The organism is Stutzerimonas chloritidismutans (assembly GCF_020783375.1).
Lineage (GTDB): Bacteria > Pseudomonadota > Gammaproteobacteria > Pseudomonadales > Pseudomonadaceae > Stutzerimonas > Stutzerimonas kunmingensis.
This window is the reverse complement of record NZ_CP086067.1, coordinates 1,756,461-1,810,796: the sequence shown is the minus strand read 5'-3', so window position 1 is coordinate 1,810,796 and position 54,336 is coordinate 1,756,461. Positions and strand designations below refer to the sequence as shown.

The window sequence follows — 54,336 nt, the reverse complement described above, 5'->3', positions numbered from 1 at the left end:
TCCGTCGCCGGCGGCCGGGCGCAGAAACACCCGTAGCAGGGTGTAGGCAGCCAGGGCCAGCAGAAAGCCGACGAACGCCATGCGCATGCGCCCGGCATCCAGCGACACGGCAACGGCCGCACCGGCGATGGCGAATACGAAACTGGCACTGCCCAGCGCGAGGGCATGCCGCCAGTCGATGCGATTGCGCTGGTGATAGCGCCAGATGGCAAGCAGCACGTTGGGCACGACCATCACCAACGCGGTGCCTTGCGCCAGTTGCTGGTCCAGGCCGAACAGCACGCCCAGCACGGGAATCGCGATCAGCCCGCCGCCGATACCGAACAAGCCGCCCAGCGTGCCTAGCGCCAATCCGAGCAGTACGTTCAATCCGATATCCAGCAGCATTCCGACGCTCCAATTCACAGGGGCGCTCATCGTACGCCGCCGCCGCTGGCGTCGGTACGCATAGCCACGCACAATGGCTTTGCGCAGATCGCACAAGCAAGGAATTCGAATGCTGCCCGACGCCCTTTCCGCCCAGCTCAGCCTGTTCATCGATGTGCTCGACGCTGGCAGCTTCTCTGCCGCCGCGCGCCGCCACGGCCTGACACCTTCGGCGGTGGCGCGGCGCATCGATGCACTGGAACAGGCACTGGGCTGCCAGCTGTTCAACCGCAGCACCCACGCGGTTCGCCCGATGCCCGCCGCATTGGCATTCGCCGAGCGCGCCCGGCGCATCGTGCAGGAACTGCACCTGGCGCGCGCCGAAGCGACGTCGCTGGACAGCGCACCGGAAGGCCGCATCCGGATCGACGCACCGGCCCCCTTCGGTCGCCGTCATCTGGCGCCGGCCCTGGCCGAATTTCTCCAGGCCTATCCGGGAGTCGATATCCAGCTGCGTCTGATCGACAGCTTCGTCGACCTGCACGGCGAGCACCTGGGTGAGGTCGATCTGGTGTTGCGCATCGGCCCGCTGGCCGACACCCGTCTCGTCGCCACACCGCTGGCGCCGATGGTGCGAGTAGTCTGCGCCAGCCCCGCCTATCTGGAACGCCGCGGCGTGCCACTACAACCGGAGGAATTGCCCGACCATGATGGGTTGGACTGGGATGCGCTGGCGCCGCCCCATGCGTGGCGCTTCGAGCGCGGCGGGCGACCGCAACTGCTGCGTCCGGGCCGCCTGCGCATGGTGGCGAACAATGCCGAAGCGCTGCTGGCAGGGGCATTGGCGGGACTTGGCATCGCCCACCTGCCAACCTGGCTGATCAGCGACCAGCTGCTGCGTGGCGAACTGCTGCCGCTGTTCTGCGAAGGGGGATTGCCGCAACCGGAGGCCAGCGGCATCTACGCGCTGCGATTGCGACGCGAGGCCGACTCGCGGAGCCGTCTGTTGCTGGAGTTTCTGAAAAACCGCTTCGGCCCGGTCCCTCCCTGGGACCAGGCACTTCAGAGCGGCTTCAAGAGGGAGTGAGGATAGAACGGTCAGGCACCCTGACCTTCGATCTCCTGGGTGACGCCCCAGCCATCAAGCACCCCACCGAGGGGTTCGACCAGGTATTCAAGATCCTGCTCGAAATCGCCGATGCCATCGAACGTCGCATACATCACCTTGCTTACCTGCAGATTCCAGCTTCCGTCCTCACGCGGAAACACCTGGGTATTGATGGTTTCGCCGCGAAAGTTCTGCGCGGCCCTCTGAGCGCGGTCCTGTTCGGAAAATACCGCATAGAACTCGATTGGATGGACTCGGGCGAAATCGAAACCGCCCTCCTTCATCCGGCGCAGAACGGTGCTGCTGACATCCTCGTGGAAGGTGGTGCTCATAAATCAACCTCCTCTCATACCTGGATGAAGTTGCCACGAGCTCAGCGGGAGATCGGCTCCGTCGTCAAGACATCGGGCAAACGGGAGTCGCAACAGCTAGTCGAAGTGACGCGGTGGACGCAGTCCACGCTGACAAGCTAGCAGGCCGCGGAGCCAACTGCGAGGGCTTAATTAACCCCCGGCCCAAGCGCGCGGCCTCGCTCCAGTAGAACCCGGAAAAGTCCTGGCAGTTCAACCCGGACGCTGGATGCAAAAACGGCCCGCACCGTTGCCGGGCGGGCCGTGGATCAAGCACAGCGCGCGTTGCTGCGCCGCTATCACGATCTGGAATCAGTCGTTGCTAGGCTTGGCGATCGCATGCAACACGTATTGCGGCAGTGCAAAAGCGCCAATGTGCACATGCGGGTTGTAATACCGCGTAACGATGCCGCTGCCGGCGAAGCGCTGCATCAGAGCTTCCAACGGCAGCTTGCGGCTCTCGGCACTGCAAGCGCCCCAGGCAAAGGACATGGCACCGCCGATGTAGGTCGGCACGGCCGCCTGGTAGAAATGCCAGTCGGCGAACAGGCCCTGCATGCGTTTGGCAGTGGTCTGCAGTTCGCCCAGTTGCATGAATGGCGTACCGTTCTGCGCAACGAGAATGCCGCCTTCGTTCAGGCAGCGGCGACAGGCCTGGTAGAAATTCTCCGAGAACAACACTTCACCCGGGCCGATGGGATCGGTGGAGTCTGAAATGATGACATCGAACTTCTCTTCGGTGGTCGCCACGAAGTGCATGCCGTCATCGATCACCAGATTCAGCCGCGGGTCCTCGAAGGTGCCGGCGGAATGATTCGGCAGGAACTCCCTGCACATCTCCACTACGGCGCCGTCGATCTCGACCATAGTGATGCTTTCGATATCGCGATGACGTGCCACTTCACGGAGGATGCCACCGTCGCCGCCACCGATGATCAGCACCCGGCGCGCCAGGCCATGAGCCAGGATCGGCACGTGGGCGAGCATCTCGTGATAGATGAACTCGTCGGCCTCGCTGGTCTGGATCACGCCGTCCAGGGCCATCACCCGGCCCATGCGCGGGTTCTCGAAGATCACCAGATGCTGATGCTCGGTGCGCATCTCGTGCAGCAGCTTGTCGACCTGGAACCGCTGCCCGTATCCCTCGTAGAGAGTTTCCTGAAAGTCGCTCATGGGTTATCTCCCTTGACCGGCGACGAAGCAGCGCTCCGCCGCATGATGGCAATCTGGCTTGACGGGCGATGCAGCCTGCCTGCCGAAAAGAGGCGCATTCTACGTTGGCCAAGATGACAGCGGAAACCGCAGGCAGCAAAAGCACACTTCGGGACGACAAGGCCATCGGGAGATCCTAGAGTCTGGTCATGAACGAAATCATCCAATTGCCCTACCTCGAACCCTGGGAATGGCAGCAGTTCCACCGCCATTTCGCCCTGCGCCTGTTGCCCGGCGTGGAGCGGCTGGACGTTAACGGCTACGCGCGCACGCTGCGACTCGGCGAAGCCTGCGGTTGGCTCCACGTGCGAGCGCAGGCCGACCGCCCGGCGCTCGAACTGACTCTCAGCGACTCGCTGCAACAGGCTACCCAGCCACTCGTCGGGCAGGTTCGCAGGATGTTCGATCTGGATGCCGACCCGCAGGCCATCGCCACACATTTCGCTAGCGATCCCGCGCTCGGCCCGTTGATCGCCGCGAACCCCGGCCTGCGCCTGCCAGCCGCCTATGACCCGTTCGAACAGGCGGTGCGGGCGGTGGTCGGCCAGCAGGTCACGGTCAAGGCGGCGGTGACCATTACGCGACGTCTGGTGGAACGCCTCGGCGAGCCGCTGCAGGACGCGCTACCGGGGCTTGAGATGCTCTTCCCTACCGCACAAGCGATAGCCGATGACCCGCTGGACAATATCGGCATGCCATCCAAGCGAGCCCAGGCGCTACGCCGGCTCGCTGCCGCGGTGGCCGAAGGGGCGCTGCAGCTGCATGTGGAAGATGGTGCCGATGCGCTGGTGCAACGACTCTGCGAATTGCCGGGGATCGGTCCCTGGACCGCCGAATACATCGCGCTACGGGGCTTCGGCGTCGCGGACGCCTTTCCCGCAGCCGATCTCGGACTGCTGAAAGCGCCACTGTGGGGCGCGGATGGCATCAGCGCCAAAGCGCTGGCCGGACGCGCCGAAGCCTGGCGTCCGTGGCGCGCCTATGCGGCTATCCATATCTGGGACAACTATTCCAAAGGGGCCAAGGTTGGCTAGGGCGGCGCGATGCGCGTCAGTACCTTTGGCGGAGTCGTCAGCGGACGCTCCAGGATCAGTCCCTCGCCCGACTGCGGGAAGATGCCCGTCAGCGCGGTGATGTTGACCTGGTGGGTGACCAGCACCGCTACCTCGCCGGCCGGCAACTGCTCGACGGCCTCGCGCAAGGCTTCGGTATGCCAGTGCTCGTTTGCGGGCGACGTGAAAAACGAATCCAGCGCAGGCAGTGGTTCCACCCGGCCGAGCGCCATATGCTCGGCGGTCTCCAGCGCACGGCACCAGCGACTGCTGAACAAGCGCACCTCATGCAGACCCGCTTCGCGCAGCCGCGCGCCCCAGCGCCGGGCCTCATCCCGGCCGCGCTGATTCAGATTTCGCTGGGTTTTGCAGTCTTCGAGAACGAAGCCTTCGGGATCGCCGAGACCTGGCGCGCTGGCGTGACGCATGACAAGAATCGCCCGCCCCTCGCGCAATGCCTGCCAGGCCGCCGCGTCGTCAGCCCGAAGCGGCTCGGCAGCAAGTGCCAGCAGACCGATCAGCAGACCGCTGCGCCACATGTGTCACAACCGCGCCTTGCCGAACGGCCCGGCCGCTACCGCCCACATGATCAGACCGACCACGGGCAGCAGCAGGATCACACATGACCAGACAACCTTGTGCCCGACCTCGATGCGGCTGCGCCACACATAAGCGATGGCGAGGACGTCGAGCACGAGAACCACGATGGCCAGCGGGCCGCTGAGGCTTTCCATCAACGGCTACCGATACGGCCCGCGCGAGTCAGGGCGATTGCCGCGCGGCCCCATGATTCCCCAGATGATCAGGCCGAGCACTGGCAACAGAACGATCAGAAGCACCCAGAGCACCTTCTTGCCCCCGGTGCTATCGCTGCGAACGATGCTGATGATCGCCCAGATATCCAGTATCAGGATGAGCAGGCCGAAAATACCGCCGAAGGCATCTCCCATGGGTTCGCTCCTGTTTGGGTGAGTACCTAATCTAGGATGCCAGCGCGGCGGCAGGGTTCAGTAATCGCCCGGTGGCTCAGTAGCGCCGCGGGTCGATCTGCGCAAAGCTGGCGACGGTCTCGTGCTCACCGAGGGCGCCGCCATCGCGGCCCAGCCCACAGACGCGCATGCCGGCCTGCTGCGCGGCATCGAGTTCTTCGACCACATCGGAAAGGAACAGCACCTCGACGGCTGGCACGCCAATGGCTTCGGCGATGCGCTGGTAGGAGACCACCTCGCGCTTGTGCCCGCTGGTGGTATCGAAATAACCGGAGAACAGCGGTGTCAGGTCGCCGGCCTCGGAACAGCCGAAGATCAGCTGCTGTGCCTGGATCGAGCCTGAGGAATACACGTACAGCGCATACCCCTGCGCCTTCCACTCCCGTAGCGCAGCCACTGCGTCCGGATAGATGTGCCCCTTGAGCTGGCCGGCCCGGTAGCCCTGGAACCAGACCATGCCTTGCAGCGCCTTGAGCGAGGTCGCCTTGCGATCGCTGGCGATCCAGCCGAGCAGTATCTCGATGACGCGCTCGATATCCGCATCGCCCTCACCGCTTTCGCCGCGCACCGCCTCGAGCTGCGCAGCGACCGCAGGTTCGCCGGCGTGGCTGCGGATATACGCCGGCAAATGCTCGCGGGCATAGGGGAACAGCACATCGAAGACGAAGCTGACGGCGCTGGTGGTGCCTTCGATATCGGTGAGGATCGCCTTGATCGGCATCTCAGTCGTCCAGCCGCGGGAACTGATCGGCGATGCTTTCGCCGGTGAACTCCGCGACCCAGCCTTCCGGGTTGTTGAACAGGCGGATCGCGACGAAGTGCGGCTCTTCACCCATGTCGAACCAGTGACGCGTGCCGGCGGGCACGGAGATCAGGTCGTTCTTTTCGCACAGCACGGCGTAGACCATGTCATCGATGTGCAGGGTAAACAGCCCGCGCCCGGCAACGAAGAAGCGCACTTCGTCCTCGGCATGGCGATGCTCGTCAAGGAACTTCGCGCGCAGTTCGTCCTTCTGCGGGTGATCGCGGGTCAGGCTGATCACATCCACCGTGACGTAGCCACGCTCGGTCATCAGCTTGTCGATCTGCGGCCGGTAGGCGGCGATCACCTCTTCCTGGCTGGCCCCGGCGGCGATTGGTGCGCTGGCCTCCCAGCGCTCCAGCTGCACACCGACCTTGGCCAGCGTCGGGGCGATGTCTTCGAGGTGGGTCAACACCTTGAGCGGCTGATCGGGTCGGGTCTCGTGATAGACGCTGAGGACACTCATGTTCGGCTCTCCGAAAAGGTCGTCTGACCGGTCGCTACCGGGCAGGCTGGAATTTATCTGGGCTGCAGGGCACGCATCTTCAGTTCGCATTCGAACAGAAATTCGAATGCCTCGATCTGTCGCAGCGCATCGCTCATCGTCTCGCCCCAGGTGTACAGGCCGTGGCCGCGAATCAGGTAGCCGACGCAATCGGGATGCTCGTCAAGCCACGGCTGCACCCTGGTGGCCAGGGCGGCGATGTCCTGATCGTTGTCGAAGATTGGCACCAGCACCTGCAATTCATGGCTCGAGATGCCGCTGAAGGCCTTTTGCAACTCGTAATCGGCGAACACCAGCGAATCGGCCAAGGCGACGCGGGACAGCACCGTGGCATTCACCGAATGGGTGTGCAGCACCGCGCCGATCTCCGGTTTCCAGCGATACAGCTGGGTATGCAGCAGTGTCTCCGCCGAAGGCCTCTTGCCCTCTTCCAGGCTGTTGCCGTGCATGTCGACGGCCAACAGGTCATCGGCAGTCAGCTCGCCCTTGTGCCTCCCGGAAACGGTCAGCAGCAGCTCGGCGCTGGTCAGGCGCGCCGAGTAGTTGCTGCTGGTCGCCGGCGACCAGCCACGACCATACAAGAAGCGTCCGGCGTCGATGATCGCCTGGCTCAGGTGCTGGCGGGTGGCAGTCATGCGCGGTCCTCCTGCAAACGGAAGGCAATGATAGCGGCTGCGGCCAGCGCCGCCAGACTGGCGATGGCGAACGACCAGCCCGGTCCCAGACCGGACCAGGCGTAGCCCGCGTAGAGCGCACCCAGCGCTCCACCGATGCCGGACAGGCTGGCATACAGCGCCTGGCCCTGGCCCTGCTGGCGATGGCCGAAACTGCGCTGGACGAAGTGAATGGCGGCGGCGTGGAAACTGCCGAAGGTCGCCGCGTGCATCAGCTGCGCGACCAGCAGCACGGCCAGATGCTCGGCGAACTGCCCGAGCAACACCCAGCGCAGCGCAGCGATCAGGAAGCTGGCCAGCAGCACCTGACGCAGCGAGAAACGCTCGAGCAGCCGCGCCATTACCAGGAACAGCAGGATTTCCGCGACCACCCCCAGCGCCCACATCAGCCCGATAAAGCTGCGGCTGTAGCCCAGTGCTTCCAGGTGAATACTGAAGAAGGTGTAGTACGGACCATGGGCCAGCTGCATCAACGCCACGCAGCCGTAGAAGGCCAGTACGCCAGGCCGCCGCAGCTGGGCGAGGAACCCGCCCTGCCCGGCCGCCTCGCTACGTTGCCGCGGATGAGCGTTGGGCACCCAGGCACTGCTCAGCACGATACCGACCATCACGAAGGCCACCGCGGTCGGGTAAAGATCGAGGCTCAGCCGCTGGAACAGCAGTCCGAGCCCTACCACCGCGAAGATGAAACCGATGCTGCCCCACAGCCTGACCTGGCTGTAGCGCTCAGTCTGCTCGTGCAGATGCGCCAGGGTGATGACTTCGAACTGCGGCAGCACCGCGTGCCAGAAGAACGCATGCAACGCCATCACCAGCGCCAGCCAGGCAAAGCTCTTGTCGAAGAAGATCAGCCCGAAGGACAGCAAGGTGCACAGCGCGCCGAGACGGACGATTTCCAGCCGGCGACCGGTTGCATCACCCAGCCAGCCCCAGAGATTCGGCGCCACGCAACGCATCAGCATGGGAATGGCGATCAGCTCGCCGATCCGCTCCGGCGAGAAACCCAGATGATCGAAGTACAGGCCGAGAAACGGCGCCGTGGAGCCGAGCAGGCCAAAGTAGAAGAAGTAGAAACCGGACAGACGCCAGTACGGCAGAGCAGCGGCCATAGGCTACAAGCTACCGACTGCGGACAACGGCCGCCTTATGCTGCCGCCGTCGGTCTGCCGTCTACGGCCCGGATTCACAGTTGCGGCAGCACCGGGGTGAGCACTTGCACATCGGCGTTCTGCCCACGGTGGCGCAGCAGGTGATCGAGCAGAACGATGGCCATCATGGCCTCGGCGATCGGCGTGGCACGAATGCCGACGCAGGGGTCATGGCGACCCTTGGTGATGACCTCGACCGGCGCGCCATTCACATCAATCGACTGCCCTGGCGTGGTGATGCTGGACGTGGCCTTGAGCGCCAGGTGGGCGACGATCGGCTGTCCCGAGGAGATGCCACCGAGAATGCCGCCGGCATTGTTGGAGAGGAATCCCTGGGGCGTCAGCTCGTCACGGTGCTCGGTGCCACGCTGGGCTACCGAAGCGAAGCCGGCACCGATTTCCACGCCCTTGACCGCATTGATGCTCATCAGCGCATGGGCCAGCTCGGCGTCGAGGCGGTCGAAGATCGGCTCGCCAAGGCCCGGCGGTACGCCATCGGCGACCACGGTGATCTTCGCGCCCACCGAATCCTGATCGCGACGCAGCTGGTCCATATAGGCTTCCAGCTCCGGCACCTTGTCCGGGTCCGGACTGAAGAAGGCATTCTGCTCGACACTGTCCCAGGTCTTGAACGGGATCTCGATCGGACCGAGCTGGCTCATGTAGCCGCGCACCTGGATGCCCAGGGTCGCCAGATACTTCTTGGCGATGGCACCGGCCGCCACGCGCATGGCGGTCTCGCGCGCGGAGCTGCGGCCACCGCCGCGGTAGTCGCGCAGGCCGTACTTGTGGTGATAGGTGTAGTCGGCGTGGGCCGGACGGAACTGGTCCTTGATCGCCGAGTAGTCCTTGGACTTCTGGTCGGTGTTGCGGATCAACAGGCCGATGGGGCAACCGGTTGTCCTGCCTTCGAAGACGCCGGAGAGGATTTCCACCTCATCGGCTTCCTGGCGCTGAGTGGTATGCCGGCTGGTGCCCGGCTTGCGGCGGTCGAGATCGCGCTGCAGATCGTCCAGCGACAGCTCCAGCCCGGGCGGGCAACCGTCGACGATGGCCACCAGCGCAGGACCATGGCTTTCGCCGGCAGTGGTGACGGTGAACAGCTTGCCGTAGGTATTGCCGGACATGCAGGACGCTCCGCGATCGACCGAAAAACAGGGGCCGGAAGTATACCTGAGGCCGCTACGGTGTCATCGCTCCTGTTGCCGGCGCATACTGACCTTTGCGTCGATTGCCGCGTCCAACCTGCTCCGTGACCAACGAAATCCTTCCATGCGTGCCCTGCTGATACTGCTGCTACTGACCATGTCCCCTTCTTTCCTGCAGGCGCAGACCCTGCTCAACCAGACCCTGAACCTGGATACCGGCAGGGGCGTGCTGCAGGGCAGTCTGTTGCTGCCGAAAAGCGACCAGCCGGTACCGGTAGCGCTGCTGATCGCAGGTTCCGGCCCGACCGATCGCAACGGCAACAACCCGGCCGGACGCAACGACAGCCTCAAGCGCCTGGCCCAGGGCCTGGCCAAGCTGGGCGTGGCCAGCCTGCGCTACGACAAGCGCGGCGTCGGCGCCAGCCTGGCGGCCGCACCGGACGAGCGCGAGCTGAGCGTCGAGGGCTATGTCAACGATGCGCTGGCCTGGAGCGCGAAGCTCAAGGGCGATCCCCGTTTCAGCCAACTGATCCTGATCGGCCACAGCGAAGGCGCGCTGATCGCCAGTCTCGCCGCGCCGAAGTCGGGCGCCGCGGCGCTGATCAGCATCGCCGGCAGCGGCCGACCGATCGACGAGGTGCTGCGCGAGCAACTGCAGGGCCGCCTGCCGCCGGCACTGCTCGCCACCAGTTATTTTCTGATCGACGAGCTCAAGGCCGGCCGAACCCACGCCGAAGTGCCGGAGCCCCTGCAGGTGCTGTTCCGCCCGAGCGTGCAGCCGTACCTGGTTTCGCTGTTCGCCTACGACCCGGCGGAGGCCTTCGCGGCCGTCGAGACACCCGCGCTGATCGTCCAGGGCCGCCACGACATCCAGGTCGGCATCGAGGACGCCGAAGCCCTGCAGCGCGCAAAAGCCGACGCCAAGCTGGCACTGATCGATGGCATGAACCATGTGCTGCGCATCGTCCCGGCGAATGCGCAACAGCTGGCCTCCTATGATGACCCCGACCTGCCGCTCGCCTGGGACCTGCAGGAACGTATCCGACACTTCCTGCAGGCCAATGGCATCCTGCCAGCCTCCAGTTAGGCGCCGCGCTGCCGATAGCCCGCATGACGAGGGCCCGATCGGCTCCTGAACGAGCCGCCGCGCAGGCCCAGGAACGCGCAGATGACCGACAGCGAAACCACCCAGAGCACTGAAAAAGACCAGCCGGCAGCACCTAAGCATCCGTGGACGGAGCTCAAGCCCGACCGTTTCCGCCTGCTGCGCCTGGCACCACTGCCCACCGAGCGCGACGGCGGCGCGCGCCCGCTGCGATTCGTCGAACTTGCGCAACTGGAACGGCATACGCCGGAGCAGAGCCTGCTGCGGATGTTCATCAACATCCCCGGCCAGGTGCGCTCGCGCAAGAACAACGTGCTGGAGGTGTGGGCCGATCACCGCAGCAAGGAACTGCGCTTCGGGCCAGATAACGGATTACAACTGGACCCGGCCAATCGAGGCCTCGGCCGCTTTCTGCTGGCCCAGGGCGCGGCATGGGCGCAGAAGCGCTGGAGCCACTATCTGGTCGAGGGCGGCGCGTTGCCGAAGGATGTGGCGAGCGAAGACCAGCGCCTGCGTCGCGATCACTGCCTGCGCACCCAGGGCTTCGATATCGACTACCCCCAGGCGACGCCGCTCAAGCCAACCTACGGCGCACCGCGGGTCAGCGCCCTGCGAGCGGACTGGAACAGCGAGAAGGTGCAGGTAGTGGAGCTGCAGGAGGCGGCGGCGATGCTGGAACAGGCCGACCGCAACCTGCAGGCACAGGAGAACCAGATTCGTGAGCTGCAGGAGCGAATCGCCCGCTTCCGCCGTGAGGACGGTGCGCTGCGATTCACCATTGTTTGCCTGATTGCGCTGGCGCTGTTCCAGGCCGGCCTGCTGATCTGGATGGCGACCCGCTAACCGCTTACCACCAATGCTCCACCTGCACGCCGAAGTTCGAACCATGGCGGGCATTGCCGAATGCACCGGTGTCTGACAGCGCCGAGCCTTCGGCCATCAGGTTGGCGGCACGCTGAGCCGCCTCGTTCCAGCTGGCATAGGTGTAGTACAGCCGGAACTCCGGCCGCGCCCAGAAGCCAGGGCCGGCGGGTGACCAGGTCGGCGCGATGGTGAACTTCGTCAGTTTGCGCGTACCGTCGGTGGCGTCGATCTGATCATGGCCGACCTCGGCGACGAGCTTGAACTGCTCGCTGAACGCATAGACCGGGCGAGCCCCCACCGACCACCAGTCCTGATCGCCACCGTCGGCGCGCTTGTCCTTCTGATAGACCACCTGAGCCTGGCCGCCGAAGCGCGGGGTCACCTGCCAGTCGAAGTACTCCACCACCCGCCAGCTCTTGGCGCTGTCGTCCAGGGTCACGTCGCCGGTATAGCCTAGGCCGGTGCCCGGCCCTTCACCGTACTGCAGTGCCAGTGTGTTCTTGCCGCCTAGAAAGTCCGACTGCACGTGCTGCACCGTCACCGCCCAACCACTGTTGGCGCCGTCGCGACTGGGCTTGTCGAGGTAGCTCAGGCCGAACTCCAGCTCGCCGCCCGGGTTGCTGTCGAAGCCGCCGACGTTGAAATCGTGGCGAGTGACGTATTCTTCCTGGAACACGCTGTCCTTGCGCGAGAAGGCATAGCTGTACTTCAGCCCGCCGATCTCCATGTCCTCGACGCCGGCGCCGGTGGCGCTCTGGTTCCAGTAGTAGAAGTCGGAGATATGGATGTCGTTGCGCTTGTAGAAGCGCCGCCCGGCCCACAACGAGCCGTTGTTCAGCGCCGGCACCTTGCTCCACTCGGCGTAGGCCTGGACCATCCGCGCCCAGCCGTGGTCGCCGGTGAATTCCGGGGTGTGGTTGTACTGGTTGTACAGCGCCGCCATGCCTTCCAGGCTCAGTACCGAGCCATCGGCGAAGGTGTAGAGGTCCTGGCGCAGGTCCAGCTCGGCGTACTGCTCGCACTCGTTACCGAGGCGGTACTTGCTCGGCGCGCCGGGCAACTGGAAGCACGATTGCGAATCGCTGTTGACCGATTCACCCACGCCGCTACGCATGTAGCCAGTGAATTCCAGGGCGTGGCCGCTCAACGGCAGGGCCATCCCGACAACGGCAGTCGCAACGCCCAGGGCTGTCAGTGTTCTTTTCATATCCACTCCGCTTTTGTTGTTATTGATCGCTGGATCGAGCCGAGACGGCTCTGTTCATTCCTGTAACCGTCCACTTTCATCGACCGCCTGCTGGCAAGGCAGGCGGCAGTTCACTGCGCTGTGCCCGCTCCGTTGGAAACCAGCCGGGTGACCTTGCTCTCGCGCACCGGCTCCGGCTGCACAACGCCAAGCCGCTCGCCGGTCTGCGCATCGAAGAGCAGCGCCTTGCGCGGGTCGAACTGCAGATTGAGCGTCTCCCCCACTCGCGGAGCCTGGTCCGGCATCAACCGGCAACAGGCCTTGACCTGATTCAGCGTGAACACCACCAGGGTGTCTGGCCCGGTGGGTTCGACCACTTCGATGTCGACCGCCAGCGAAAAATCAGCTGTTCCGACTCCGGCGAGGCCGATCTGTTCAGGGCGAATGCCGAGGATGAGTTCGCGATCACGCAGACCGTCATCACTGGTGATCGGCAGCGGCAGCTCACAGCTGCCCTGCTCGCTGTTGAGCACGCCTACCCAGCGTCCGTCGCGCTGACGAATACGCAGCGGCACGAAGTTCATCGGTGGCGAGCCGATGAAGCTGGCGACGAACAGGTTGGCCGGGTTGTTGTAGATCTCGTGCGGAGTACCGAACTGCTGGATCACGCCGTCCTTCATCACCGCGACCTTGTCGCCGAGGGTCATCGCCTCGATCTGATCGTGGGTGACGTACACCGTGGTGGTCTTCAGGCGCTGGTGCATCAGCTTGATTTCGGTGCGCATCTCCACCCGCAGCTTGGCGTCCAGGTTCGACAGCGGCTCATCGAACAGATAGATCTTCGGCCGCCGAGCCAGCGCCCGGCCCATGGCCACGCGCTGCTGCTGGCCGCCGGAGAGCTGCGACGGCTTGCGCTCGAGCAGCGGCTCGATCTGCAGCAGCTTGGCGACCCGCGCCACCTCCTCCTCGATCTTCGCGGCCGGCACCTTGCGCATCTTCAGGCCGAAGGCAATGTTGTCGCGCACGCTCATGGTCGGATAGAGCGCATAGGACTGGAACACCATGGCGATGTCACGATCCTTCGGGCTGGCCTGGCTGATGTCCTCGCCGTCGACGAGAATCTCGCCGCCGGTGATGTTCTCCAGCCCGGCGATGCAGTTCATCAGCGTGGATTTACCGCAGCCCGAAGGCCCGACGAGGATCAGGAATTCACCGGCGTCGATCTTCAGCGCGATGTCCTTCAGCGTTGCGATCTGGCTGTTGCCATAACTCTTTTGAACGTTGCGCAGTTCCAGGGAAGCCATCGTTGTTCTCCTCAACCCTTGACGGCGCCGGCAGTCAGCCCGCGCAGGAAATATTTGCCGGCGACCACGTAGACCACCAGCGTGGGCAGGCCGGCGATCATCGCCGCAGCCATGTCGACGTTGTATTGCTTGGCGCCAGTGCTGGTGTTCACCAGGTTGTTCAGTGCCACGGTGACCGGCTGGGTATCACCACTGGCGAACACCACGCCGAAGAGGAAGTCGTTCCAGATCTGGGTGAACTGCCAAATCAGGCAGACCATGATGATCGGCACCGACATCGGCAGCAGAATGCGCCCGAAGATGGTGAAGAAGCCGGCACCGTCCAGCCGTGCCGCCCGCACCAGTGCGTCCGGCACGCTGACGTAGAAGTTGCGGAAGAACAGCGTGGTGAAGGCCAGGCCATAGACCACGTGCACCAGCACCAGGCCGGTAGTGGTATTGGCCAGGCCGAGCTTGCCGAGGGTGAAGGACGCCGGCAGCAGGATTACCTGAAACGGCAGGAAGCAGCCAAACAGCAGCAGGCCGAAGAACAGCTGCGAGCCACGGAAACGCCACATCGACAGCACATAGCCATTGATCGCACCCAGCGCGGTAGAGATCAAAACGGCCGGAAGGACGATCTTCACCGAATTCCAGAAATAGCCGCCGATACTGTCCCACGCCGTCAGCCAGCCCATGGCGCTGAACGCTTCCGGCCAGCTCAGCAGGTTGCCGGTACGGATGTCTTCCGGGGTCTTGAAGCTGGTCAGCAGCATCACGATCAGCGGCACCAGGTAGACGGCGCAGGCCAGCAACAGGGTGGCATGGATGGTCAGGCGCCCGAGGGTCAGGCGCGGTTGCGCGAAGTCAGACATGGCGCTTGTTCCTCAGCTCGGAATACAGGTACGGCACGATGATCGCCATCACCGCGCCGAGCATCAGCATGGCGCTCGCCGCACCCAGGCCCATCTGGCCGCGGGTGAAGGTGTGGGCGTACATGAACATCGCCGGCAGATCGCTGGAATAGCCCGGCCCACCGGCGGTCATCGCCGCGACCAGGTCAAAGCTCTTGATCGCGATGTGCGCGAGGATCATCAGCGCGCTGAAGAACACCGGCCGCAGACTCGGCAGCACGATGCGCAGGTAGATGGTGGGCAGGCTGGCGCCGTCCACCTGGGCGGCGCGGATGATCGACTGATCGACGCTGCGCAGGCCGGCGAGAAACAGCGCCATGACGAAGCCCGAGGCCTGCCACACCGCTGCGATCACCAGGCAGTAGATGACCCGGTCGGGGTCCACCAGCCAGTCGAAGCGAAAACCTTCCCAACCCCAGTCGCGCAGCAGCTTGTCCAGGCCCAGACCGGGATTGAGCAGCCACTGCCAGGCGGTGCCGGTGACGATCATCGACAGCGCCATGGGGTACAGATAGATGGTGCGGATCAGCCCCTCGCGGCGAATGCGCTGGTCCAGCAGCACGGCGAGCACCACGCCGATCAGCAGACTGATGGCGATGAACATGCCACCGAACACCAGCAGGTTCTGGCTGGCGACCCACCAGCGATCGTTGTCCCACAGGCGCTCGTACTGCTGCAGGCCGGCCCACTTGTAGCTGGGCATGAAGCGTGAGTTGGTGAACGAGAGCAGGAAGGTCCAGCCGATGTAGGCGTAGAAGCCGACCAGTACGATCAGCATGCTCGGCGCCAGAACCAGCTTGGGCAGCCAGCGCTGCAGGGCGTCGAGCGGCGAGGCTTTGGCAGGCCTGGCTTGAAGCGCGATGGAGCTCATGGGTGTGATCCCTCATGGAAATCGGGGATGTCGTCGCCCGCGGCACAGACCGAGGCCTGTGCCGGGACGAACGTTTCGGGAAGCGGGCGGAACGGTCCGCCCTCAGCGTTACTGCACGGCCTGGATCGCCGCCGCCAGTTGCTTGGCCGCCTTTTGCGGGTCGGCCTTGGGGTCGTTGAAGAAGTTGGTGACGACGTCGAACACCGCGCCCTGCACATAGCTCGAAGCCGCCATGCCATGGGTCAGGCTGGGCTGCAGGCCGCTGCCCTTGGCGGCCTCCTTGAAGTCGGTCATCGACTGCTGGGCGCAGGCGTCGAACTCGCTCATGTCCTGGTCCTGGCGAACCGGGATAGAGCCCTTGTTCTGATTGAAGAAGGTCTGGAATTCCGGCTCCAGCACCGTGCGCGCCAGGTCTTCCTGAGCCTTGCGGTTGTCATCGTTGCTGAGCTTGAACATGGCCAGCGAATCGATATTGAAGGCAAAACTGCCCTGGGTGCCGGGGAACGGCAGGCACTGGTAGTCCTCGCCAGCCACCTTGTTGGCGGCGGTGAACTCGCTCTTGGCCCAGTCGCCCATGATCTGCATGCCGGCCTTGCCGTCGATGACCATGCCGGTGGCACGGTTCCATTCGCGCCCGGCCGCGTCGGCGTCGATGTAGTCGCGCAACTTCTTCAGTGCGGTGAAGGCCTGAACCATCTTGTCGCCGGTCAGGGTGTCGTTATCCAGCTCGACGAAGGCCTTGTGATAGTCGTCCGGGCCGAGAATGCTCAGTACAAAGCCCTCGAACACGGTGCCGTCCTGCCAGGGCTGGCCGCCGTGGGCAACCGGAATGAAGCCGGCAGCCTTGAGCTTGTCGGCTGCGGCGAAGAATTCGTCGAGGGTCTTCGGCGGCGTGGCGCCGGCCTTCTCGAACACCTCCGGGTTGATCCACAGCCAGTTGACCCGATGCACGTTGACCGGCACCGCAACGTAGGAACCGTCGTACTGCATGATCTTGCGCACCTGCTCGGGCAGCATTTCGTCCCAGCGTTCGGCCTTGGCGGTGTGATCAAGATTGGCGAGCAGGCCGAGTTCGCCCCACTCCTGGATGTCCGGGCCCTTGATCTGTGCGGCGGACGGCGGGTTGCCGGAAACAGCGCGGGTCTTCAGTACGGTCATGGCAGCCTCGCCACCACCGCCGGCGACGGCGAAGTCCTTCCAGGTATGGCCTTTCTGCTCGACCAGCTTCTGCAGGGTGTCGGCGGCGCGCTTCTCGCCACCGGAAGTCCACCAGTGCAGAACTTCGACCTCGCCGGCATGGGCGAGCAATGGCAGGGCAAGGGAAACGGAAAGAGCGAGACGATGGATCGCGTTCATGTAGAGGCACCTTCTTGTTTTTATCCGGCAAGTCATGGTCGCTTGCGATGGACCGAGTCTATGCGCAGGGAAATGGACACTGGGTAACGAAGGGATGGGCGATGGTCACAGAGCCGTTACAAAGCCGCAGCGATCGTAACGAGGTGCACTGAGCCGGATCAGCGCGGCAAGGTCAGCGTCACCCTCAGCCCTCCCTGCTGCAGATTGCGCATGCTCAGTTCGCCACCGTGGGCGTGGGCGATATTCCGTGCGATACCGAGCCCCAGCCCGTAGCCCTGCTGCTGCCCCGAGAGCCGCACGTGGGGTTCAAAGACATGCTCAAGACGCTGCTCGGGCACGCCCGGGCCCTCGTCATCGACGTGCAGCACCAGCGCCCCCTTGCCGTCCTCGACATGCAGGTGGGCGCGCTCACCGTACTTCAGGGCATTGTCCAGCAGATTGCCGATGCAGCGCTTGAGCGCCAGCGGTTTGCCCGGATAAGGCGCCGAAGCCCGGCCGTCCAGGGTCACGCGGGTCTGGTCGCAGGCCTGATAGGGCTCGACGATATGCTCGAGCAGCAGATTGAGGTCCACCGCCTCGATGTTCTCGTGGATGTCGGTGTCCTTCACGCATTGCAGTGCGCCCTTGACCAGCAGCTCCAGCTCGTCGAGGTCACGGGTGAACTTGATCTGCTGGGCTTCATCTTCCAGCAGCTCGACACGCAGACGCAGGCGCGTGATGGGCGTGCGCAGGTCATGGGAGATCGCGCTGAACAATTGGCCTCGCTCGGTCAGGTAGCGACTGATGCGCTGGCGCATGTTGTTGAAGGCACGGCTCACCTCGACGATCTCGCTGGCGCCGGCCTCGGTCAGCGGCTGCACCTCGGCGCCCAGCGACAACTCCCGCGCCGCCTTGGCCAGGCGCTTCAGTGGCCGGCTCTGCCAGCGCACCAGCAGGCCGATGAACAGCAGCAGAAAGGCGCTGGTAAGCACGATGAACCACAACTGCTGGGCCGGCAGCCCCTCGTCCTCCAGGCTGACGTAGGGAGCTGGCATCAGCGAGGCCAGATAGAGCCATTCCTGCGGGGCGATCTGGATCTGCGTCACCAGCACCGGCGGTGACAGCGGTTCGAGGCCCAGCGCGTAGTGCGCCCAGGAGCGCGGCAACTCATCGAGCGTGATGCCGCTGTTGAAGATGCGCAGGTCATCGGGGCTGACGAACTCGATGTTCAGGTCCACCGCACCGCCCAAGCGCTGGCGCAATACCTGCTCTACCTCATGCAGGACGGCACGCTTGCGCGGCGTTTCCGGGAGGATCTCCATGTCCAGCGGCTTGTCGTTGAGCGACACGAAGAAACGTGTACCGCCCATGCTGCGCAACTGATCGAGCACCAATGGGCGATAGCCCAGCGGCAGCGAACGGAAGTAGCTGACGCTGGCCGCCATCGACTGCGCCAGGCTGCGGGCGCTGGTGAGCAAGCCTTCCATCTGGTTGGCGCGCAGCTGGGACAGCCAGATCAGGCTCGAAAGGCCCTGGGCCAGCAACACCGCCAGCAGGGTCAGCAACAGCATCCGTCCGAGCAGCGAACGTGGCACCAGCCGCAGACGCCGCCGCTCAGTGCGCAGATTCATGGTGCGGCGTCACCTGGGTAGCCAACAAGTAACCGCTGCCTCGTACCGTGCGGATCAGCCGCGGCGACTTGCCGGTGTCGCGCAGGCGCTGGCGCAGGCGACTGACCGCCATGTCGACGATACGCTCCAGCGGCATCACCTCGCGGCCACGGGTGGCGTTGGCGATGGTGTCGCGGTCGAGGATCTGCTGTGGATGATCGAGAAACAGCTTGAGCAGGGCGAAATCGGCGCCGGAGAGAAAGACCTCCTCGCCGTCGGCGTGGAACAGGCGGTGGCTGATCATGTCCAGCCGCCACTCATCGAAGGCCAGAACATCACTGCCGCGTTCCTGGGCGAAGCTGACGCGTCGCAGCAGTGCCTTGATCCGCGCGAGCAATTCGCGCGGGCTGAACGGCTTACCCAGGTAGTCGTCGGCGCCCAGCTCCAGGCCGACGACCCGATCGGCCTCGTCGGAGCTGGCGGTGAGCATGATGATCGGCATCGAAGCCAGCCGCTCGTGCTGGCGAATCCAGCGGCACAGGCTGAAGCCGTCCTCGTCGGGCAGCATCACGTCGAGAATCACCAGATCGGCCGGCTCGGCACACAGCGCCGCGCGAAACTGCCCGCCGTCCGGCACGCCGCGCACATGAAAGCCCGAGCGGCTGAGATAGGTCTGCAACAGTTCGCGGATTTCCTGATCGTCGTCGACCAGAAGGATGTTCTTACCTGCTTGGCTCACGTCACGTCCCTTTTCTTGTTGTTATGGGGTCACCCGTCGACCCGCCATGTCGCAGCCTAGGCTCCCTCCAACAACGGTTGCAATGCCACGCCCGCGCCCTCGAGGCCCGGATACGGCGCGGTCACCAGCCAGACCGGCAGGCGATCGAAATAGCGGCTCATCTGCCCCTTCTCACGCAACGCCTCGCTGAAACCGCTGCGCAGGAACATCTCGGCGAAACGCGGCACCACGCCACCGACGATGTAAACGCCGCCGCGGGCACCGAGGGTCAGCACGTTATCGCCGACGATACGCCCCAACCAGCGGCAGAACTGCTCCAGCACCGCCGCGGCGTAGGCATCGCCGGCCAGCGCGGCCTTGGTGATACCTGCGGGCGAATCGAACGCCACCTGCTGCCCATCCAGTGCACAGCAGGCACGGTAGAGCGTGAGCAGCCCCGGACCGCTGAGCACCGCCTCGGCATTCACATGGCCGAGCGAACGATGCAGATGCGCCCAGATCGCCGCCTCGCGCTCGCTGCCGACGGGAAGGCAGATATGCCCGCCCTCGCCCGGCAAGGCGCGCCAACCGCCGCCAGACAGTGGCAGCAATCCGGCGACTCCGAGCCCGGTGCCGGGCCCTATGACCAGCCGCGGCCGTCCCGGTTCTGGCTCGCCATCGCAAACCGTGATGCGCTCACCATCGTGCAGCCGCGTCATGCCGAGGGCCATAGCGGTGAAATCGTTGATCAGCAACAGCTCCTTCACACCCAGCTCGCGGCAGAAGGCTTCGCGGCTCAGCTGCCAATGGTTGTTGGTGAAACGAAACAGATCGCCGCCGACCGGCCCGGCACAGGCCAGGCACACCGCCTCAAGGGTTTCCAGCGGCTGATCGACTTCACTCAGGTACGCAAGGATCGCCAGCTCCGGCCGCGCATGGTCGGCCGTGGGAATCACGCGAATCTGCTCGATACGCTGGTCGCGCCACAGCGCGAAACGTGCATTGGTACCGCCAATATCTCCAACCAGCGCCGTCTTCACTTCAGCGCCTCCAGACTCTCGGTAAATGCACTGGCGCCCTGCTCTGCTGTGCTGAACGAGGCGCGCATGAAGGCAAAGAGCTCCCGACCGCAGCCGATGCCCATGTCTTCGGGCCGAATCGCCGGTTCCCGCGCATCCCATTCGGCGGGATCGACCAGTGCTCGCAGTTCGCCGTTCTCGCCGTCGACGCGGAGGATGTCGCCATCGCGCACCCGCGCCAGCGGCCCGCCGTCCAGTGCCTCCGGGCAGACATGAATGGCCGCCGGCACCTTGCCCGAAGCACCGGACATGCGCCCGTCGGTGACCAGCGCCACCTTGTAGCCGCGGTCCTGCAGCACACCGAGAAACGGCGTGAGCTTGTGCAGTTCGGGCATGCCATTGGCTTTCGGCCCCTGAAAACGCACCACGGCAATGAAGTCGCGCTCCAGCTCCCCGGCCTTGAACGCCGCAGCCAACTCGCTCTGATCGATGAATACCCGCGCCGGCGCCTCGACAAAACGGTGCTCGGGCGCCACGGCAGAAATTTTCGTCACGCCGCGGCCGAGGTTGCCTTCCAGCACGCGCAGCCCGCCCTCCGGCGAGAATGGCCGCTCGGCCGGGCGCAGGATGTTCTCGTCAAGGCTCTGCGCCGGGCCGTCGCGCCACACCAGCTTGTCACCGTCGAGGAACGGCTCCTGGATGTAGCGCCGCAGGCCCTTGCCGACGACGGTATGCACGTCCTCGTGCAACAGACCGGCGTCGATCAGCGTGCGCACCATGAACGGCACCCCGCCACAGGCGTGGAAATGGTTCACGTCGGCCTGGCCGTTGGGGTAGACCTTGGCCAGCGTCGGCACCACCTCGGAAAGATCGGCCATGTCCTGCCAGGTCAGCTGGATGCCGGCGGCGCGGGCGAACGCCGGGATATGCAGGGTGTGGTTGGTCGAACCACCGGTGGCGTTGAGCGCGACCACCGAGTTGACGATGGATTTCTCGTCGACCACCTGACACAGCGGTGTGTAGTTGCCGGCCTGATGGGTCAGGCGCGTGACCTGGTGCGCCGCCTCCCGGGTCAGCGCATCGCGCAGCGGCGTGTAAGGGTTGACGAACGACGACCCTGGCAGGTGCAGGCCCATGATCTCCATCACCACCTGATTGGTGTTGGCGGTGCCGTAGAAGGTGCAGGTGCCGGGGCTGTGATAGGACTTCATCTCCGACTCCAGCAGCTCCTCGCGGCTGGCCTTGCCTTCGGCGTAACGCTGGCGCACCTCGGCCTTCGCCTTGTTCGGAATCCCCGAGGGCATCGGCCCGCCCGGCACGAAGATGGTCGGCAGATGGCCGAAGCGCAGCGCGCCGATCATCAGACCCGGGACGATCTTGTCGCAGATGCCGAGCATCAATGCCGCATCGAACATGTTGTGCGACAGCGCGACTGCCGTGCTCATGGCGATCACTTCGCGGCTGGCCAGGCTCATTTCCATGCCCGCCTCGCCCTGGGTCACGCCATCGCACATCGCCGGGACGCCGCCGGCGTACTGGCCGACCGAGCCGATCTCACGCAGCGCCTGGCGAATCATTTCCGGAAAATGCTCATAGGGCTGATGCGCCGAGAGCATGTCGTTGTACGCCGAGACGATGGCCACGTTTGCCGCGTTCATCAGGCGCAGGCTCTGCTTGTCCTCGCCGGAATTGCAGCCGGCGACACCGTGGGCAAAGTTGGCACACTGCAGCTTGCCGCGCTGCGGACCCTCACTGGCGGCGGCGGCCATCATCGCCAGATAGCGCTCGCGGGTCTTGCGGCTGCGCTCGACCAGGCGCTCGGTGACTTCTAGAACTCGCGGATGCATGCCTCACTCCTGCTGCAAAATTCAACTGTGGTTGAAGGGCTCAACGCTTGGTTGAAAGCTCAGACAACCATAAACCATCCAGGGTCAGTTGGCGTTCGGACACGACGCGATGCCGGCATGGAAGCGGCGACCAAGAGCCTGAGTTCGCCGGTTGGAGGTGGCTTGGCGCTTATTGCGCAGGCTCGTCTCCGCGCGGCTCGTCTGCCGATGTTTCTTCTTCGGCTTCCAGCAGATCGTCGAAGTCGGTCTTCAGGCCCTGCTCCATGCCGTCGAGTTCGGCCAGCAGGCTGCGGAAGCTGGTCTGCTCACGCAGTGGGGCCTGCGGCTCATCTGCAACTTCATCGGCCCGCGCCTGCAAGGCGACAGGCACGGGGGCATCCTCGTCGTCGAGTACCGGGCGCAGCTCGGGCTCCATTTCGCGCAGCACGGCCAGCGGCGGCAGTTCATCCAGATTCTTCAGGTTGAAATGATCGAGAAACTGCCGGGTCGTGGCGAACATCGCCGGCCGACCCGGCACGTCACGATGGCCAACCACACGAATCCACTCGCGCTCCTGCAGCGTCTTGACGATCTGGCTGTTCACCGCGACGCCGCGGATATCCTCGATCTCGCCACGGGTGATCGGCTGGCGGTAGGCAATCAGCGCCAGGGTTTCCAGCAGCGCGCGAGAGTAACGCTGGGGGCGCTCTTCCCAGAGCCGGCCGACCCATGGCGAAAAGCGCTGACGCACCTGCAGGCGGTAACCGCTGGCGACTTCCTTGAGTTCGAAGGCGCGGCCCTTGCAGGACTTTTCCAGCACTTCGAGGGCCTTCTTCAGCTGTGCCGAAGACGGCCGCTCGGCTTCCTCGAAGAGTTCGCCGAGGCGCTCCAGGGAGAGCGGTTTGCCGGATGCGAGCAGAAAGGCTTCGAGCAGAGAAGCGAGATCCTTGGGATCGGACAGGTCCACGATTGACTCCTGCAAATGCCTATTCGGTACGGCTGCGCACATGAATCGGCGCAAAGGGTTCGTTCTGCACCAGCTCGACCAACGACTCCTTGATCAGCTCGAGCACAGCCATGAAGGTCACCACCACGCCGAGTCGCCCTTCCTCGATGCGGAACAGCGCTACGAAGGGGACGAAACCACCGTCCTTCAGTCGTTCGAGCACTTCGCTCATGCGCTCGCGGGTCGACAACGCTTCGCGGGTGACCTGATGGCTCTCGAACATGTCGGCGCGGCGCAGCACCTCGGCCATCGACACCAGCAGCTCTTCCAGGCTCACGTCCGGCAGCAGCTTACGCGCCCGAGCCTCGGGTGCATCGAGACGCGGCACCTGCAGGTCGCGGCCGACCCGTGGCAGCTCGTCGATGTCCTCGGCGGCGGCCTTGAAACGTTCGTACTCCTGCAGCCGGCGGATCAGCTCGGCGCGCGGATCATCCTCTTCTTCGGCGACCTCAGCCGAGCGCGGCAGCAGCATGCGTGACTTGATCTCGGCGAGCATCGCGGCCATCACCAGATACTCGGCGGCCAACTCCAGGCGCACCGATTTCATCAGCTCGACGTAACCCATGTACTGCCGGGTGATCTCGGCCACCGGAATATCGAGGATGTCGATGTTCTGCTTGCGGATCAGGTAGAGCAGAAGATCCAGCGGGCCTTCGAAGGCTTCGAGAAAGACTTCCAGCGCATCCGGCGGAATGTAGAGGTCCAGCGGCAGCTCGGTCACCGCCTCGCCATAGACCAGCGCCAGGCGTAGCTGCTCGCCGGGCTGGATCGCTTCGGGACTGGGGGACTCGGTGTGCTGCATGAAAATCCTTCGGAGCCGGCCGCTTAGGCGCCGCTCAGCGGTAATTCAGGCCCATCGCCTGGCGAACTTCGATCAGCGTCTCACGGGCCTCGTCACGGGCGTGCTCCGCACCTTCTGCGAGGATGCTGCGGACCAAGTCGGGATTCTGCTCGTAGTCCAACGCGCGCTCCTGCAGGGGTGTCAGATCAGCCTTGATCGAGTCGATCAGCGGCCCCTTGCACTCCAGGCAGCCGATGCCGGCGCTGCGGCAACCCTGCTCTGCCCACTGGCAGACGGCCTCTTCGGAGTGCACCAGATGCATCTGCCACACCGGGCAGCGCGTCGGTTCACCGGGATCGCTGCGATGCACGCGGGCCGGATCGGTGGGCATACGGCGAATCTTCTCCTCGATCTCGTTCGTCGTATCGCGCAGGTAGATCGCATTGCTGTTGGACTTCGCCATCTTGCCGCCGTCGAGCCCGGAAATCTTCGGTTGCTCGCCGAGCAGCGCCTGCGGTTCCGGCAGCAGCAGCTTGCCGCAACCTTCCAGGTAGCCGTAAAGCCGCTCCTGATCGCCGATGGTGATGGTCTGCTGTTCCTTGATGACCGCACGAGCGGTGTTCAGCGCCTCGACGTCGCCCTGCTCCTGATAGCTCTTGCGCAGGCTGACGTACAGCTTGGAGGTCTTCTTGCCGAGCTTGCGGATCGCCGCTTCGGCCTTGCCCTCGAAATCCGCTTCGCGGCCATAGAGATGGTTGAAACGTCGCGCCACGTCGCGGGCGAATTCGATATGCGGCAGCTGGTCGGCGCCGACCGGCACCAGCCCGGCGCGATAGATCAGGATGTCCGCCGCCTGCAGCAGGGGATATCCGAGGAAGCCATAGGTATCCAGGTCCTTGTGCTGCAAATTCTGCTGCAGCTCCTTGTAGGATGGCACCCGCTCCAGCCAGCCCAGTGGGCAGATCATCGACAGCAGCAGGTGCAGCTCGGCGTGCTCCGGCACCTGTGACTGGATGAACAGCGTCGCTGAACTGGGACTGACGCCGGCAGCCAGCCAGTCCACCGCCATATCCATGATGTTCTGCGAGATTTCGCCGGAGCTTTCGTAGTCGGTGGTCAGCGCGTGCCAGTCGACGATGCAGAAGAAACACTCGTACTCGTGCTGCAGCCTGACCCAGTTCTTCAATACGCCGTTGTAATGACCGAGATGAAGCCGGCCGCTGGGACGCATGCCGGAAACCACGCGCCGCTGTGAATCCATGGAGCTCAAAAGGGTGTCCTTGATTAATTGGCCTGTTTGGTAAGTTCAGTTGGTCAATTTCGGCGGCCATGGCCCAGATACCGCGTTGCTGCGCCCTGTCTCGGAGCCATGTTCACCCGAACTTGCCTCAACCCTCTCACCGACAGGCCAGATGGTGTACAGGCACGCTCGCCATCCAGGCTCAAGCCATGAAGGGTTCGGGATCGCCGCAGCCGACCCGTATCACTTCTGGCCGATCGTCGACCAGGCTGACCACGGTCGATGCTTCGAGGCCACCGTAACCGCCATCGATGATCAGGTCTACCTGATGCTCCAGCGCGTCACGCATCTCGTAGGGGTCGCTCATCGGCAGGTCTTCACCGGGAAGGATCAGGCTGACGCTCATCAGCGGCTCACCGAGTTCTTCCAGCAGCGCCTGGGCGATCGGCTGTGCCGGCACGCGCAGGCCGATGGTGCGGCGCTTGGGGTGCAGCAACATGCGCGGCACCTCGCGGGTAGCCGACAGGATGATAGTGTAGGGACCGGGCAGATGAGCCTTGAGCAGGCGAAAGGCCGCGGTATCGACCTTGGCGAAAAGGCCAAGCTGCGACAGATCGCGACAGGCCAGCGTAAAGTTGTGCTTGTCATCGAGCTGGCGCAGCCGGCGAATGCGTTCGATGCCGGCCTTGTTACCCATCGAGCAGCCGACGGCATAACTGGAGTCGGTCGGGTAGACCACTACCCCGCCCTTGCGGATGATTTCCACGGCCTGTTTGATCAGGCGCGGTTGCGGGTTGTCCGGATGGATCTGAAAGAACTGGCTCATGGAAACTCCCTGTTCAGCTGGCAGCAGGTATGCGGCGCTCATGATCGAAATGTCTCCAAAGCGGCGACAGGTCCTCCGGCAGGCTGCGGTACAGCCCCAGTTCCGACCAGTCGCCGGGCGCATGGAAATCACTGCCCACTGTGGCCATCATGCCCAACTCACGTACCAGGATCGACAGACCGCCGACCTGTTCCAGCGGCTGCATGCCGTTGACCACCTCCAGCGCGTGACCGCCGGCCTGGGCGAAATCGATCACCAGCCGGCGCCGCTTGCTGCGGGTGAAATCGTACTGCCACGGGTGCGCCAGGCTGATCCACGCACCTGCGTCACGCAAGGTCTGGACCGTCTGCTCCAGGCTCGGCCAATGCTGCTTGACGTCGCCGAGCTTGCCCGAACCCAGCCATTTGCGAAACGCTTCGGCACGGTCGCGGACATGACCGGCACGCACGAGAAAATCGGCGAAATGCGGTCGCGCCGGTGCGTTGCCGCTGTCGCCGAGTTCCTGCTGAAGCGCCCGCGCGCCTTCCAGCGCACCCGGCATCCCCTTCGCTTCGAGGCGCTGGCCGATCAGTTCGGCGCGGCGCCAACGTCCTTCGTGCAGTTGTGCGATCGCCTGCCGCAGCGCAGGCGCATCAGCGTCGAAGGCGTAGCCCAATACATGAATGGTAGCCCCGTTCCACAGGCAAGAGAGCTCGATGCCATTGACCAGCTGCATGCCGAGCGCCTGCGCAGTTGCCCGCGCCTCGGCAAGGCCGTCGACCGTGTCGTGGTCGGTGAGCGCCAGCATCTCGATACCACGCGCATGGGCTCGCTCCACCAGTTTGGCAGGCGCCAGCGCGCCGTCCGAGGCGGTGCTGTGGCAATGCAGATCGACAATCATCTGGTAACGCGCTCCAGTGAGATGCAGACACCTCGATAAGAATCCGTAAGCCTGCGGCGATAAGGCTTCACCGGCCCGAAAGACGGGGTGCTCCGGCGCAAACGGCCGACTAGTCTAACGCCGCACCGGCGCTTTGGCTCGTGTCGTCACCGTCATTACGGCCAGCCAGCGCTGCAGGCGCCGCAAACCGCTCTTGCTTCGACCGCCGATACGATCCTGCGTGCCATCAACCGCTGCAGCAGGGGAAAGCGCAGCGCTTCCGTCGCAAGCGCCGTTTGCTATGATGCCGCGCTGCACGGCGCGGTCCGTTGTAGCGCCTGGACCCGCGCGACAAACAAGCCGCGCCGGCACTGTCACCATGCCGGGCTTTCTGTACTTTTTTATATACGCCCCTACGCGAACGAGGATCGACCATGCTCTACGCCGTTATCGCCACAGACGCACCGAATTCCCTGCAGGACCGCCTCGCCACTCGCCCAGCCCACCTGGCACGCCTGGAGCAGCTGAAGAACGAAGGCCGCCTGGTTCTCGCCGGCCCGCACCCAGCCATCGACAGCAACGACCCGGGCGAAGCCGGGTTCAGCGGCAGTCTGGTAGTCGCCGAGTTCGATTCGCTGGAAGCCGCGCAGCAGTGGGCCGACGCCGATCCGTACAAGGCCGCCGGCGTATACGTGAACGTGGTGGTCAAGCCCTTCAAGAAAGTACTGCCCTGAGCCGACACAGCAGGGAATAGCCCGGCCGCTGGCAGCCCACGGCCTCGTAAGGAAATAGGAGTTCCGATGCGTCAACGATCGCTTGCCCTGCTGTTTGCCCTGACCCTGCTCACCCCGGCGCTGTATGCCGAGGAAGCAATAACGGAACCTGCTGCTCCGGTGACCGAGCCCGGCGACCCCGCCGAATACGACGAGCTTGACGCCGTAGCCGAGCCAGAGCCTGCCGGCCCGAGCACCGACACCACGGAGGCCTTGCTGCTGCGTCTGCGCGAGGAAAATCGCCGCTTGCGCCTGCAGTTGCAGACCGAGCAGGCAAAAGTGCTGCCCGCGATGTTGAACGAACAGCAACAGTGGTTCGCCGTCGGTGGTGCTGTCGGGGTCGTCAGTTTCACCCTGGGCCTGCTGGTCACGCGCGGTCGCCGTCGACGCCAGTGGCTCAACTGAGTACCTGAGCCGACATGAGTGAATTGCTGCTTATCGACGATGACGAAGAACTCTGCGAGCTGCTGATCAGCTGGCTCGCTCAGGAAGGTTTCGTCGCCCATGCCTGCCACGATGGCAACAGTGCACGCCAGGCGCTGGCGCAGCACCAGCCAGCCGCGGTGGTCCTGGACGTGATGCTGCCCGACGGCAGTGGCCTGGAGCTGCTCAAGCAACTGCGCAGTGAACATCCGGATCTGCCGGTGCTGATGCTGTCGGGTCGCGGCGAGCCACTGGATCGGATTCTCGGCCTCGAACTTGGCGCAGACGATTACCTGGCCAAGCCCTGCGACCCGCGCGAACTCACCGCACGCCTGCGTGCCGTGTTGCGCCGCAGCCAGCCGACCGCGACGCCCAGCCAGGTCGAGTTCGGCGATCTCTGCTACAGCCCGGCGCGCGGCGTGGCCAGCGTCGGCGGTCATGACGTCAGCCTGACGCTCTCCGAAGGCCGCATCCTCGAAACGCTACTCGCGCAACCAGGCGAGCCGATCGACAAGCAGACCCTTGCCCAGCACGCCCTGGGACGCAAGCTCACACTCTACGACCGCAGCCTCGACATGCACGTCAGCAACCTGCGGCGCAAGCTTGGTCCGCACGCCGACGGCAGCCCACGGATCGTCGCCCTGCGCAGCCGCGGCTATCTGTACGCGGTCTGATCGTCTTTACCGAGGCTTTACCCTGAGCTGACCGCCCTTGACCTTGCCCTGCGTAGACTGAACTCATCCGGTCACAGACCTGCCGCCAATGAGCAACGCGTCGGTATGGCCGGTTTCCCTACACAGGAGAGTTTTCACCATGCGCAAATCACTCGTAGCCCTGCTGTTCGCCGCTGCCGTTCCGACCCTCGCTTTCGCCATGCCTGGCGGTATGCACGACGGTCATCACGGCGGCAAGAACGCCCCGCACATGTTTCAGGACCTGGACCTGACAAAGGAACAGCAACGCGAAATGCGCAAGCTGATGGGCGAGCAGATGCGCCAGCGCCAGCAGATCACCCAGCGCTACCTCGACAAGCTGCCCGAAGCCGAGCGCAAGGCCATGCAGAACGATCTCGACGCCAGCCGCGAGAAGACCCACCAGAGCATGCGCGCGCTGCTCAAGCCCGAGCAGCACAAGGCCTTCGACGAAGGCATGAAGAAGATGGAAGAAAAGCGCGCCGAACGTGCCGAGTTCCTCAAATGGAAAGCGGACCGCGATCAGAAGAACTGATCTGCGCCCTTCCTGAAACCTGCCCGGCAGACTCCGCCAAGCGTTCAGAACGCCGGTGGGAGCTGCCGGGCTTTGCCGTGGAGAGACCCAGTGCGATCACTGTTCTGGCGCATACTCGCAACCTTCTGGCTGGCCATTGCACTGGTTGCCGGCCTGGCCATGCTACTCGGCCATGCGTTGAACCAGGACGCCTGGATTCTCGGCCGCCACCCGGCGCTGCAAGGTCTCGCCGAAACCTGGACCGAGGTCTACGAGCGCCAGGGCCCGCTGGCTGCACAGCGCCTGCTGGAACAGCACCGGCATCGTGCACGGGTCGATGTACAGGTGCTGGCGGAAAACGGCCAGCCAATCATCCGCGGCACCTTCCCTGCCCGTGCCGCCGCCTTCGAGGCGCGCCATCAGGATCGCGAGCGCCCACTGCCCTGGCGACGCCTCACCGCCGATTACACCAGCCCGACCAGCGGTGAAACCTATCTGTTCATCTACCGCATCCCCTATCCCGAACTGCAGGCCTGGCATCGCGGCAGCCTGGCCTGGCCGCTCAGCGCGCTGGGCATCGCACTGGTGGTGCTCACCGGCTTCAGCCTGCTTCTGACGCTGTCCATCACCCGCCCATTGGATCGCCTGCGCCGTGCCGTGCACGATCTGGGACAGACCAGCTATCAGCAGCAGTCCCTTGCCCGCCTGGCAACACGGCGCGACGAACTCGGCGTGCTGGCGAGCGATTTCAATCGCATGGGCGCACGGCTGCAGGCGCTGATCGGCAGTCAGCGCCAGTTATTGCGCGACGTATCCCATGAACTGCGCTCACCGCTGGCGCGCCTGCGCATTGCCCAGGCACTGGCCGAACGCGCCAGCCCGAGCGAACGCGAAGTGATCTGGCCGCGACTGGCCAAGGAATGCGATCGGCTGGAAGCGTTGATCAGCGAGATTCTCGAACTCTCGCGCCTGGATGCGGAACCCGGCACGACAACGGCCGTCGACCTGCCAGCAATGTTCGAACAACTGGAGGACAACGCCCGCATCGTCGCGCCTACCCAACGTATCGACAGCCGGGTCGAGCCAGGCCTGGCATTCACTGGCTGGACGGAAATGCTCGAACGTGCGCTGGACAATCTGTTGCGCAACGCCCTGCGCTTCAACCCCGAGGGCGTGCCCGTGGAGCTGCGCGCGCAGCGCGACGGTGACGAGCTGGTACTGAGTGTGCGCGACCATGGGCCAGGAGTCGCCGACGAACACCTGCCGCAACTGAGCCAACCCTTCTTCCGAGCGCCGGGACAAACGGCGGCCGGGCATGGCCTCGGATTGGCCATCGCCCGCCGTGCGGCCGAGCGCCACGGTGGGCAGCTGCAGCTGGCCAACCACCCCGATGGCGGCTTCATCGCGAGCCTGCGTCTGCCGTTGGCAAACGCAGCAGGCACGGTGTCAGAAATCCAGGCCCATCACTGACCTTTCCAGGCGCTGACGAAAGCCTCGGGCTCGAGCACCGGAGCGCTACGGATGCGGCCCTCCGGCGTGCCCAGGTACAGGAAGCCCAACAGACGTTCCTGCTCGGCCAGGCCCAGCCCCTTCATTACATGCGGGTCATAGGCGAACTCACCGGTGCGCCACACCGCGCCAATCCCCTGAGCATGGGCGGCCAACAGCAGACCATGCGCCGCGCAGCCGGCAGCCAGCAACTGTTCGCCTTCCGGGACTTTCGGGTGCGCCTTCGGACTGGCGATCACCACGATCAACATCGGCGCACGCAGCGGCATGTTGCGCGCCTTCTGCAGCGCTTCGTCCAAGGCATCGGTCTGCCGGGCCTGCAGAGCGTCGGCAAACAGCTCACCGAGCTTGCCGCGCGCATCGCCCTCGACGGTCAGGAAGCGCCAGGGGTGCAACTGTCCGTGATCCGGCGCACGCAAGGCTGCACGAAAAAGCAGATCGAGTTGATCGGCATCGGGTGCCGGCTCGCATAGGCGAGTGACAGATACACGGTTGAGCAACAGGTCCAGAGCGTCCATCCATTACCTCCTGAAAGGGTCGGACATTCTAGAGGGTGTTGGCGACGTACCGCGAGTGATGGCCGGCCGACAGCGCAAACAACGCGCCGGCCGGCGCTGGTGGCCTGTGCAGTGAGTTGGTTGAGGCAAGTTCGGACGAACATGGATCCGAGACAAGGCGCTGCTACGCAGTCATAGCGGGCTTATGGCAAGGAGCAGCAACACAGTATCGGGGCCATGGTCATCCGAAATTGACCAACCGAACTTACCAAACAGCCCATCAGGTCAAGCCACCCGATCCGGCGAGAGCTGCGGCTGCAGCGGCGGCACCAGCGGTGGCAGGCCGTGTGCCGCCCGCGCCGCGTCGCAATGCGCATTGTGCTCGCCGTTCTCCCACGACGCCTCAAATTCGCGGCAGGTGCTCGAACGCTGCTCGTACATGCTGCAGCGCACGCCGCAACCGACATCGCCCAGCAGTCCGACGCAGCGCGCAGGCTTGCTCTCGGTCCCGAGCATGGCCACATGAAACGGCGAAACCTGAACCGTCAGCTGGTCCGGCACCGCACCGCCGGCAGAAACGCATTCACCAAAATAGAAGGACACACGAAAGTACGCGCAGCAGGCGCCGCACGTGAGGCAGGGATTGTCGATTGACATGGAAGGTGAACACCCAGAGACCGGAAATGGGCCGGCGCCCGGGCGGCTATTCTATTCATGGCGCTGCGCTTGGGAAGAGGCTCCGCGGCTGCCGAGAAAACATTTTTCTACCAGCCGTCGGGCGGTTTACTGGCGGAGCGACGCGAGTAGAATGTCCGCCCTCTTTCACCGTGCCGAGCACCCTCTACATGGCCCTGCCGACCTTACGCATCATCGGTTTCATCCTCGGCATTTTCCTGATCACCCTGGCCGTCAGCATGATCATTCCGATGCTGACCCTGCTGGCATTCGAACGCACCGATGACCTGCAGGCATTCATCTGGGGCAGTCTGATCACCTTTTCCTGCGGCTTCGCCCTTGTCGCACCGGGTAGACCGGCCAACACCAACCTGCGGCCGCGCGACATGTACTTCCTGACCACGATCAGCTGGGTGGTGGTCTGCTGTTTCGCCGCCTTGCCGCTGATGCTGATTCAGCACATCAGCTATTCGGACGCCTTCTTCGAAACCATGTCCGGTATCACCACGACTGGCGCCACCGTGCTCTCGGGACTGGATAGCGCATCGCCCGGGCTGCTGATGTGGCGCTCGCTGCTGCACTGGCTGGGTGGCATCGGCTTCATCGGCATGGCGATCGCGATTCTGCCGCTGCTGCGCGTCGGTGGCATGAGGCTGTTCCAGACCGAGTCCTCGGACTGGTCGGAGAAGGTGATGCCGCGCTCGCACGTGGCCGGGCAGTACCTGCTGGTCATCTACGTGACATTTACCGTCGCCGCGTTTCTGGCCTTCCTGTTGACCGGCATGAGCATGTTCGATGCCATCAACCATGCGATGTCGACCGTCGCCACTGGCGGCTTTTCCACCTCCGATGCATCGATGGGCAAGTTCGGGCCGTCCGCGCACTGGGTCGCGGTATTCTTCATGCTGCTCGGCAGCCTGCCGTTCACCCTGTACGTGATGACGCTGCGAGGCCATCGCACGGCGCTGCTCAAGGATCAGCAGGTGCGAGGCTTCGTCCTGATGCTCACCATCACCAGCGTGCTGTTCAGCGGCTGGTATTGGCTGAACAATGACATTCCGGCGCTGGATGCACTGCGCATCGTGACCTTCAGCGTGGTTTCCGTGGTTACCACGACCGGTTTCGCGGTGGATGACTACACCCAGTGGGGCGGTTTCGCCGTCATGGCATTTTTCTACCTGACCTTCGTCGGCGGCTGCTCGGGCTCGACGTCGGGCGGGCTGAAGATGTTCCGCTTCCAGGTGGCCTACTCGCTGCTACGCGCCAACTTCAAGCAGCTGATTCACCCCCGCGCGGTAATCCGCCAGCAGTACAACGGGCACAATCTGGACGAAGAAATCGTTCGCTCGATCCTGACCTTTTCCTTCTTCATCACCATGACCATCGGCGTGCTGGCGCTGTGCCTGGCGCTGCTGGGCCTCGACCCGATCACCGCGCTCACGGGCGCGGCGACCGCGGTCTGCAACGTCGGCCCGGGGCTGGGCGAGATCATCGGGCCAGCCGGCAACTTCTCCACACTGCCCGACACGGCAAAATGGCTGCTGTCGATCGGCATGCTGCTGGGACGCCTGGAGATCATCACGGTGCTGGTGCTGCTGACCCCGGCCTTCTGGCGCCACTGACTCAGGCCGCGGCGCCGGAGCCGCGCTTGAACAGCCGGCCGCCAAGCGTAACCAACGCAAACACCACGCCGCCGGCGATGATGCCGAATGCGGCGTCGAGCAGCGTCGGCAACAGGCCTCCGAGTACCGCTCCGATATAGGGCAGTCCGAGCGCTTCGTGGGTGCTGTTCTCGATGAAATGATGCACGGCGCGTATACCGTGGGTGAGGATGCCGCCGCCCACCATGAACATTGCAGCGGTGCCGATGACCGACAGCGACTTCATCAGCCACGGCGCGACGCTCAGAATGCCGCGCCCGATGGCGCTGGCCACACCGCTGGCCCGCTTGCTCAGGGCCAGACCAAGATCGTCGAGTTTGACGATGGCGGCTACCAGCCCGTAGACGCCGATCGTCATCAGGATGGCGATGCCCACCAGAACCATGACCTGCTGACTGAACGACGCGGCGGCGACCGTGCCGAGGGTGATGGCGATGATTTCGGCGGAGAGGATGAAGTCGGTACGCACCGCGCCGCTGATCTTTTTCTTCTCGAACGCCACCATGTCCACGGACGGGTCGGCGAGCGCCTTCACCGTCTCCGCGTGATCGCTGTCATCGCTATGAAGAAAGCGGTGCGCCAGCTTCTCGAACCCCTCGTAACAGAGAAAGGCGCCGCCGAGCATCAACAGCGGTGTGATTGCCCAGGGCAGAAAGGCACTGATCAGCAACGCAGCGGGGACCAGGATCGCCTTGTTGCGAAACGAGCCCTTGGCCACTGCCCACACCACAGGCAGTTCCCGGTCGGCATTCACCCCGGTCACCTGCTGCGCATTGAGTGCCAGATCGTCGCCCAGTACGCCAGCGGTCTTCTTGGCCGCCACCTTGGTCATGAGCGAGACGTCGTCGAGTACGGTCGCAATATCGTCTATTAACGCGAGCAGGCTGGTGGCCAATTGGGTAACTCCATCATGGAACGGCGCATATAAGTAACCGATCTGCTCTAGCTAAGGCTATGTGGGCTTTCACAGGTTCCTACTGGCGTGAGCGCGCGGCCAGACGGTATTCGCCGGGCGTGACGCCGAACCAGCGCTTGAACGCCCGGTAGAAATTGCTCGGATCGGCGAAGCCAAGCAGATAGGCGATTTCCAGCGGCGCCAGGTCCGGCTGGGCGAGGTGCTGCACCGCCAGATCGCGACGCGTATCGTCGAGCAATTGCTGGAAGCTGCTGCCCTCCTCCTGCAGACGCCGCTGCAGGGTGCGCTCCGACAGGCACAGCGCCTGCGCCACGACTTCGCGCCTGGGCTCGCCCTGCGGGAGCAATCGACAGAGTATCTGCCGCGCGCGATGCATAACTTTGCTGTCGGAGAAGCGCGAGAGGTACTCACCGGCGAAACGATCATGCAATTGCGCCAGCGCTTCATTGGCGGTCGGCAACGGCATTTCCACATCCTCTTCGCGAAACAGCAACGCGTAGCGAGGTGCGTCGAAGCGCAAAGGCGCCTGGAACAGCTGCCGATAGGGCTCCAGATCATCCGGCGGTTGGCCCTGAAAGCTGACTTCCAGCGGCAGCAACGGCGTTCCTGTGAGCCAGCGGCAGAATGTCAGGCAGCCTGCCAGGGAGCCTTCGGCACTTTGCCTAGCTGGCGGCAAGCGGTCGCCGATTATCGTCAGACTCAACCGATAGCCCTGTGCGCAGGGCTGGAAATCCAGATCGGCACCCTCGGCGATGATCCGCTGGCGCACCAATCTGGCGAAGCCTTCCTTGAGATTGCGGCTGGACATCAGCGCATAGCCGACCACGTTCAGCGCAGCCGGCCGCGCCTGGCGCGCCATGTTCAGGCCAATGGCGGGGTCACCGGAAACCACCACCGCGCGTTGCCAAAGGCGCGTCATGTCATCCTGGGCAAAGCGCGCGTCGGGGTCGTCCAGAGCGGCATAGTCCAGATGCAGCTCAATGAACAACTGGCGGCAATCGATCCCGGCGGATTCCAGGGCCTGGACGATACTCAGCGCCCAGCTCGAGGAAGTGGTGCGTTCGGTCATGGGGTTTTCTTGTTCTTCGATAGGTGGGGCAGCTGCGCCTAAGGCTACTAAACTGGCCCTGATTGTCACTGACACGCAAGGTTAGCGATGACTAGTCTGTGCGCGACAATAACAGGAGGTACGCCATGAGTACGCAAACCGCCGAACGCTTCAGCCGCTTTGCCGATTTCTATCCGTTCTATCTCGCCGAGCACAGCAACCCCACCTGCCGTCGCCTGCACTTCGTCGGTAGCCTGCTGGTGCTTGGCATACTTGGCTACGCACTCCTTACCCAGCAGTGGCTCTGGTTGCTGGCGATGCCGGTGGCCGGTTATGGCTTCGCCTGGGTCGGCCACTTCATCTTCGAGAAGAACCGGCCGGCAACATTCCAGTATCCGCTCTACAGCTTTCTCGGCGACTGGGTGATGTTCAAGGACATGCTGACGGGCCGGATTCGCTTCTGAGCCTGATGACAGCGGCTATCCGACCGGTGCCATCATTGTTTTCATCCTCTGGTTTGGCGATGCGGCGTTGCTTGGTTATGATCTGACGGCTTTCGCGCGGGCCGGCCATCGCCGAGCTGGCCCCGTGATCGCGAGGCTGTCGCTGATGTGCTCGAAAGCTGTCGCCTTCGCAGGGTGACCCGTCGATCGAGCCTGGCGTCAGTCTGCAAGGCGCGAGAGAACGGCGTCGAAAAAACTACCAGGGATCGTACGCACACATGACTTCCACTCCGGTTGAGCGCCGCAATGGCCTCGCCACTCGCCCGTTGCGCGAGTACTACTCCCGCGTGCTCGCCTACCTGATCTGCGCCGCCACGCTTGCAGCTGGTACCTACACCCAGTATTTCTCGATGGACCTGCTGTGGATGGTGCCGTACGCCCTGCTCTATCCGCACCTGGCCTATCACCTGAGCTATCGCTTCAAGCGCGATCATCCCGAGCGCACAGCGCAGGTTCTGCTCTGCCTGGATGCCTTGAACGCCGGTGGCGGCATATTGCTGCTCGGTTTTTCGATCGTGCCCAGCCTGATGTTTCTGCTGACACTCAGCTTCAGCGCGCTGGTGAGCGGCAGCCTGCGCAACCTCGCCATCTCGCTGATCTGCGTGGGTGTCGGGGTCGGCCTGGCATCTCTCGTCGTGCCCCTGAGCTACCGCGGTACCACACCGCCACTGGTTTCTCTGGTGAGCATCCTGTTCACGACCTTTTACATATGCGCCACCGCCTACTTCGTGCACCAGCAGGGCCAGCGCCTCGCCCAGGCGCGCAAGGAGATCGAAACTGAGCAGGCCAAGGCCGCGCGCCTGGCACGCAACCTCGCCAAATACCTCTCGCCCCAGGTATGGGAGTCGATCTTCACTGGCAAACGCAGCGTTCGCCTGGAAACCCAGCGCAAGCGGCTCACCGTGTTCTTCTCCGACATCAAGGGATTCACCGAGCTGGCCGAGGAACTGGAGGCCGAGGCCCTTACCGACCTGCTCAACAACTACCTAAACGAGATGTCGAAGATTGCCCTGAAGTACGGTGGCACCATCGACAAGTTCGTCGGCGACTGCGTGATGGTGTTCTTCGGTGACCCTTCCAGCCAGGGTGCCAAGAAAGACGCGGTGGCAGCGGTTTCCATGGCCATCGCCATGCGCAAACACATGAAGGTGCTGCGCCAGCAATGGCGCTCACAGGGCATTACCAAACCCATGGAAATCCGCATGGGCATCAACACCGGTTATTGCACGGTGGGCAACTTCGGTGCCGATACGCGCATGGACTACACCATCATCGGGCGCGAAGTGAACCTGGCCAGCCGTCTTGAAAGCGCCGCCGAGGCCAGCGAGATCCTGATCTCCCACGAAACCTATTCGCTGATCAAAGACGTCATCATGTGCCGCGACAAGGGCCAGATCGCGGTCAAGGGTTTCTCCCGCCCGGTGCAGATCTACCAGGTGGTGGACTTCCGCCGCGACCTTGGCGCCACCTGCAGTTTCGTCGAGCACGAACTCCCCGGCTTCTCCATGTACCTGGACACTAACGGCGTGCAGAACTTCGACAAGGAGCGCGTGATTCAGGCACTGCAGCAAGCGGCCGAGAAACTTCGCGACAAGGTCATCCTCTGATTCTCTGACCGCTAGCGGCCAGCCGTCGACCAACCGAATCTGGCCAAGTGGTCTGTTCGGTAAGTTCAGTTGGTCAATTTCGGCGCCCAAGGCCCCCGATACGGTGTTGCAGCTCCTCGCCATAGTCCGCTATAACTCGTCGCCGCGCCTTGTCTCGGAGCCATGTTCACCCGAACTAGCCTCAACCAACTCACCGCACAGACCACTGGTCAGCGGGCCTGCTTCGGGACAGCCGCCAGATGCTATCGCTGCGCAACTACCATCACCACCTCATCGCCCATAGCCACGAACATCCGCAACTGGTATTCGGCTTGAAAGGGCTGCTGGAGTTCGAGATTGCCGGGCGCGGCAGCCGCGTCGGCGAGCAGAGTCTCGCGGTAATTCCGTCCGCCACTCACCATGCCTGTGCCAGTGTCACCGGCAGTCACTGCCTGGTGCTCGATCTCCCGTCGGAGAGCTGGGTTCGTCAGCGCTTGGGCCACCACACCGAACCCAGCCTGCGTCTGATCGATCGACCGGATACCGTGCGCCTGAACGCAAGCCAGCAGCGCCTGGTCGCCTGGCTGGCGCACAGCCCGATCAATGATCCATTGATTGCCGAACAGGGCGCCGTACTACTGCTCGCCAGTCTGGCCAGTGGACAACATATCCACCATGACCAACACGCGCTGCCGGTCGCCGCTATCGACGCCTTCATCGATCAGCATCTATCCCACCCGCTTCAGGTTGCCGACCTGGCCCGCATCGCCGGGTTGTCGGTGGCCGGTCTGCACGCGCGCTTTCTTCGCGAGACGGGCCGAACGCCGATGGAACACGTACGCCAGCGCCGCTTGCAGCATGCCGAGGCGCTGTTGCACGACACCCGCCTGCCAATCGGCGAGATCGCCGCGCAGGTGGGCTATGCCTCGCAAAGCGCCTTTACCGCCGCACTGGTTCGCGCACGAGGCTGCACACCGCGCGCACTGCGACGCGAGCTGCGCGACAAAACCGGTGACTGACGCGACAGACACACTCCAAGCCACGGCCTAGCATGGTCCTGATTCGCAAGGTTCAGGTAGCCATGACCCTACTCATCCGTTCACACCACACCGCACGCACACACCACTCGCTCGGGTGGTTCGTTCCATGACGCCGCGCAACGCCCTGCTGGCCATCCATCTCGGCGCGCTGATGTTCGGCCTGTCCGGCGTGCTCGGAAAACTGGCCGAAAGCTCGGCGCTGATCATCACCTTTGGTCGTGCACTGTTCGCCGTGTTGGCCCTGCTGCTGGTGGCGCAGTTGCTGCGACCCAGCGGGGCGACGCCAAACTGGCGGCAGCGTGGCGGTCTGGCCTTGGGCGGGCTGTTGCTGGGTGCGCACTGGTTAACGTTCTTCATCGCAGTGAAGATCGCTGGCGTCGGCATTGCAACCCTGGGCTTTGCCAGCTTCCCCGCCTTCACCGTGCTGCTCGAAGGCCTGTTGTTCCGCGAACGCACCCGCGCCATCGAGTTCGCCATGGTCGGGCTGGTCTGTGCCGGCCTGCTGCTTGTCGCGCCGGCGTTCGATCTCAGCAGCGGACCGACTGCAGGATTGCTCTACGGTGTGCTTTCCGGCCTGCTGTTCGCGTTCCTGTCGCTGCTCAACCGTGCCGTCACCCGCGGCCTCGATCCGGTTCGCTCGGCGCTCTGGCAGAACCTGGCGATCCTCGCAGCCCTGCTGCCATTCTGCTGGTCGGCGATACCTGCGATACCCGCGCAGGACTGGCTCTGGCTGGCTCTGCTCGGCGTGCTCTGCACCGGACTCGCGCACAGCCTGTTCGTCGCTAGCCTGCGGGTCCTGAAGGCGCGTACGACGTCGGTGATCTTCGCTCTCGAACCGGTCTACGGCATTGCCTTCGCCTGGTGGCTGTTCGGCGAGCAGCCAACACTGCGCATGCTGCTCGGCGGCGCCTTGATCATCATCGCCAGCGTGGTTACCAGCCGCTTGAAAAGCCCGCCGAGTGTCGTTCCGAAACTGGCCAGCTGACGCTCAGCGGTCGTTATGCCCCAACGAGCGCTGCGGGTCGATGCGATCACGCACGCGCTGCTTGAGCTCCTTCGCCTCGGGAAAACCGCCGTCGAGCTTGCGCTCCCAGATCTGCACGCCATCGCAGCTGATATGGAAGGTGCCGCCTGTGGCGGGCACCAGACAGACGCGGCCCAGGTCATCGGCGAAGGTCGACAGCAGCTCCTGTGCGAGCCAGGCAGCACGCAGCAGCCACTGGCACTGGGTGCAATAGGTGATGACGATTTCCGGTTTGCTTGCGGTCATTCGTGACAGCTCCGAAGGGGATACGGCGGCCTATAATAGCCGCCTTCTCCTCCCTTCCCCGGTTCAGCCATGCTCCGCCTGTTCGTTTCCCTGCTGATGCTGTTAGCCCTGCCGCCGCTGTTCGCCGAGCCGGCTCAGCCGAAGACCGGGCTCGTCCTGTCTGGCGGTGCGGCGCGCGGGCTGGCTCATGTCGGCGTGCTCAAGGCGCTGGAAGAGCAAGGCGTACGCATCGACGCCATCGCCGGCACCAGCATGGGCGCGGTGGTCGGCGGGTTATACGCAGCAGGCTACAGCGTTGCGGAACTCGAGCGCCTGGCATTGACCCTCGACTGGCAGCAAGTGCTGTCCGACGATCCGCCGCGCCAGGACATCCCCTACCGCCGCAAACAGGATGACCGTGATTTCCTCATCAAGCAGAAGCTCAGCTTCCGCGACGACGGCAGCCTCGGCCTGCCGCTGGGCGTGATTCAAGGGCAGAACCTCGCGCTGCTGCTCGAGCGCCTGCTGGTGCACGCCAGCGACACCCGCGACTTCGACCAGCTGCCGATCCCCTTCCGCGCGGTGGCCACGGATATTGCCAACGATGAAAAGGTGGTCTTTCGCAGCGGCCACCTGCCCCAGGTGATTCGCGCCAGCATGTCGATTCCGGCCGTGTTCGCACCGGTGGAGCTGGACGGCCGCCTGCTGGTGGATGGCGGCATGGTCGACAACATCCCGATGGACGTGGCGCGCGACATGGGCGTCGACCGCCTGATCGTGGTGGACATCGGCACGCCGCTCAAGCCGCGCAAGGAATTGCTGACAGTGGTCGACGTGCTCAACCAGACCACCACCATGATGACCCGCCGCAACTCCGAAGCGCAGCTGGCCACCCTGCAGTCGCAGGACCTTCTGATCCAGCCGCCATTGGCCGCATACGGCTCCACCGACTTCGCCCGCGCCGAACAGCTGGTCGATGCCGGCTACCGTGCCACATTGGCTCTGGAGGGACGTCTTGCCGAAATGCGCATCACCACCGGTGGCAATCCGGCACTGAGCCTTGCGCGCTCCAGCGACCCTCGAACACCGGTCATCACCGCCATTAGGGTGGAGAACGACTCGAAGGTCAGCGATGCGGTGATCCGCCGGCATGTCCGCCAGCCACTCGGTGAACCGCTGGATCTGGAGGACCTGCAGAAGGACATGGGCACCCTCTATGGCCTGGACTACTTCGAGCGCGTGGAATATCGCGTTCAACGCGGCAAGCTCGGCAATACGTTGGTCATCAACGCCCGCGAGAAGCGCACCGGCACCGATTACCTGCGACTGGGCCTGAGCCTGTCCGACGACTTCCGCGGCGACAGCGTATTCAACCTCGGTGCGAGTTATCGGAAGAACGGCATCAACGAACTAGGTGCCGAGTGGCTAACCCGCCTGCAGCTGGGTGATCGGCAGGAACTCTACAGCGAGTTCTACCAGCCGCTGGATGCCGGCTCGCGCTGGTTCGTCGCACCGAATCTGTTCGTCGAGGCGCAGAACGTCGAGTCCATTCTCGACAACGATCCGATTGCCGAGTACCGCCTGCAACGCTACGGCTACGGTCTCAATCTCGGCAGACAGATCGCCAACAATGGCGAGATCCGCTTTGGAATCGGCCAGGCCTGGGGTGAGGCCGATGTGCGAATCGGCGAACAGGATCTACCCGACTTCAGCTTTACCGAGGGCTACTACGAGCTGCAGTACTCGTTCGACACCCTCGACAACATCGACTTTCCCCGCGAAGGCGAGGATATCCGCCTGACCATGCGGCAGTACGACCCCAGCCTGAGTTCGGACCAGCGTTATCGCCAGTGGCACCTCAAGCTGGACAAGGCACTCAGTCACGGTGCCAACACCTGGGTGCTCGGGGGGCGCTACGGTCGCACGCTGGATGACGCGGAAGTGGTGACGTCGAGCTTTCTGCTTGGCGGCGCGCGTCAGCTGTCGGGCTTCCGTCAGGATGCCCTGGCCGGCCAGAACGTCAGCCTGGCGCGCATGGTGTACTACCGTCGCGTGACGCCGCGAGCGTTTCAGCCGCTGGACTTCCCGCTCTATCTCGGTGGATCACTGGAGCGCGGTCGCGCCTGGAATGCCGACAATGCCTTCGACAGCGGCTATATCAACGCCGCGAGCATCTTTCTCGGCTACGACACGCCACTGGGGCCACTGAACTTCGGCTACGGCTTCAATGACGAGGATGAACAGGCGCTGTACATGAATCTGGGGCGCAGCTTCTAAACCGGCGTGCCCGGCCTGGATCAGCGCCGGTCGAGATTGGCCAGGATCCGTGCATGCACCTGCTGGCACTTGCGCAGATCCTCCTCGTCGATCCCGGCAAAGGCTTCCTGACGCACCTGTGTGGAAATAGCCTCGATCTTCTCGATCAGCGGCCGTGCCGGCGCACCCAGGGAAATGCGTTTGGCCCGGCGATCCTCTGCAGACGCCTTGCGATGCACCAGCCCCTGCGCTTCGAGACTATCGAGCAAGCGGGCCAGCGTCGGCCCTTCAACGGCAACGCTTTGGGCCAGCTCGCGCTGGGTGGGTTCGTGGTCGAAACGGGCCAGGTGCAACAGCACCAGCCAGCGTGCCTGCGAGAGTCCGAGATCAGCCAAGCGTCGATCCAGTTCAGCGCGCCAGCCACGAGAAAGTTGCGCCAATTGCATGGCAAAGCGATGTTGCTCGGCGTACATGTACGGCCATTCCTGCAAAAACTAATTATTAGTGAGCTAACCACAGCTCCGGAAAGCAGGCAAGACGACCTTCGATCCCTGATCGAGCGACAGAAGTCGTAATGATGGCACGGCGGGCGTTGCAGCCCGGCAGACACCCGCTGTCGCAGCAGCTTCCGACCGAGCTGCAGGGATGCACCTGGTTACAATTCGAACTCGACCTGCAGTGCGGCACGCACGCAATAAAGCACCTGTTCGGGTACCCGCCCAGCGAACTGCTCGGCCACGGCGCTCACCGGTGGCAGCTCGCCCTCGCCGTCGAGAAAGGCCTCCTGGATTTCCCCGAGCAGATCCTCGGGCAGATCCAGCGCCTGTTCCAGGCTCAGCTGTTGCAGACCGATGGCTTCGGCGAGCATCGCGTAGACGTTCTTCTCACTGCAGTCGAGCTGACGCGCGATCTGTGCAGGGGTCATGCCGGCGCGCGCCAGCGTGATCAATTCGTGTCGTATATCGGCAGGTGACTTGGCCACTTCGACGCTGCCTTGCAGAACCTCCAGGAAGGCCTGACCGTAGCGCTCCAGCTTGCGCGCGCCGACACCGCTGATGGTGGCCATGTCCGACAGCGAGGCCGGCTGGCTGCGTAGCATCTCCAGCAGCGTGGCATCCGGGAAAATCACATACGGCGGCACACCGTGTTCTTCGGCCAGTTTGCGGCGCAAGGTGCGCAGCGCTTCCCAGGTTTCCCGTTCCTCGCTGCGCACCAGCTGGCTGGCGGCACTGGCTGCTGGCTTCGGTGCCTTGCTGGTCAGATCACGGCGAAGTTCGAGGTTCACCTCTCCACGCAGTAACGGCCGGCAGCTGTCACTCAGACGCAGCCCACCGAAACCATCCAGGTCGACGTCCGCCAGCCCGCGCGCCACCAGCTGGCGAAACAGCGAACGCCACTCGGCCTCAGCCAGCGCCTTGCCCATACCGAACACGGACAGATGCTGATGGCCCAGGCCGCGGACCTTGTCATTGTCACGCCCGAGGAGGATGTCCACCAGATGGCCGACGCCGTAACGCTGGCCGCTGCGGTAGATCGCCGATAGCGCCTGACGGGCGGGCTCGGTGGCATTCCAGGTCTGCACGCCATCGACGCAGTTGTCGCAGTGACCGCAGGGGTTGGGCAGCTCTTCATCGAAATACGCGAGCAGCGCCTGGCGCCGGCAGCGGGTTTCCTCGCAAAGCGCCAGCATGGCATCGAGCTTGTGCTGCTCGACCCGCTTGTGCCGCTCATCACCCTCTGAGTTGTTGAGCATCTGCTTGAGGAAGATCACATCCTGCAGGCCATAGGCCATCCAGGCGTCGGCAGGCAGCCCGTCGCGCCCTGCCCGTCCGGTTTCCTGATAGTAGGCTTCCAGCGACTTGGGCAGATCAAGGTGGGCGACGAAGCGCACGTTGGGCTTGTCGATCCCCATGCCGAAGGCGATGGTCGCGACCATGATCAGGCCTTCCTCGTTGAGGAAACGCTTCTGGTGATAGGCGCGCAGCTCGTTGGGCAGGCCCGCGTGGTAAGGCAGTGCCGGAAAGCCCTGCTCGCTGAGGAACGCAGCCAGGTCATCGACCTTCTTGCGCGACATGCAATAGACAATGCCGGCATCGCCGCGGCGTTCGGCTAGAAAACCCAGCAACTGCTTGCGCGGCTGCTCCTTGGGCACGATGCGATAGAAGATGTTCGGTCGGTCGAAGCTGGAGAGAAACCGTTCGGCGTTCTCCAGATGCAGGCGCTGGACGATTTCTTCCCGCGTCCGCTTGTCCGCCGTCGCGGTCAGCGCAATACGCGGCACGCCAGGAAACAGTTCGGCCAGCTGGCCCAGCTGCATGTACTCGGGACGGAAGTCGTGCCCCCACTGGGAGACGCAATGGGCCTCGTCGATGGCAAACAGGGCGATCTCCAGCCGCTGCAGGAACGCCAGCATGCGGGGCTGAACCAGTCGCTCAGGCGCGAGATAGAGCATCTTGATCTCGTTGCGCCGGATGCGCTCAGCGATCTCGCGCTGCTCATCGGCGCTCAGCGTCGAGTTGAGCGCAACGGCCGAGACGCCCAGCTCGTCGAGTGTCGCGACCTGGTCGTCCATCAGCGCGATCAGCGGCGAAACCACCACCGCCAGTCCTTCGCGCAAGAGCGCCGGAACCTGGTAGCACAGGGACTTGCCGCCGCCGGTCGGCATCAGTACCAGCGCATCGCCGCCACTGCCGACACGCTCGATGATCGCGCCCTGGTTGCCACGAAACGCGTCGTAGCCGAATACGTCTTTAAGGATGCGCTGTGCCTGGTCGAGCATGCCGGTCTCCGAAACAAGGCGCGCAGTATACGCGAGCGAACCATGGAGTTCAGGATCGCGCGGACAATACGGACGAGGCGTCATCCGAAGGCACGAGTAGCCTGCGCCCCGCGCCTCGTCTAGAATCCGGGTTGTCTTCCAGCCCCCAAGGTAGTTCCCGATGTCATTCGCCGAGCAACTCGCCCGCCTGCAAGTCTTTCTTGATGCAGATGACCTGCACGAGGAAGCACTGGATTACATCGCCGCCCATGGCTACCTGACCGCACTGTGCATCTGCTCCGAACAGGTGCCTGAGCGTGAATGGATCGACGCGCTGTTCTCCGAACCACCCAAATACAAGGACGACACCGAGCGCGAAGCCATCGAGGCCACGCTGGTTCAGCTCAAGGCACATATTGCTCGCCAGCTGGCCAGTGACGAGGACATGGAACTGCCGTGCGAACTGGACCTGGGTGAAGAGCCGGACGAATCCGATCTGCGCGGTTGGTGCATCGGCTTCATGGAAGGCGTGTTCATGCGCGAGGCGATCTGGTTTGAGGACTCCGAAGAGGAAGTCAGCGAGCTGCTGCTGCCGATCATGGTCGGTTCGGGCCTGTTCGACGAGCAACCGGAATTCGCCGATATCGCCGACAACCCCGAGCTGGTCGATGAAATGGTGGCGCAGATCCCCGAGCTACTGACGGCCCTCTACCTGATCTGCCATGCCCCCGAGGAAAAGCCAGCCCTGCTCAAGCCGCGTCGCCACTGACCGGCTGCGACGTGGCCAAGCGTCAAGGTGGGCGTCACGCCCACCTGCACGGTGCGACTGCCGGCGCGGCGCCCCACTGCCGGACCTGTCCCGCTGGCTATCACCACAGAAGGGAAAGGCATTGTTCTGCACATTTCGATGCCCATCGCGAATATCTGACGACGCTGACGTGAGCCAGCCGCGCACAGATCGCAGCGAATCGAAGAACCGGGCTGACTAGTACCATGGCCCATCGCGATATCCGGCAGCATCGCAACCCTCTGATCCGATCGATCCTGCTCGGCGTCGGCTGGCTGGCCGTTGTGCTGGGCGTCGTCGGCATCTTCCTGCCCGTCCTGCCGACCACGCCATTCCTGCTGCTGGCCGCGGCCTGTTTCGTGCGCAGCTCGCAACGTTTCTATGACTGGCTGGTAGGCCACCCACGGCTCGGTCCGTGGTTTCGTGACTACCTGGAAGGGAACGGTATTCCGCGCAAGGGCAAGGTATACGCCATCGCCACCATGTGGATAAGCATCGGCATATCCTGCTGGCTGGTGCCACTGATGTGGGCCCGTATCGGGATGCTACTAAGCGCGACGCTGGTGACGCTCTACATCCTCAGGCAGAAAACATTGCCGGTCAGCAATGACACTGGTGTCAGGTAAATCAGCTCCGCACGGCCATAGCGCTTTCGCTCGCATACCTCTAGGTGTTGGCATGATTACGCTGATATACCTCTCGCCCCATCGCATCGATCTGGCCCTCGATCAAGGCGTCGAACGGACGGAGCAACTCATCGAATCGGCTGGGGCTTTCCAGCAGGTTAAGTGCCGTAACGATCGCCTCGATGGTCGACAACGCGCCGGGCATTGGCGCTTTGCGCAAGCGATAGCGGGAGCTCAGCCCTTCTGGCAGCGCGACCCGCGGCAACCCAGTCAGCCATGGATTGACATGCAGGATCTTGCGCGCCTTTCGCCAGGTCCCATCCGGCACGATCAGGCGCAAGGGTTGGGCGGCATCGGCCAGACTCTCGAGCGGCATGGCATCTTCCCCGGGAAATAACAGGTAGCTCGGCCGTGCGGCATTGCAATCGTCCTCGAAGCGCTCGCCCACCCGCAGTTCTGCATTGCGCAGCCCCAACGCGGCCAGGCGCGCCGTATTGAGCGCATGACTCGCTTCACTGGCATGCTGGAGGACGAGCACCTGGGTACGGCTATCCAGCGCAGGTATCAGCGCGCAAAGGCACAGGGAAGACGGGCGCTGGCAGCGTGAGCATCGTGGACGGGACATGGTTCACCTCGGCGGCGGAGTCTGCCATAACGGCCACTGCTCTGCAGAGCGACTATGCTTGCGACGTCCCCGCATGAGGAGCAGGCATGATCACCGTCCACCATTTGAACCACTCCCGCTCGCACCGCGTCCTGTGGTTGCTGGAAGAACTGGAACTGCTTTACGAGCTGAAGCGTTATCCGCGCGACCCGAAGACCATGCTCGCGCCAGCAGAGCTGAAAGCCGTACACCCACTGGGCAAGTCTCCAGTGATCACCGACGACGACCTGACGCTGGCCGAATCGGCAGCCATCCTCGAATACCTGCTGGAACGCTATGGCAACGGACGCCTGATGCCGCAGGGCGGCACTCCGGAATACCGTCGTTTTCGCTACTGGATGCATTACGCGGAAGGCTCTGCGATGCCCCCACTGCTACTGCGGCTGGTATTCGACCGCGTCGCCAATGGGCCGATGCCGTTCTTTGTTCGCCCTATCGCGCGCGCAATCGCCAAGGGCGCTAACAGCGCCTTCATCGGGCCACAACTGAAGACCCATCTCGATTACATGGAAGCGGAACTGGAGAAGTCCGACTGGTTTGCAGGCAGCACGTTCAGCGCAGCGGATATACAGATGAGCTTCCCGCTGGAAGCTGCCCGTTCCAGAGCCGGCCTGGACGAGAGTCGCCCACGCCTGATGGATTTTTTGCAGCGGATACAGCAGCGGCCCGCTTACAAACGAGCCGTGGAGCGCGGAGGACCCGCCTTGCCCACCGCGTAGACGCCACCAAACTTAGCGGCGGCGTTCCTGCTCGCGCTGGGCGCGTACCGGGATGGGTTGCATACGAGGCGGTTCGATCAAACCAAGAGCGACCGCCAACTTCCAGAACATCTCGTTGAGCCTTGCTTTCATGGTCACACCCTCCTGCGATATAACGGGCTACATCGGAGCCATGCGGGCTTCGTGGACAGCATAATTCAACTTCGGCTCCGGCGCTCGTGCCCTTTGCAAGCGCGATCCCCGAATGGAGCGCCGCTTTGTTACGGCGCTTTACAACTGCGACCGAGGCGGCGCAAAGGCGTTCAAACGAATTCACTGCCGGTCTTCAGTTGCGATCGGCCTTGCGTCGATAAGGGAACACATCGATCACCTTGCCGCCGCTGATGGCGTCCTGCAGCCCTTTCCAGTAATCAGCATCGTAGAGCTCGCCATGCAAGCTGGCGAAAAGCCGGCGCTGGCCATGGTCGGCGAACAGGAAGCGCGGGAACTCCTCGGGAAATACATCGTTCGGCCCCACCGAATACCAGGGCTCGGACGCCATTTCATCCTCGGGATAGCGCGGCGGCGGAATATGGCGGAAATTCACTTCGGTCAGAAAGCTGATCTCGTCATAGTCGTAGAACACCACCCGACCATGGCGGGTGACGCCGAAGTTCTTCAGCAGCATGTCGCCGGGAAAGATATTCGCCGCCGCCAACTGTTTGATCGCCAGCCCGTAGTCTTCCAGCACCTCGCGCACCTGCTCGTCGCTGGCATGCTCGAGGTAGAGATTCAGGGGCGTCATGCGGCGCTCGGTCCAGCAGTGGCGCACCAGCACGGTATCGCCCTGCACCTCGACCGTTGACGGCGCCACCTCCAGCAGTTCGGCCAGACATTCCGGATCGAATTTCGCCTTGGGGAAACGGAAATCTGCGAACTCCTGAGTGTCGGCCATGCGCCCTACCCGGTCGACGCTCTTCACCAGCCGATACTTCTCGATCACCGTGGCTCGGTTGACGCTCTTGATCGGCGAGAAGCGGTCCTTGATCAGCTTGAACACCGTATTGAAGCCCGGCAGCGTGAACACCGTCATCACCATGCCGCGAACGCCGGGCGCCATGACGAAGCGGTCGTCGGTATTGGCCAGGTGATCGATCAGCGCACGATAGAACTCCGACTTACCGTGCTTGTAGAAGCCGATCGAAGTGTACAGCTCGGCGATGTGCTTGCCGGGCAGGATGCGCTTGAGGAAGCCGACAAACTCCGCCGGAATCGGCACCTCGACCATGAAATACGAGCGGGTGAAGGAGAAGATGATCGACACCTCCGCCTCGTCGGTGATCAGCGCGTCGGCAATGATGCCTTCACCCTCGCGGTGCAGTAGCGGGATGACCAGCGGCCACTGTTCGTCGCGGGTGAAGATCCGCCCAAGCAGGTATGCCCCCTTGTTGCGATAGAGCACCGAGACGAACAGCTCCACGGTCAGCTCCGGGTCCTTGCAGACCCAGTCGGGCAGGGTCTCGTGCAATTGCGCCTGCAGGCGCCGCTGGTCTCCTGGCAAGTCGCAGTAGGGCACGGCGAATGCGTAATCGCCAAGGATCTGTTCGAGCATCCCGCTCAAGTCGCCGTTGGGCTGGTAGGTACGGGTTTGCGCCAGCCGTTCATGAGCACGCACCGCCGGACGGGTGGTATGGATGAACATGGTGCCGTCGCTGATGCAGTCATGGCTGAACAGCCCACAGAAGATCGAGTTGTACCAGGTCTCCGACAGCTCGTCGTCGAAGCGTGGGTTGATCAACTCGATGTAGGCACCTTTGATCTGCGGCCAGGACTCGACCTGAAGCAGGTCGGCGTGATCGAAACCGGCCAGCAGGCCACGCCGGGTTTCACCAACCTTCTCTTCGTAGAGGTTGATCCGCGCCGCCGATGCGCGCTGCGCTTCCTGCCATAGCGCCTGCTCGAAGCGTGCCCGCGCGCCTTCGGTGATCAGGCGAAAGTGCTCTCGGTAGTCGTCGAAGCCCAGGAGGATCTGCCGAGCAATTTCAGCGGCCAGTTTCTGCTGCACCATGATGCACCCACTGCAGGACATGAACGTCCGCCGAGCTTAGCAGCACGCAGTTTGAAAGTCGGTTTCGGATTGCCAGTTGGCTGATGGGCGACAACACTTGCAGCTCTCTTCCGGTGGAGCCGCCCCATGCGCCCGCTCGACATGTTCCGCCTGCTTGCTCTCGCCGCCATCTGGGGAGCGAGCTTTCTGTTTCTGCGCATCATCGCGCCGGTGCTCGGCACCTTTCCCACGGCGTTCTTTCGTGTGCTGCTGGCAACCTCAGGGCTGCTGGTCATCCTGCTGTTGCTGCGCACGCGCTGGGATTTCCGCGGCAAGCTGGGGTTGTGCCTGATGCTGGGCGTGATTAATTCCGGCGTACCCTTCGCGCTGTATTCGGTGGCCGCGCAACTGGTGCCGGCTGGCTATTCGGCGATCTTCAATGCCACCACACCGATGATGGGCGTGCTGATCGGCGCCCTGTTCTTCGCCGAGGAGTTGACGCTCGCCAAGATAGTCGGCGTTTTCAGCGGACTCGGGGGCGTGGCATTGCTGATGCGAATCGGCCCGGTGCCATTCGACACGGAGCTGCTGCTCGGCGCACTGGCATGCCTGGGCGCCACCGCCTGTTATGGCTTCGGCGGCTTTCTCACCCGCCGCTGGATCAACCAGGGCGAAGGCCTGGACAGCGAAGTGGTCGCGTTCGGTAGCCAGCTCGGTGCAGCACTGTGCCTGTTGCCATTGTTCGGACTGTCATTACTGAATGCGCCGCCGGTGAACTGGGGCGATTCGACGGTCTGGCTGAGTCTGCTGGGTCTGGGGCTGGTCTGCACGGCGTTCGCCTACATCCTCTACTTCCGCCTGCTGGCGGATATCGGACCAGTCAAGACACTGACGGTGACCTTCCTGATCCCGCCATTTGGCGTGCTGTGGGGCGTTATCTTTCTTGATGAGCCACTTTCCTGGGCTTACGTCCAGGGCGGTGCGCTGATCGCGCTCGCGCTGTGGCTGATTCTGCGCCAGACGCCAACCACACGGCCAACGGCGCAGTTGCGACGCAGCTGAATTGCTCAGCTGCGTCGCACCGCATCACTGCACCAGTTCCTGCTCGCTGAACATGTCGGTGAACAGCATGCTGGATAGGTAGCGCTCGCCGGAATCCGGCAGGATCACCACGATGTTCTTGCCCTGCATCTCTGGACGCTCGGCCAGACGGACCGCCGCAGCCATCGCCGCGCCGCAGGAAATGCCGCAAAGAATGCCCTCTTCGCGCATCAGCCGCAGCGCCATCTGCTTGGCCTCCTCGTCGTCGACGAGTTCGACCTGATCGACCATGGACAGGTCGAGGTTCTTCGGCACGAAGCCTGCGCCGATCCCCTGAATCTTGTGCGGGCTGGGCTTGACCTCGTCACCCGCCAGGGTCTGGCTGATAACCGGCGAGCTGGTCGGCTCCACGGCAACGCTGAGGATCTGCTTGCCCTTGGTGTTCTTGATGTAACGCGAAACACCGGTAATGGTGCCGCCCGTTCCGACGCCGGCGACCAGCACATCGATGCTACCGTCGGTGTCGTTCCAGATTTCCGGGCCGGTGGTCTTTTCATGGATCGCCGGGTTGGACGGGTTCTCGAACTGCTGCGGCATGTAGTACTGCTCGGGGTTCGAAGCCGCGATTTCGGCGGCCTTCTCGATCGCCCCCTTCATGCCCTTCGCCGGCTCGGTAAGTACCAGCTCGGCACCGAGCGCCTTGAGCACCTTGCGCCGCTCCAGGCTCATCGACGCTGGCATCGTAAGCATCAGTTTGTAGCCGCGCGCCGCGGCGACGAAGGCCAGACCGATTCCGGTATTGCCGGAGGTCGGCTCGACCAGAGTCATGCCGGGCTTGATCCGGCCGCTGCCTTCGGCATCCCAGATCATCCCGGCACCGATTCGGCACTTGACGGAGTAGGCCGGGTTCCGGCCTTCGATCTTGGCCATGATGCTGACGCCCTTGGGACCAAGGCGGTTGATCATGACCAACGGAGTGTTGCCGATGGAGCGTGCGTTGTCTGCGAATATGCGACTCATGGGAATGCCCTGTCCGAGGTGTACCAGACCAATCAGCCTATGCGCAGTCCAGGCGTCAGTCCAGCCGAACTCACGGCGGAAATCTGAGGTCCATCGTCAACACGCCCACATCCCCGGAACGCCATGACCCGTCGCCTGCTTCCCCTGTGGATTCTTCTCGCACTTGGCCTGCTGCTGATCGTGCTGCACCTCGCCCTGCCCCATCTGGTGCGTAATTATCTGAACGAAAAGATGGCCGACATGGGCGACTATCAGGGCCATGTCGAAGACGTCGATCTGGCTTGGTGGCGCGGGGCTTATCGCGTCGAAGGGCTGCTGATCGAGAAGAAGGACAAGCGCGTACAGGCGCCGCTGTTGAAGGCGCCAGGTATTGATATCGCCATCAGCTGGGACGCAATCCTGCGGCACCGCGAGATCGTCGGTGAGGTGATCTTCGAACAACCGCACCTGAACTTCGTCGATGGCGGCGACAGCGGCGATTCACAAAGCGGTAAAGGAGTCGATTGGCGCGACCAGCTCGATGCCCTGATACCGATCACGCTGAACGAGATTCGCGTTGTCGATGGACAGCTGTCCTTTCGCAACTTCTCTTCCGACCCACAGGTGCACGTCTACGCCAGCGACATCCAGGCCAGCCTGTATAACCTGACCAACACCGATGATGCCGATGGCACCCGCACGGCAGCGTTCGAGGGCACCGGCAAGCTGTTCGACCAGGCGCCGATCGAGGCGACGGCCAGCTTCGACCCATTTACCGACTGGGAGGATTTCGAGGTCAATCTGCGTGTCACCGGGGTGCCGCTGAAACAGCTGAATGACCTCAGTCGCGCCTATGCCAACTTCGATTTCGCCGGCGGGACGGGTGATCTCGTCCTCGAAGTGCAGGCCACCGACAGTCAGCTCGACGGCTACATCAAGCCGTTGCTGCGCAACGTGGATATCTTCGATTACGAACAGGACGTGGCAAACGAGGACAAGGGCTTCTTCCGCGGCCTCTGGGAGGCCGTGGTCGGCGGCGGGCAGGAGGTGCTTGAGAACCAGAGCAAGGATCAGTTCGCGACCCGTGTCGAGCTGTCCGGCACCACCCGCAAAACCGACGTGAGCCCATTCCAGGCCTTCGTCGCGATACTGCGCAACGCCTTCGTCGAAGCCTTCTCGGCTCGATTCGAACGATCCCTGAGCGAGGACGAGTGACCAAGCAGCGTCACCAGAAGCGTACGTGCAGCCATTCAGTGACTGAATGATGCTCTCGCGTTCACACTCAAGCGAGCTTCCCTTATAGTCCCCTCCTGACTACAACGAGCGCCTGCGTGCCAGGCCCGCCGAAGGAATCCGCAATGAAATTCGAAGGCACCCAGTCCTACGTCGCCACCGACGACCTGAAACTCGCAGTCAACGCAGCCATCACCCTGCAGCGCCCATTGCTGGTCAAGGGCGAACCCGGCACCGGCAAGACCATGCTGGCCGAGCAGCTGGCCGAATCCTTCGATGCCAAACTCATCACCTGGCACATCAAGTCCACCACCAAGGCGCATCAGGGCCTCTACGAATACGATGCGGTAAGCCGCCTGCGCGACTCCCAGCTGGGCGTGGACAAGGTCCATGACGTCCGCAACTACATCAAGAAAGGCAAGCTGTGGGAGGCCTTCGAGAGCGAGGAGCGGGTCATCCTGCTGATCGACGAAATCGACAAGGCCGACATCGAGTTCCCCAACGACCTGTTGCAGGAGCTCGACAAGATGGAGTTCTACGTCTACGAGACCAACGAAACCATCAAGGCGACCCAACGGCCGATAATCATCATTACCTCGAACAACGAGAAGGAGCTGCCTGACGCCTTCCTCCGCCGTTGCTTCTTCCACTACATCGCCTTCCCGGACCGGGAAACGCTGCAGCGCATCGTCGATGTGCACTACCCCGACATCAAGAAGGATCTGGTCAGCGAGGCGCTGGACGTGTTCTTCGACGTGCGCAAGGTGCCAGGGCTGAAGAAGAAGCCCTCGACCTCAGAGCTGGTCGACTGGCTGAAGCTGCTGATGGCCGACAACATCGGCGAGGCAGTGCTGCGCGAGCGCGACCCGACCCGCGCCATCCCGCCGCTGGCTGGTGCTCTGGTGAAGAACGAGCAGGACGTGATGCTGCTCGAGCGTCTAGCCTTCATGAGTCGACGCGCCAACAGCCGCTGATCGGTGCCGGCTTCGGGGGCGCCGGTCGCGCACTCACTGGAGGAACAAACCATGCAAACGCATACCGGTAGTTGCCTGTGCGGCGTCGTGCGCTATCGCATCGATGCCCCCATCGACGAGTTGACCCACTGCCACTGCAAGATGTGCCGCAAGGCCCACGGCGCCGCCTTCGCCAGCTACGCGAGCGTGCCATTGGATGCGCTGCATTTCATGTCGGGCAAGGATCAGCTGGGCGTTTACCACTCCTCCGAACATGTGACGCGCACCTTCTGCATCCGCTGCGGCTCCAATCTGCTGTTCGTCGACAACCGCGAGCATGAGGTCGGCGTCGCTGCCGGGACCCTCGATTCACCGCTGCCGGCACCGCCGC

The 54,336-nt window shown here is 63.6% G+C and carries 58 protein-coding genes (2 of these 58 running past the window's edge); 22 read left to right on the top strand and 36 right to left on the bottom strand.

Annotated features, from left to right (window positions below; genetic code table 11):
- On the bottom strand, positions 1-387 hold the 5' portion of the coding sequence (locus tag LLJ08_RS08540; RefSeq protein WP_041014345.1) for a sulfite exporter TauE/SafE family protein. It extends 366 nt beyond the left edge of the window; only the first 387 of its 753 coding nucleotides appear in the window; its start codon is at positions 385-387; its stop codon lies off the left edge, out of view.
- Between the two features lie 109 nt (positions 388-496).
- Here LLJ08_RS08540 and LLJ08_RS08535 point away from each other — a divergent pair, with 109 nt between their 5' ends.
- Positions 497-1,453, top strand: coding sequence for a LysR family transcriptional regulator (locus LLJ08_RS08535; protein WP_023445157.1), 957 nt, complete (start codon positions 497-499; stop codon positions 1,451-1,453).
- 11 nt (positions 1,454-1,464) lie between these two features.
- Here LLJ08_RS08535 and LLJ08_RS08530 read toward each other — a convergent pair whose 3' ends face one another.
- Together LLJ08_RS08530 and speE are read right to left on the bottom strand one after the other, a co-directional pair.
- Positions 1,465-1,806, bottom strand: a complete 342-nt coding sequence (locus tag LLJ08_RS08530) for a ribonuclease E inhibitor RraB (protein ID WP_023445156.1) — start codon at positions 1,804-1,806, stop codon at positions 1,465-1,467.
- A 330-nt stretch (positions 1,807-2,136) separates the two neighbouring features.
- Entirely contained in the window at positions 2,137-2,997 is an 861-nt protein-coding gene (speE, locus tag LLJ08_RS08525) for a polyamine aminopropyltransferase (protein WP_046619666.1), read from the bottom strand.
- 188 nt (positions 2,998-3,185) lie between these two features.
- Here speE and LLJ08_RS08520 point away from each other — a divergent pair, with 188 nt between their 5' ends.
- The gene (locus tag LLJ08_RS08520; protein ID WP_228208679.1) at positions 3,186-4,070 is read left to right on the top strand and encodes a DNA-3-methyladenine glycosylase family protein; all 885 of its coding nucleotides are present in this window, start codon (positions 3,186-3,188) and stop codon (positions 4,068-4,070) included.
- Here the strand turns inward: LLJ08_RS08520 and LLJ08_RS08515 are convergent.
- From LLJ08_RS08515 to aroC, 8 genes are all read right to left on the bottom strand, one after another.
- On the bottom strand, positions 4,067-4,627 hold the full coding sequence (locus LLJ08_RS08515) for a histidine phosphatase family protein (RefSeq protein WP_228208678.1): 561 nt from the start codon (positions 4,625-4,627) through the stop codon (positions 4,067-4,069). The two genes, LLJ08_RS08520 and LLJ08_RS08515, sit on opposite strands and share 4 nt — an antisense overlap.
- 3 nt (positions 4,628-4,630) lie before the next feature.
- A complete protein-coding gene (locus LLJ08_RS08510; protein ID WP_228208676.1) occupies positions 4,631-4,822 on the bottom strand; it encodes a PLDc N-terminal domain-containing protein in 192 nt (63 codons plus the stop codon).
- A gap of 6 nt (positions 4,823-4,828) precedes the next feature.
- Positions 4,829-5,038 carry a PLDc N-terminal domain-containing protein gene (locus LLJ08_RS08505; RefSeq protein ID WP_041014350.1) on the bottom strand — a complete coding sequence of 70 codons (210 nt, stop codon included), beginning with the start codon at positions 5,036-5,038 and terminating at the stop codon, positions 4,829-4,831.
- Positions 5,039-5,114: 76 nt separating this feature from the next.
- Positions 5,115-5,798: an acireductone synthase gene (gene mtnC / locus LLJ08_RS08500; RefSeq protein ID WP_044315148.1), complete on the bottom strand. Its 684-nt coding sequence runs from the start codon at positions 5,796-5,798 to the stop codon at positions 5,115-5,117.
- Position 5,799: 1 nt separating this feature from the next.
- Positions 5,800-6,345, bottom strand: a complete 546-nt coding sequence (locus LLJ08_RS08495) for a 1,2-dihydroxy-3-keto-5-methylthiopentene dioxygenase (protein ID WP_046619681.1) — start codon at positions 6,343-6,345, stop codon at positions 5,800-5,802.
- 53 nt (positions 6,346-6,398) lie between these two features.
- Complete coding sequence (locus tag LLJ08_RS08490; RefSeq protein WP_041014353.1) at positions 6,399-7,019, bottom strand: methylthioribulose 1-phosphate dehydratase; 621 nt, start codon at positions 7,017-7,019, stop codon at positions 6,399-6,401.
- Positions 7,016-8,167, bottom strand: a complete 1,152-nt coding sequence (locus LLJ08_RS08485) for an MFS transporter (RefSeq protein WP_041014354.1) — start codon at positions 8,165-8,167, stop codon at positions 7,016-7,018. Before LLJ08_RS08485 ends, LLJ08_RS08490 begins: the two co-directional genes overlap by 4 nt.
- A 74-nt stretch (positions 8,168-8,241) precedes the next feature.
- The gene (gene aroC, locus LLJ08_RS08480; protein ID WP_014820734.1) at positions 8,242-9,333 is read right to left on the bottom strand and encodes a chorismate synthase; all 1,092 of its coding nucleotides are present in this window, start codon (positions 9,331-9,333) and stop codon (positions 8,242-8,244) included.
- Positions 9,334-9,478: 145 nt separating this feature from the next.
- Here aroC and LLJ08_RS08475 point away from each other — a divergent pair, with 145 nt between their 5' ends.
- Together LLJ08_RS08475 and LLJ08_RS08470 are read left to right on the top strand one after the other, a co-directional pair.
- Entirely contained in the window at positions 9,479-10,441 is a 963-nt protein-coding gene (locus LLJ08_RS08475) for an alpha/beta hydrolase (RefSeq protein ID WP_228208675.1), read from the top strand.
- A gap of 81 nt (positions 10,442-10,522) precedes the next feature.
- Positions 10,523-11,302 carry a hypothetical protein gene (locus LLJ08_RS08470; RefSeq protein ID WP_042926853.1) on the top strand — a complete coding sequence of 260 codons (780 nt, stop codon included), beginning with the start codon at positions 10,523-10,525 and terminating at the stop codon, positions 11,300-11,302.
- 4 nt (positions 11,303-11,306) lie between these two features.
- Here LLJ08_RS08470 and LLJ08_RS08465 read toward each other — a convergent pair whose 3' ends face one another.
- From LLJ08_RS08465 to LLJ08_RS08400, 14 genes are all read right to left on the bottom strand, one after another.
- The gene (locus LLJ08_RS08465; RefSeq protein WP_228208673.1) at positions 11,307-12,530 is read right to left on the bottom strand and encodes a maltoporin; all 1,224 of its coding nucleotides are present in this window, start codon (positions 12,528-12,530) and stop codon (positions 11,307-11,309) included.
- 110 nt (positions 12,531-12,640) lie between these two features.
- Positions 12,641-13,813: an ABC transporter ATP-binding protein gene (locus LLJ08_RS08460; RefSeq protein ID WP_041014359.1), complete on the bottom strand. Its 1,173-nt coding sequence runs from the start codon at positions 13,811-13,813 to the stop codon at positions 12,641-12,643.
- An 11-nt stretch (positions 13,814-13,824) separates the two neighbouring features.
- Positions 13,825-14,667 carry a carbohydrate ABC transporter permease gene (locus tag LLJ08_RS08455; RefSeq protein WP_014820739.1) on the bottom strand — a complete coding sequence of 281 codons (843 nt, stop codon included), beginning with the start codon at positions 14,665-14,667 and terminating at the stop codon, positions 13,825-13,827.
- Positions 14,660-15,577 (bottom strand): carbohydrate ABC transporter permease, encoded by a 918-nt coding sequence (locus LLJ08_RS08450; protein ID WP_014820740.1) that lies wholly within the window; start codon positions 15,575-15,577, stop codon positions 14,660-14,662. Before LLJ08_RS08450 ends, LLJ08_RS08455 begins: the two co-directional genes overlap by 8 nt.
- Before the next feature lie 108 nt (positions 15,578-15,685).
- Positions 15,686-16,933, bottom strand: coding sequence for an ABC transporter substrate-binding protein (locus tag LLJ08_RS08445; RefSeq protein WP_228208672.1), 1,248 nt, complete (start codon positions 16,931-16,933; stop codon positions 15,686-15,688).
- Between the two features lie 158 nt (positions 16,934-17,091).
- Positions 17,092-18,543, bottom strand: a complete 1,452-nt coding sequence (locus tag LLJ08_RS08440) for an ATP-binding protein (protein WP_041014361.1) — start codon at positions 18,541-18,543, stop codon at positions 17,092-17,094.
- Positions 18,527-19,261 (bottom strand): response regulator, encoded by a 735-nt coding sequence (locus LLJ08_RS08435; protein ID WP_003280657.1) that lies wholly within the window; start codon positions 19,259-19,261, stop codon positions 18,527-18,529. Before LLJ08_RS08435 ends, LLJ08_RS08440 begins: the two co-directional genes overlap by 17 nt.
- Before the next feature lie 56 nt (positions 19,262-19,317).
- Positions 19,318-20,280, bottom strand: coding sequence for a glucokinase (locus tag LLJ08_RS08430; protein ID WP_228208671.1), 963 nt, complete (start codon positions 20,278-20,280; stop codon positions 19,318-19,320).
- Positions 20,277-22,106 (bottom strand): phosphogluconate dehydratase, encoded by a 1,830-nt coding sequence (gene edd / locus LLJ08_RS08425; RefSeq protein ID WP_228208670.1) that lies wholly within the window; start codon positions 22,104-22,106, stop codon positions 20,277-20,279. The genes LLJ08_RS08430 and edd overlap by 4 nt, the downstream gene beginning before the upstream one ends.
- Before the next feature lie 169 nt (positions 22,107-22,275).
- Entirely contained in the window at positions 22,276-23,052 is a 777-nt protein-coding gene (gene scpB, locus LLJ08_RS08420; RefSeq protein WP_101274952.1) for an SMC-Scp complex subunit ScpB, read from the bottom strand.
- A gap of 19 nt (positions 23,053-23,071) precedes the next feature.
- Positions 23,072-23,893 carry a segregation and condensation protein A gene (locus tag LLJ08_RS08415; protein ID WP_256445919.1) on the bottom strand — a complete coding sequence of 274 codons (822 nt, stop codon included), beginning with the start codon at positions 23,891-23,893 and terminating at the stop codon, positions 23,072-23,074.
- Between the two features lie 34 nt (positions 23,894-23,927).
- The gene (locus LLJ08_RS08410) at positions 23,928-25,133 is read right to left on the bottom strand and encodes a tryptophan--tRNA ligase (RefSeq protein WP_228208915.1); all 1,206 of its coding nucleotides are present in this window, start codon (positions 25,131-25,133) and stop codon (positions 23,928-23,930) included.
- A 181-nt stretch (positions 25,134-25,314) separates the two neighbouring features.
- Positions 25,315-25,938, bottom strand: coding sequence for an L-threonylcarbamoyladenylate synthase (locus LLJ08_RS08405; RefSeq protein ID WP_014820748.1), 624 nt, complete (start codon positions 25,936-25,938; stop codon positions 25,315-25,317).
- A gap of 13 nt (positions 25,939-25,951) precedes the next feature.
- Positions 25,952-26,818, bottom strand: a complete 867-nt coding sequence (locus LLJ08_RS08400; protein WP_228208669.1) for a PHP domain-containing protein — start codon at positions 26,816-26,818, stop codon at positions 25,952-25,954.
- Positions 26,819-27,231: 413 nt separating this feature from the next.
- Between LLJ08_RS08400 and LLJ08_RS08395 the strand changes: the two genes are divergently transcribed.
- From LLJ08_RS08395 to LLJ08_RS08375, 5 genes are all read left to right on the top strand, one after another.
- Entirely contained in the window at positions 27,232-27,531 is a 300-nt protein-coding gene (locus LLJ08_RS08395) for a YciI family protein (RefSeq protein ID WP_003294265.1), read from the top strand.
- Between the two features lie 66 nt (positions 27,532-27,597).
- A complete protein-coding gene (locus LLJ08_RS08390) occupies positions 27,598-27,975 on the top strand; it encodes an SH3 domain-containing protein (RefSeq protein ID WP_228208668.1) in 378 nt (125 codons plus the stop codon).
- A 14-nt stretch (positions 27,976-27,989) separates the two neighbouring features.
- Positions 27,990-28,667, top strand: coding sequence for a response regulator transcription factor (locus LLJ08_RS08385; protein WP_014820751.1), 678 nt, complete (start codon positions 27,990-27,992; stop codon positions 28,665-28,667).
- A gap of 139 nt (positions 28,668-28,806) precedes the next feature.
- Complete coding sequence (locus tag LLJ08_RS08380) at positions 28,807-29,220, top strand: Spy/CpxP family protein refolding chaperone (protein ID WP_014820752.1); 414 nt, start codon at positions 28,807-28,809, stop codon at positions 29,218-29,220.
- A 90-nt stretch (positions 29,221-29,310) separates the two neighbouring features.
- Positions 29,311-30,669, top strand: coding sequence for a sensor histidine kinase (locus tag LLJ08_RS08375; RefSeq protein WP_228208667.1), 1,359 nt, complete (start codon positions 29,311-29,313; stop codon positions 30,667-30,669).
- On the opposite strand, the gene LLJ08_RS08370 is transcribed toward LLJ08_RS08375, so the two are convergent.
- Both LLJ08_RS08370 and LLJ08_RS08365 read right to left on the bottom strand, forming a co-directional pair.
- Positions 30,663-31,226 carry an NAD(P)H nitroreductase gene (locus LLJ08_RS08370; protein WP_228208666.1) on the bottom strand — a complete coding sequence of 188 codons (564 nt, stop codon included), beginning with the start codon at positions 31,224-31,226 and terminating at the stop codon, positions 30,663-30,665. The genes LLJ08_RS08375 and LLJ08_RS08370 overlap by 7 nt on opposite strands.
- Positions 31,227-31,490: 264 nt before the next feature.
- The gene (locus LLJ08_RS08365) at positions 31,491-31,862 is read right to left on the bottom strand and encodes a YkgJ family cysteine cluster protein (RefSeq protein WP_003300645.1); all 372 of its coding nucleotides are present in this window, start codon (positions 31,860-31,862) and stop codon (positions 31,491-31,493) included.
- A gap of 188 nt (positions 31,863-32,050) precedes the next feature.
- Between LLJ08_RS08365 and LLJ08_RS08360 the strand changes: the two genes are divergently transcribed.
- Positions 32,051-33,502: a TrkH family potassium uptake protein gene (locus LLJ08_RS08360; protein WP_014820755.1), complete on the top strand. Its 1,452-nt coding sequence runs from the start codon at positions 32,051-32,053 to the stop codon at positions 33,500-33,502.
- A gap of 1 nt (position 33,503) precedes the next feature.
- Here LLJ08_RS08360 and LLJ08_RS08355 read toward each other — a convergent pair whose 3' ends face one another.
- Together LLJ08_RS08355 and LLJ08_RS08350 are read right to left on the bottom strand one after the other, a co-directional pair.
- Complete coding sequence (locus tag LLJ08_RS08355; RefSeq protein ID WP_228208665.1) at positions 33,504-34,436, bottom strand: DUF808 domain-containing protein; 933 nt, start codon at positions 34,434-34,436, stop codon at positions 33,504-33,506.
- A gap of 79 nt (positions 34,437-34,515) precedes the next feature.
- Positions 34,516-35,526: an AraC family transcriptional regulator gene (locus LLJ08_RS08350; RefSeq protein WP_228208664.1), complete on the bottom strand. Its 1,011-nt coding sequence runs from the start codon at positions 35,524-35,526 to the stop codon at positions 34,516-34,518.
- Between the two features lie 125 nt (positions 35,527-35,651).
- Here LLJ08_RS08350 and LLJ08_RS08345 point away from each other — a divergent pair, with 125 nt between their 5' ends.
- The 4 genes from LLJ08_RS08345 to LLJ08_RS08330 all read left to right on the top strand — a co-directional run bounded on the left by LLJ08_RS08345 (position 35,652) and on the right by LLJ08_RS08330 (position 39,619).
- Entirely contained in the window at positions 35,652-35,969 is a 318-nt protein-coding gene (locus LLJ08_RS08345; protein WP_003300651.1) for an Mpo1-like protein, read from the top strand.
- Between the two features lie 257 nt (positions 35,970-36,226).
- Positions 36,227-37,615, top strand: a complete 1,389-nt coding sequence (locus LLJ08_RS08340) for an adenylate/guanylate cyclase domain-containing protein (protein WP_228208663.1) — start codon at positions 36,227-36,229, stop codon at positions 37,613-37,615.
- Between the two features lie 239 nt (positions 37,616-37,854).
- Positions 37,855-38,613, top strand: coding sequence for an AraC family transcriptional regulator (locus tag LLJ08_RS08335; protein WP_042926882.1), 759 nt, complete (start codon positions 37,855-37,857; stop codon positions 38,611-38,613).
- Between the two features lie 127 nt (positions 38,614-38,740).
- Complete coding sequence (locus LLJ08_RS08330; RefSeq protein WP_044314181.1) at positions 38,741-39,619, top strand: DMT family transporter; 879 nt, start codon at positions 38,741-38,743, stop codon at positions 39,617-39,619.
- Between the two features lie 3 nt (positions 39,620-39,622).
- On the opposite strand, the gene LLJ08_RS08325 is transcribed toward LLJ08_RS08330, so the two are convergent.
- A complete protein-coding gene (locus tag LLJ08_RS08325) occupies positions 39,623-39,904 on the bottom strand; it encodes an Rdx family protein (RefSeq protein WP_003300657.1) in 282 nt (93 codons plus the stop codon).
- A 69-nt stretch (positions 39,905-39,973) separates the two neighbouring features.
- Here LLJ08_RS08325 and LLJ08_RS08320 point away from each other — a divergent pair, with 69 nt between their 5' ends.
- Positions 39,974-42,160 carry a patatin-like phospholipase family protein gene (locus tag LLJ08_RS08320; RefSeq protein ID WP_228208662.1) on the top strand — a complete coding sequence of 729 codons (2,187 nt, stop codon included), beginning with the start codon at positions 39,974-39,976 and terminating at the stop codon, positions 42,158-42,160.
- A 20-nt stretch (positions 42,161-42,180) separates the two neighbouring features.
- Here the strand turns inward: LLJ08_RS08320 and LLJ08_RS08315 are convergent, their stop codons facing one another.
- Both LLJ08_RS08315 and recQ read right to left on the bottom strand, forming a co-directional pair.
- On the bottom strand, positions 42,181-42,612 hold the full coding sequence (locus tag LLJ08_RS08315) for a MarR family transcriptional regulator (protein ID WP_014820763.1): 432 nt from the start codon (positions 42,610-42,612) through the stop codon (positions 42,181-42,183).
- 182 nt (positions 42,613-42,794) lie between these two features.
- Complete coding sequence (gene recQ / locus LLJ08_RS08310; RefSeq protein ID WP_228208661.1) at positions 42,795-44,918, bottom strand: DNA helicase RecQ; 2,124 nt, start codon at positions 44,916-44,918, stop codon at positions 42,795-42,797.
- A gap of 160 nt (positions 44,919-45,078) precedes the next feature.
- On the opposite strand from recQ, the gene LLJ08_RS08305 reads away from it, so the two are divergent.
- Together LLJ08_RS08305 and LLJ08_RS08300 are read left to right on the top strand one after the other, a co-directional pair.
- Positions 45,079-45,666: a UPF0149 family protein gene (locus tag LLJ08_RS08305; RefSeq protein WP_023445117.1), complete on the top strand. Its 588-nt coding sequence runs from the start codon at positions 45,079-45,081 to the stop codon at positions 45,664-45,666.
- 224 nt (positions 45,667-45,890) lie between these two features.
- A complete protein-coding gene (locus LLJ08_RS08300; RefSeq protein WP_228208660.1) occupies positions 45,891-46,310 on the top strand; it encodes a YbaN family protein in 420 nt (139 codons plus the stop codon).
- A gap of 40 nt (positions 46,311-46,350) precedes the next feature.
- Here the strand turns inward: LLJ08_RS08300 and LLJ08_RS08295 are convergent, their stop codons facing one another.
- Positions 46,351-46,935 (bottom strand): tRNA-uridine aminocarboxypropyltransferase, encoded by a 585-nt coding sequence (locus tag LLJ08_RS08295; RefSeq protein WP_228208659.1) that lies wholly within the window; start codon positions 46,933-46,935, stop codon positions 46,351-46,353.
- Positions 46,936-47,021: 86 nt separating this feature from the next.
- On the opposite strand from LLJ08_RS08295, the gene LLJ08_RS08290 reads away from it, so the two are divergent.
- Positions 47,022-47,693 (top strand): glutathione S-transferase, encoded by a 672-nt coding sequence (locus LLJ08_RS08290; RefSeq protein WP_023445114.1) that lies wholly within the window; start codon positions 47,022-47,024, stop codon positions 47,691-47,693.
- A gap of 12 nt (positions 47,694-47,705) precedes the next feature.
- Here LLJ08_RS08290 and LLJ08_RS21040 read toward each other — a convergent pair whose 3' ends face one another.
- Positions 47,706-47,825, bottom strand: a complete 120-nt coding sequence (locus LLJ08_RS21040) for a PA1414 family protein (protein WP_023445113.1) — start codon at positions 47,823-47,825, stop codon at positions 47,706-47,708.
- A 193-nt stretch (positions 47,826-48,018) separates the two neighbouring features.
- Positions 48,019-49,740 (bottom strand): bifunctional isocitrate dehydrogenase kinase/phosphatase, encoded by a 1,722-nt coding sequence (gene aceK, locus LLJ08_RS08285; protein WP_228208658.1) that lies wholly within the window; start codon positions 49,738-49,740, stop codon positions 48,019-48,021.
- A 126-nt stretch (positions 49,741-49,866) separates the two neighbouring features.
- Here aceK and LLJ08_RS08280 point away from each other — a divergent pair, with 126 nt between their 5' ends.
- On the top strand, positions 49,867-50,781 hold the full coding sequence (locus LLJ08_RS08280; RefSeq protein WP_228208657.1) for a DMT family transporter: 915 nt from the start codon (positions 49,867-49,869) through the stop codon (positions 50,779-50,781).
- A 24-nt stretch (positions 50,782-50,805) separates the two neighbouring features.
- Here the strand turns inward: LLJ08_RS08280 and cysK are convergent, their stop codons facing one another.
- Positions 50,806-51,780, bottom strand: coding sequence for a cysteine synthase A (cysK, locus tag LLJ08_RS08275; protein ID WP_228208656.1), 975 nt, complete (start codon positions 51,778-51,780; stop codon positions 50,806-50,808).
- 123 nt (positions 51,781-51,903) lie between these two features.
- Here cysK and LLJ08_RS08270 point away from each other — a divergent pair, with 123 nt between their 5' ends.
- The 3 genes from LLJ08_RS08270 to LLJ08_RS08260 form a co-directional block, all read left to right on the top strand.
- Positions 51,904-52,974 (top strand): DUF748 domain-containing protein, encoded by a 1,071-nt coding sequence (locus LLJ08_RS08270; RefSeq protein ID WP_228208655.1) that lies wholly within the window; start codon positions 51,904-51,906, stop codon positions 52,972-52,974.
- A gap of 143 nt (positions 52,975-53,117) precedes the next feature.
- Positions 53,118-53,966: an AAA family ATPase gene (locus LLJ08_RS08265; RefSeq protein WP_014820774.1), complete on the top strand. Its 849-nt coding sequence runs from the start codon at positions 53,118-53,120 to the stop codon at positions 53,964-53,966.
- Positions 53,967-54,017: 51 nt separating this feature from the next.
- A protein-coding gene (locus LLJ08_RS08260) for a GFA family protein (protein ID WP_221104637.1) crosses the window boundary here: on the top strand, positions 54,018-54,336 show its 5' portion. 86 nt of this gene lie beyond the right edge of the window; only the first 319 of its 405 coding nucleotides appear in the window; the start codon lies at positions 54,018-54,020; the stop codon falls past the right edge of the window.

What these genes read in the sequence shown, in the direction of transcription:
- LLJ08_RS08535 (WP_023445157.1), top strand. Translation starts at nt 497, where the DNA reads ATGCTGCCCGACGCCCTTTCCGCCCAGCTCAGCCTGTTCATCGATGTG.
- LLJ08_RS08530 (WP_023445156.1), bottom strand. Translation starts at nt 1,806, where the DNA reads ATGAGCACCACCTTCCACGAGGATGTCAGCAGCACCGTTCTGCGCCGG.
- speE (WP_046619666.1), bottom strand. Translation starts at nt 2,997, where the DNA reads ATGAGCGACTTTCAGGAAACTCTCTACGAGGGATACGGGCAGCGGTTC.
- LLJ08_RS08520 (WP_228208679.1), top strand. Translation starts at nt 3,186, where the DNA reads ATGAACGAAATCATCCAATTGCCCTACCTCGAACCCTGGGAATGGCAG.
- LLJ08_RS08515 (WP_228208678.1), bottom strand. Translation starts at nt 4,627, where the DNA reads ATGTGGCGCAGCGGTCTGCTGATCGGTCTGCTGGCACTTGCTGCCGAG.
- LLJ08_RS08510 (WP_228208676.1), bottom strand. Translation starts at nt 4,822, where the DNA reads ATGGAAAGCCTCAGCGGCCCGCTGGCCATCGTGGTTCTCGTGCTCGAC.
- LLJ08_RS08505 (WP_041014350.1), bottom strand. Translation starts at nt 5,038, where the DNA reads ATGGGAGATGCCTTCGGCGGTATTTTCGGCCTGCTCATCCTGATACTG.
- mtnC (WP_044315148.1), bottom strand. Translation starts at nt 5,798, where the DNA reads ATGCCGATCAAGGCGATCCTCACCGATATCGAAGGCACCACCAGCGCC.
- LLJ08_RS08495 (WP_046619681.1), bottom strand. Translation starts at nt 6,345, where the DNA reads ATGAGTGTCCTCAGCGTCTATCACGAGACCCGACCCGATCAGCCGCTC.
- LLJ08_RS08490 (WP_041014353.1), bottom strand. Translation starts at nt 7,019, where the DNA reads ATGACTGCCACCCGCCAGCACCTGAGCCAGGCGATCATCGACGCCGGA.
- LLJ08_RS08485 (WP_041014354.1), bottom strand. Translation starts at nt 8,167, where the DNA reads ATGGCCGCTGCTCTGCCGTACTGGCGTCTGTCCGGTTTCTACTTCTTC.
- aroC (WP_014820734.1), bottom strand. Translation starts at nt 9,333, where the DNA reads ATGTCCGGCAATACCTACGGCAAGCTGTTCACCGTCACCACTGCCGGC.
- LLJ08_RS08475 (WP_228208675.1), top strand. Translation starts at nt 9,479, where the DNA reads ATGCGTGCCCTGCTGATACTGCTGCTACTGACCATGTCCCCTTCTTTC.
- LLJ08_RS08470 (WP_042926853.1), top strand. Translation starts at nt 10,523, where the DNA reads ATGACCGACAGCGAAACCACCCAGAGCACTGAAAAAGACCAGCCGGCA.
- LLJ08_RS08465 (WP_228208673.1), bottom strand. Translation starts at nt 12,530, where the DNA reads ATGAAAAGAACACTGACAGCCCTGGGCGTTGCGACTGCCGTTGTCGGG.
- LLJ08_RS08460 (WP_041014359.1), bottom strand. Translation starts at nt 13,813, where the DNA reads ATGGCTTCCCTGGAACTGCGCAACGTTCAAAAGAGTTATGGCAACAGC.
- LLJ08_RS08455 (WP_014820739.1), bottom strand. Translation starts at nt 14,667, where the DNA reads ATGTCTGACTTCGCGCAACCGCGCCTGACCCTCGGGCGCCTGACCATC.
- LLJ08_RS08450 (WP_014820740.1), bottom strand. Translation starts at nt 15,577, where the DNA reads ATGAGCTCCATCGCGCTTCAAGCCAGGCCTGCCAAAGCCTCGCCGCTC.
- LLJ08_RS08445 (WP_228208672.1), bottom strand. Translation starts at nt 16,933, where the DNA reads ATGAACGCGATCCATCGTCTCGCTCTTTCCGTTTCCCTTGCCCTGCCA.
- LLJ08_RS08440 (WP_041014361.1), bottom strand. Translation starts at nt 18,543, where the DNA reads ATGAATCTGCGCACTGAGCGGCGGCGTCTGCGGCTGGTGCCACGTTCG.
- edd (WP_228208670.1), bottom strand. Translation starts at nt 22,106, where the DNA reads ATGCATCCGCGAGTTCTAGAAGTCACCGAGCGCCTGGTCGAGCGCAGC.
- LLJ08_RS08415 (WP_256445919.1), bottom strand. Translation starts at nt 23,893, where the DNA reads ATGCAGCACACCGAGTCCCCCAGTCCCGAAGCGATCCAGCCCGGCGAG.
- LLJ08_RS08410 (WP_228208915.1), bottom strand. Translation starts at nt 25,133, where the DNA reads ATGGATTCACAGCGGCGCGTGGTTTCCGGCATGCGTCCCAGCGGCCGG.
- LLJ08_RS08405 (WP_014820748.1), bottom strand. Translation starts at nt 25,938, where the DNA reads ATGAGCCAGTTCTTTCAGATCCATCCGGACAACCCGCAACCGCGCCTG.
- LLJ08_RS08400 (WP_228208669.1), bottom strand. Translation starts at nt 26,818, where the DNA reads ATGATTGTCGATCTGCATTGCCACAGCACCGCCTCGGACGGCGCGCTG.
- LLJ08_RS08395 (WP_003294265.1), top strand. Translation starts at nt 27,232, where the DNA reads ATGCTCTACGCCGTTATCGCCACAGACGCACCGAATTCCCTGCAGGAC.
- LLJ08_RS08390 (WP_228208668.1), top strand. Translation starts at nt 27,598, where the DNA reads ATGCGTCAACGATCGCTTGCCCTGCTGTTTGCCCTGACCCTGCTCACC.
- LLJ08_RS08385 (WP_014820751.1), top strand. Translation starts at nt 27,990, where the DNA reads ATGAGTGAATTGCTGCTTATCGACGATGACGAAGAACTCTGCGAGCTG.
- LLJ08_RS08380 (WP_014820752.1), top strand. Translation starts at nt 28,807, where the DNA reads ATGCGCAAATCACTCGTAGCCCTGCTGTTCGCCGCTGCCGTTCCGACC.
- LLJ08_RS08370 (WP_228208666.1), bottom strand. Translation starts at nt 31,226, where the DNA reads ATGGACGCTCTGGACCTGTTGCTCAACCGTGTATCTGTCACTCGCCTA.
- LLJ08_RS08365 (WP_003300645.1), bottom strand. Translation starts at nt 31,862, where the DNA reads ATGTCAATCGACAATCCCTGCCTCACGTGCGGCGCCTGCTGCGCGTAC.
- LLJ08_RS08360 (WP_014820755.1), top strand. Translation starts at nt 32,051, where the DNA reads ATGGCCCTGCCGACCTTACGCATCATCGGTTTCATCCTCGGCATTTTC.
- LLJ08_RS08350 (WP_228208664.1), bottom strand. Translation starts at nt 35,526, where the DNA reads ATGACCGAACGCACCACTTCCTCGAGCTGGGCGCTGAGTATCGTCCAG.
- LLJ08_RS08345 (WP_003300651.1), top strand. Translation starts at nt 35,652, where the DNA reads ATGAGTACGCAAACCGCCGAACGCTTCAGCCGCTTTGCCGATTTCTAT.
- LLJ08_RS08340 (WP_228208663.1), top strand. Translation starts at nt 36,227, where the DNA reads ATGACTTCCACTCCGGTTGAGCGCCGCAATGGCCTCGCCACTCGCCCG.
- LLJ08_RS08335 (WP_042926882.1), top strand. Translation starts at nt 37,855, where the DNA reads ATGCTATCGCTGCGCAACTACCATCACCACCTCATCGCCCATAGCCAC.
- LLJ08_RS08330 (WP_044314181.1), top strand. Translation starts at nt 38,741, where the DNA reads ATGACGCCGCGCAACGCCCTGCTGGCCATCCATCTCGGCGCGCTGATG.
- LLJ08_RS08325 (WP_003300657.1), bottom strand. Translation starts at nt 39,904, where the DNA reads ATGACCGCAAGCAAACCGGAAATCGTCATCACCTATTGCACCCAGTGC.
- LLJ08_RS08320 (WP_228208662.1), top strand. Translation starts at nt 39,974, where the DNA reads ATGCTCCGCCTGTTCGTTTCCCTGCTGATGCTGTTAGCCCTGCCGCCG.
- LLJ08_RS08315 (WP_014820763.1), bottom strand. Translation starts at nt 42,612, where the DNA reads ATGTACGCCGAGCAACATCGCTTTGCCATGCAATTGGCGCAACTTTCT.
- recQ (WP_228208661.1), bottom strand. Translation starts at nt 44,918, where the DNA reads ATGCTCGACCAGGCACAGCGCATCCTTAAAGACGTATTCGGCTACGAC.
- LLJ08_RS08305 (WP_023445117.1), top strand. Translation starts at nt 45,079, where the DNA reads ATGTCATTCGCCGAGCAACTCGCCCGCCTGCAAGTCTTTCTTGATGCA.
- LLJ08_RS08300 (WP_228208660.1), top strand. Translation starts at nt 45,891, where the DNA reads ATGGCCCATCGCGATATCCGGCAGCATCGCAACCCTCTGATCCGATCG.
- LLJ08_RS08295 (WP_228208659.1), bottom strand. Translation starts at nt 46,935, where the DNA reads ATGTCCCGTCCACGATGCTCACGCTGCCAGCGCCCGTCTTCCCTGTGC.
- LLJ08_RS08290 (WP_023445114.1), top strand. Translation starts at nt 47,022, where the DNA reads ATGATCACCGTCCACCATTTGAACCACTCCCGCTCGCACCGCGTCCTG.
- LLJ08_RS21040 (WP_023445113.1), bottom strand. Translation starts at nt 47,825, where the DNA reads ATGAAAGCAAGGCTCAACGAGATGTTCTGGAAGTTGGCGGTCGCTCTT.
- aceK (WP_228208658.1), bottom strand. Translation starts at nt 49,740, where the DNA reads ATGGTGCAGCAGAAACTGGCCGCTGAAATTGCTCGGCAGATCCTCCTG.
- LLJ08_RS08280 (WP_228208657.1), top strand. Translation starts at nt 49,867, where the DNA reads ATGCGCCCGCTCGACATGTTCCGCCTGCTTGCTCTCGCCGCCATCTGG.
- cysK (WP_228208656.1), bottom strand. Translation starts at nt 51,780, where the DNA reads ATGAGTCGCATATTCGCAGACAACGCACGCTCCATCGGCAACACTCCG.
- LLJ08_RS08270 (WP_228208655.1), top strand. Translation starts at nt 51,904, where the DNA reads ATGACCCGTCGCCTGCTTCCCCTGTGGATTCTTCTCGCACTTGGCCTG.
- LLJ08_RS08265 (WP_014820774.1), top strand. Translation starts at nt 53,118, where the DNA reads ATGAAATTCGAAGGCACCCAGTCCTACGTCGCCACCGACGACCTGAAA.